General features: G+C 34.5%; 42 protein-coding genes and 1 tRNA gene (1 of these 43 only partly in view). 24 read left to right on the forward strand and 19 right to left on the reverse strand.

Annotated elements, in window-relative coordinates:
- From J2W48_RS17125 to J2W48_RS17135, 3 genes are all read left to right on the forward strand, one after another.
- A protein-coding gene (locus J2W48_RS17125) for a DUF294 nucleotidyltransferase-like domain-containing protein (RefSeq protein WP_310282902.1) crosses the window boundary here: on the forward strand, positions 1-1,171 show its 3' portion. The gene continues 746 nt to the left of window position 1, outside the view; the window shows 1,171 of its 1,917 coding nt (coding positions 747-1,917); its start codon lies beyond the left edge, outside the window; its stop codon occupies positions 1,169-1,171.
- Positions 1,172-1,173: 2 nt separating this feature from the next.
- Positions 1,174-1,770 carry a 3'-5' exonuclease gene (locus J2W48_RS17130; protein ID WP_310282903.1) on the forward strand — a complete coding sequence of 199 codons (597 nt, stop codon included), beginning with the start codon at positions 1,174-1,176 and terminating at the stop codon, positions 1,768-1,770.
- A 173-nt stretch (positions 1,771-1,943) separates the two neighbouring features.
- Positions 1,944-2,017, forward strand: a tRNA-Arg gene (locus J2W48_RS17135).
- 401 nt (positions 2,018-2,418) lie between these two features.
- Here the strand turns inward: J2W48_RS17135 and J2W48_RS17140 are convergent.
- Entirely contained in the window at positions 2,419-5,694 is a 3,276-nt protein-coding gene (locus J2W48_RS17140) for an ABC transporter permease/M1 family aminopeptidase (protein ID WP_310282905.1), read from the reverse strand.
- Positions 5,695-5,704: 10 nt separating this feature from the next.
- Positions 5,705-6,577 carry an ABC transporter ATP-binding protein gene (locus tag J2W48_RS17145; protein WP_310282906.1) on the reverse strand — a complete coding sequence of 291 codons (873 nt, stop codon included), beginning with the start codon at positions 6,575-6,577 and terminating at the stop codon, positions 5,705-5,707.
- 200 nt (positions 6,578-6,777) lie between these two features.
- Between J2W48_RS17145 and J2W48_RS17150 the strand changes: the two genes are divergently transcribed.
- From J2W48_RS17150 to J2W48_RS17210, 13 genes are all read left to right on the forward strand, one after another.
- Entirely contained in the window at positions 6,778-7,572 is a 795-nt protein-coding gene (locus tag J2W48_RS17150) for a sensor histidine kinase (RefSeq protein WP_310282907.1), read from the forward strand.
- The gene (locus tag J2W48_RS17155) at positions 7,569-8,273 is read left to right on the forward strand and encodes a LytR/AlgR family response regulator transcription factor (protein WP_310282908.1); all 705 of its coding nucleotides are present in this window, start codon (positions 7,569-7,571) and stop codon (positions 8,271-8,273) included. Before J2W48_RS17150 ends, J2W48_RS17155 begins: the two co-directional genes overlap by 4 nt.
- 126 nt (positions 8,274-8,399) lie before the next feature.
- Positions 8,400-8,843, forward strand: a complete 444-nt coding sequence (locus tag J2W48_RS17160) for a GNAT family N-acetyltransferase (protein ID WP_310282909.1) — start codon at positions 8,400-8,402, stop codon at positions 8,841-8,843.
- A gap of 154 nt (positions 8,844-8,997) precedes the next feature.
- Positions 8,998-9,720 carry a helix-turn-helix transcriptional regulator gene (locus J2W48_RS17165; protein WP_310282910.1) on the forward strand — a complete coding sequence of 241 codons (723 nt, stop codon included), beginning with the start codon at positions 8,998-9,000 and terminating at the stop codon, positions 9,718-9,720.
- A 51-nt stretch (positions 9,721-9,771) separates the two neighbouring features.
- Positions 9,772-10,230 (forward strand): GyrI-like domain-containing protein, encoded by a 459-nt coding sequence (locus tag J2W48_RS17170; protein ID WP_310282911.1) that lies wholly within the window; start codon positions 9,772-9,774, stop codon positions 10,228-10,230.
- A gap of 5 nt (positions 10,231-10,235) precedes the next feature.
- Positions 10,236-10,607 carry a DUF1801 domain-containing protein gene (locus J2W48_RS17175; protein WP_310282912.1) on the forward strand — a complete coding sequence of 124 codons (372 nt, stop codon included), beginning with the start codon at positions 10,236-10,238 and terminating at the stop codon, positions 10,605-10,607.
- Between the two features lie 362 nt (positions 10,608-10,969).
- Positions 10,970-11,719 (forward strand): hypothetical protein, encoded by a 750-nt coding sequence (locus tag J2W48_RS17180; RefSeq protein ID WP_310282913.1) that lies wholly within the window; start codon positions 10,970-10,972, stop codon positions 11,717-11,719.
- Between the two features lie 441 nt (positions 11,720-12,160).
- On the forward strand, positions 12,161-13,702 hold the full coding sequence (locus J2W48_RS17185; RefSeq protein WP_310282914.1) for a hypothetical protein: 1,542 nt from the start codon (positions 12,161-12,163) through the stop codon (positions 13,700-13,702).
- Between the two features lie 402 nt (positions 13,703-14,104).
- Positions 14,105-14,701 carry a hypothetical protein gene (locus tag J2W48_RS17190; RefSeq protein ID WP_310282915.1) on the forward strand — a complete coding sequence of 199 codons (597 nt, stop codon included), beginning with the start codon at positions 14,105-14,107 and terminating at the stop codon, positions 14,699-14,701.
- Positions 14,702-15,453: 752 nt separating this feature from the next.
- On the forward strand, positions 15,454-17,838 hold the full coding sequence (locus J2W48_RS17195) for a TonB-dependent receptor (protein WP_310282916.1): 2,385 nt from the start codon (positions 15,454-15,456) through the stop codon (positions 17,836-17,838).
- A 51-nt stretch (positions 17,839-17,889) separates the two neighbouring features.
- Positions 17,890-18,516 (forward strand): type 1 periplasmic binding fold superfamily protein, encoded by a 627-nt coding sequence (locus J2W48_RS17200; protein ID WP_310282917.1) that lies wholly within the window; start codon positions 17,890-17,892, stop codon positions 18,514-18,516.
- Positions 18,517-18,900: 384 nt separating this feature from the next.
- On the forward strand, positions 18,901-19,281 hold the full coding sequence (locus J2W48_RS17205; RefSeq protein ID WP_310282918.1) for a SpoIIAA family protein: 381 nt from the start codon (positions 18,901-18,903) through the stop codon (positions 19,279-19,281).
- On the forward strand, positions 19,278-19,661 hold the full coding sequence (locus J2W48_RS17210) for a hypothetical protein (protein ID WP_310282919.1): 384 nt from the start codon (positions 19,278-19,280) through the stop codon (positions 19,659-19,661). Before J2W48_RS17205 ends, J2W48_RS17210 begins: the two co-directional genes overlap by 4 nt.
- Positions 19,662-19,796: 135 nt before the next feature.
- Here J2W48_RS17210 and J2W48_RS17215 read toward each other — a convergent pair whose 3' ends face one another.
- Complete coding sequence (locus J2W48_RS17215; RefSeq protein WP_310282920.1) at positions 19,797-20,252, reverse strand: response regulator; 456 nt, start codon at positions 20,250-20,252, stop codon at positions 19,797-19,799.
- A gap of 286 nt (positions 20,253-20,538) precedes the next feature.
- Here J2W48_RS17215 and J2W48_RS17220 point away from each other — a divergent pair, with 286 nt between their 5' ends.
- From J2W48_RS17220 to ligD, 3 genes are all read left to right on the forward strand, one after another.
- Positions 20,539-20,727 (forward strand): hypothetical protein, encoded by a 189-nt coding sequence (locus tag J2W48_RS17220; protein WP_310282921.1) that lies wholly within the window; start codon positions 20,539-20,541, stop codon positions 20,725-20,727.
- Between the two features lie 47 nt (positions 20,728-20,774).
- Complete coding sequence (locus tag J2W48_RS17225; RefSeq protein WP_310282922.1) at positions 20,775-21,062, forward strand: PrgI family protein; 288 nt, start codon at positions 20,775-20,777, stop codon at positions 21,060-21,062.
- Positions 21,063-21,187: 125 nt separating this feature from the next.
- Entirely contained in the window at positions 21,188-23,734 is a 2,547-nt protein-coding gene (gene ligD / locus J2W48_RS17230; RefSeq protein ID WP_310282923.1) for a DNA ligase D, read from the forward strand.
- A gap of 22 nt (positions 23,735-23,756) precedes the next feature.
- On the opposite strand, the gene ku is transcribed toward ligD, so the two are convergent.
- The 10 genes from ku to rhaT all read right to left on the reverse strand — a co-directional run bounded on the left by ku (position 23,757) and on the right by rhaT (position 35,372).
- A complete protein-coding gene (gene ku / locus J2W48_RS17235) occupies positions 23,757-24,530 on the reverse strand; it encodes a non-homologous end joining protein Ku (RefSeq protein WP_310282924.1) in 774 nt (257 codons plus the stop codon).
- A 69-nt stretch (positions 24,531-24,599) separates the two neighbouring features.
- On the reverse strand, positions 24,600-24,965 hold the full coding sequence (locus J2W48_RS17240; RefSeq protein WP_310282925.1) for a SpoIIAA family protein: 366 nt from the start codon (positions 24,963-24,965) through the stop codon (positions 24,600-24,602).
- Between the two features lie 157 nt (positions 24,966-25,122).
- Positions 25,123-25,941 (reverse strand): SDR family oxidoreductase, encoded by an 819-nt coding sequence (locus J2W48_RS17245; protein ID WP_310282926.1) that lies wholly within the window; start codon positions 25,939-25,941, stop codon positions 25,123-25,125.
- Positions 25,942-25,963: 22 nt separating this feature from the next.
- Positions 25,964-26,551 (reverse strand): LutC/YkgG family protein, encoded by a 588-nt coding sequence (locus tag J2W48_RS17250; RefSeq protein WP_310282927.1) that lies wholly within the window; start codon positions 26,549-26,551, stop codon positions 25,964-25,966.
- Positions 26,544-27,944 (reverse strand): lactate utilization protein B, encoded by a 1,401-nt coding sequence (locus J2W48_RS17255; RefSeq protein WP_310282928.1) that lies wholly within the window; start codon positions 27,942-27,944, stop codon positions 26,544-26,546. Before J2W48_RS17255 ends, J2W48_RS17250 begins: the two co-directional genes overlap by 8 nt.
- Positions 27,945-27,990: 46 nt before the next feature.
- Positions 27,991-28,722, reverse strand: a complete 732-nt coding sequence (locus tag J2W48_RS17260) for a (Fe-S)-binding protein (RefSeq protein WP_310282930.1) — start codon at positions 28,720-28,722, stop codon at positions 27,991-27,993.
- A 419-nt stretch (positions 28,723-29,141) separates the two neighbouring features.
- Positions 29,142-30,503: an FGGY-family carbohydrate kinase gene (locus J2W48_RS17265; protein ID WP_310282931.1), complete on the reverse strand. Its 1,362-nt coding sequence runs from the start codon at positions 30,501-30,503 to the stop codon at positions 29,142-29,144.
- 158 nt (positions 30,504-30,661) lie between these two features.
- On the reverse strand, positions 30,662-31,936 hold the full coding sequence (locus tag J2W48_RS17270; RefSeq protein WP_310282933.1) for a sugar isomerase: 1,275 nt from the start codon (positions 31,934-31,936) through the stop codon (positions 30,662-30,664).
- Between the two features lie 218 nt (positions 31,937-32,154).
- Positions 32,155-34,296 carry a bifunctional aldolase/short-chain dehydrogenase gene (locus tag J2W48_RS17275; RefSeq protein ID WP_310282935.1) on the reverse strand — a complete coding sequence of 714 codons (2,142 nt, stop codon included), beginning with the start codon at positions 34,294-34,296 and terminating at the stop codon, positions 32,155-32,157.
- Between the two features lie 26 nt (positions 34,297-34,322).
- Positions 34,323-35,372 (reverse strand): L-rhamnose/proton symporter RhaT, encoded by a 1,050-nt coding sequence (rhaT, locus tag J2W48_RS17280; RefSeq protein WP_310282937.1) that lies wholly within the window; start codon positions 35,370-35,372, stop codon positions 34,323-34,325.
- A 384-nt stretch (positions 35,373-35,756) separates the two neighbouring features.
- Between rhaT and J2W48_RS17285 the strand changes: the two genes are divergently transcribed.
- The gene (locus tag J2W48_RS17285; RefSeq protein ID WP_310282939.1) at positions 35,757-36,797 is read left to right on the forward strand and encodes a GntR family transcriptional regulator; all 1,041 of its coding nucleotides are present in this window, start codon (positions 35,757-35,759) and stop codon (positions 36,795-36,797) included.
- A 271-nt stretch (positions 36,798-37,068) separates the two neighbouring features.
- Here J2W48_RS17285 and J2W48_RS17290 read toward each other — a convergent pair whose 3' ends face one another.
- From J2W48_RS17290 to J2W48_RS17300, 3 genes are all read right to left on the reverse strand, one after another.
- Positions 37,069-38,919, reverse strand: a complete 1,851-nt coding sequence (locus J2W48_RS17290) for a rhamnogalacturonan lyase (protein ID WP_310282941.1) — start codon at positions 38,917-38,919, stop codon at positions 37,069-37,071.
- Between the two features lie 275 nt (positions 38,920-39,194).
- Positions 39,195-41,390, reverse strand: a complete 2,196-nt coding sequence (locus tag J2W48_RS17295; RefSeq protein WP_310282943.1) for a hypothetical protein — start codon at positions 41,388-41,390, stop codon at positions 39,195-39,197.
- 87 nt (positions 41,391-41,477) lie between these two features.
- Complete coding sequence (locus J2W48_RS17300) at positions 41,478-45,107, reverse strand: DUF4450 domain-containing protein (RefSeq protein ID WP_310282944.1); 3,630 nt, start codon at positions 45,105-45,107, stop codon at positions 41,478-41,480.
- A 222-nt stretch (positions 45,108-45,329) separates the two neighbouring features.
- Between J2W48_RS17300 and J2W48_RS17305 the strand changes: the two genes are divergently transcribed.
- The 4 genes from J2W48_RS17305 to J2W48_RS17320 all read left to right on the forward strand — a co-directional run bounded on the left by J2W48_RS17305 (position 45,330) and on the right by J2W48_RS17320 (position 52,688).
- Entirely contained in the window at positions 45,330-46,709 is a 1,380-nt protein-coding gene (locus J2W48_RS17305; RefSeq protein WP_310282945.1) for a rhamnogalacturonan acetylesterase, read from the forward strand.
- A 22-nt stretch (positions 46,710-46,731) separates the two neighbouring features.
- Positions 46,732-49,599 carry a glycoside hydrolase family 2 protein gene (locus tag J2W48_RS17310; protein ID WP_310282946.1) on the forward strand — a complete coding sequence of 956 codons (2,868 nt, stop codon included), beginning with the start codon at positions 46,732-46,734 and terminating at the stop codon, positions 49,597-49,599.
- A 9-nt stretch (positions 49,600-49,608) separates the two neighbouring features.
- Positions 49,609-51,114, forward strand: a complete 1,506-nt coding sequence (locus J2W48_RS17315) for a rhamnogalacturonan acetylesterase (RefSeq protein ID WP_310282947.1) — start codon at positions 49,609-49,611, stop codon at positions 51,112-51,114.
- 254 nt (positions 51,115-51,368) lie between these two features.
- Positions 51,369-52,688, forward strand: a complete 1,320-nt coding sequence (locus tag J2W48_RS17320) for a right-handed parallel beta-helix repeat-containing protein (protein ID WP_310282948.1) — start codon at positions 51,369-51,371, stop codon at positions 52,686-52,688.
- 103 nt (positions 52,689-52,791) lie between these two features.
- Here the strand turns inward: J2W48_RS17320 and J2W48_RS17325 are convergent, their stop codons facing one another.
- From J2W48_RS17325 to J2W48_RS17335, 3 genes are all read right to left on the reverse strand, one after another.
- Positions 52,792-52,968 carry a histone H1 gene (locus tag J2W48_RS17325; RefSeq protein WP_078228205.1) on the reverse strand — a complete coding sequence of 59 codons (177 nt, stop codon included), beginning with the start codon at positions 52,966-52,968 and terminating at the stop codon, positions 52,792-52,794.
- A 197-nt stretch (positions 52,969-53,165) separates the two neighbouring features.
- Complete coding sequence (locus J2W48_RS17330; protein WP_310282949.1) at positions 53,166-54,533, reverse strand: sulfatase-like hydrolase/transferase; 1,368 nt, start codon at positions 54,531-54,533, stop codon at positions 53,166-53,168.
- Positions 54,534-54,892: 359 nt separating this feature from the next.
- On the reverse strand, positions 54,893-57,334 hold the full coding sequence (locus J2W48_RS17335) for a glycosyl hydrolase 115 family protein (RefSeq protein ID WP_310282950.1): 2,442 nt from the start codon (positions 57,332-57,334) through the stop codon (positions 54,893-54,895).
- Between the last annotated feature and the right edge of the window lie 337 nt (positions 57,335-57,671).

Raw genomic sequence — 57,671 nt, forward strand, 5'->3', positions numbered from 1 at the left:
ATTGGCAGAAGCTCAACTTTTAATGCTTAAACATAATGTTTCCCATTTGTGTGTTACTAAAGACGGAACTAATAAATCTGGTGTGAAAGGAATTATTTCCGAACATGACTTAATTGTTGCCCAGGCTAGTAATCCAGGTGTTTTAATTAAAGAAATTAAGCGATCACAACTTCCAAAAGATTTAAAACATATACGTGAACGCCTTTCGGATTTAATTCAAAATTCCATCCAAAAAAGCATTCCTATTTCTCATATTAGTAATATCGCAAACGAAATAAATCTTGCTCTGATCAAGCGTTCTGTAGAACTTTCAATACTGGATTTAGGCTCCCCTCCTGCCAGATTTGCATGGTTAAGTATTGGAAGCCAAGGGAGAAAAGAACAACTTTTACTTACAGATCAGGACAGTATATTAATTTTTGAAGATGTATCTGCGGAAAATTACAGGGATGTAAAAGATTATTTTTTACGACTGGCCAAGAGAACAACATCTTTATTAGAAAAAATAGGATACGATTTTTGTCCAAACGGCCACATGGCCAGTAATATGTTATGGTGTAAGTCATTGACAGACTGGACAAAACAATACAATAGCTGGATGAATACTCCAGGTGAGAACAGCAATGATTTAAGTAGTATATTCTTTGATTATGAAATTGTTTTTGGAGAACCAAAAATTGAAGAAGCAATAGAAAATGTCATTTTTAAAAATGCCATCAATAATCCGTTATTTTTTGATTTTTTAGGAAATGATGCCTTAAAAAAGAATTCACCGCTTAGTTTTTTCAAAAAATTTAATGTTGAAGAAGAAGGACTTTATAAATCTAAATTTGATATTAAAACCAAAGCATTAATGCCTTTAATTGATGGTGCGAGATTACTGATATTGAGTTTAAATATAAAAGGAATACAAAATACGTATTTAAGATTTAAGCAATTAGCCATTTCCGACTCAAAAAATGCAGAAATATATTTAAGCTGTGCTGAAGCTTTTCTGACATTATCAAAGTACAGAACAATGGAAGGATTGAAAAATGATGATTCTGGACAATATATCAATTTAAAAGAATTATCTAAAAGCGATAAAGAGAAGTTAAAAAACGCATTAACACCAATGCGTGATCTTGAAGAATTGATAAAAAGTAAATTTCAACTTACACAATTTTCATAAATATGCTGGATTGGCTTAAAAATATTAACAAAGAATACCCTGATTTCTGGAAGAATTACTTAAATAAATTTGAAACAAAACCAAATAGATTTGTAGTCATTTCAACAGAAACATCGGGATTAAATCCTGACAAGGATGTTATTTTATCAATTGGATCCTTTGCAATACTTGATAATAGCATTATTATTCAGGATAGCTTTGAAGCTGTTTTATTGCAATATAAATATTTTCAGGAGAACGGTCTATCCAATGAATTCATCATTGAAAGTAAGATGGAAAAGCTTGAAGAAGCTGATGCATTTCAAGCATTGATAGATTATATAGGAAATGCGGTTCTGGTTGGTCATCATATCAATTTTGATATAGAAATGATAAATGCCGGTCTGGAAAGATTAGATTGTGGAAGACTAAAAAATGAGGCTTTGGATATTGATGTAATGTACCGAAAATTGCATGATATAAATGACAAACAATTTTCTTTGGATGATTTGTGTGAGATATACAAAATTTCAAAAAGTGACAGACATTCTTCTTCAGAAGATGCTTATAGAATTGGTTTGTTGTTTTTGAAATTAAAATCAAAATTGGGGATTAATTAAATTATGCCCCTACTCTGCATAATTTGGAAATTTTATTATAAATAAATGAAATTTTATTATTCCGAAAACCTTGACAATCATGTATATAATTTTTAATGCGTTTTTTATTTCATTTTTATAGTATTTTTATTTTGGAGATCTAACATTTATCCCTATATTTGCACCCGCATTAAGGCCTCGTGGCGCAACTGAATAGCGCACTTGATTACGGCTCAAGAGGTTACTGGTTTGAATCCAGTCGAGGTCACAAGTAAAAGCTCCAAATCATTGATTTGGAGCTTTTTTTATGCCTTTATTTCACTCTTTAACAGTATATAAAAGGATCAAAACGTAATCTGAGGAGTAGTAAAAATTGGATCAAAACGTAAATCTTTCCATTTTTGACATTATTAGTTTTGTACAACATCGTGGAACATGGTCTCTTTTAAAACTGGATAGCTAGTAAAAACAAAGTCGTTCTTAAGTTTACAAAGCTTAACATATTGTCCGTTGAGTTCACCAATTATATGTGGTGTCCATAGTTTTTCAAACAATGAAAATTTCTCCAAAATGTTGATGGACTTTATTTCTTTCGTATTCATTTAATTTTAAAATGGTTATGCTAAATATTTTTGGATGTCGCTTTACAATGACCAATAGCAACTTGCTTTACTTGATACTATTTACCTGTTCAAACAAATCTGTTATAACATGTTGTTTTGAATCCGGAGCTACTTCTCGAAAATACTTAATTAAGTCCACAGTAGTTGCATAGCGATTTGGTTTTTGGGAATTATTGAAAGAGTGCCAATCATTCAGAAAATGCTGTAATGCCGTGTTTACATTTTCTTCACCAATTTGTTTCTGCAATTCATACATAGAGAGTGCTCCTTTGTTGTAATAGATGTGTTCTTCATTTTCAACCAATGCTAGTGGCAGTTCCTTCTTGCTGGACTTTAAGTTAGCTTCTGTATATTCATCCAATTGGAACTTCAAAAATTGCTTAACTTTTTCATCCGGGTATTTTTCTTTAAGCACCATTATGGCAGAATACTGCGCCAGTGTTTCCAAAATCATATTTTGTCCCTGTACGTTTGCAGCTTCCAATTGCAATCCCCACCATTGGTGAGCTACTTCATGAGCTGTAATGTAAAATGCCATGTCTACATCTTTTTTATCATCAATGTCCATCACAAAACCTATGGCTTCTGAAAACGGAATAGTGCCTGGCAGCGATTGGGCAAATGTGCGATACCTTGGGAACTCGACAATACGGAGATGGTTGTATTGGTACGGACTGAAATGCTTGCTGTAATAATCCAACGACATTTTCATAGATTCCATCATACGTTTCAGGTTGTACTCATGTCCTTTGTGGTAATAAATTTCTAAATCAACAGGCTTTTTTGAAATATTGCCCAATGGAATACAGGTTTCTCTCATTACCTTATACCGGCCTGATACAATGGGATAAAAATGGATGATCCGTTGATGGGTTTTGTAATGAAAATAATTGCGCCCGCTTGTACTCCATCTCGCCACTAAATCGCCAGAGGTGAGTGCTGTTTGTGGCACTTCTGTACTGATTACTACATCTAAGTCGATGCCGTCCGAATCACTTCCGCTACGTGCATTCACCAATTCTCTTACATCATCCCGCCTGGCTTTTTGCAGTCTTGGAGCCAGCCCAAAATCTTTTCGATTGTCCTGATCCTGAAGTTCATATTTTTTCTGATAGCCAAAACCCGGTAACACCGTATTGTCAAAGAAAGTGCCGTTATACACTACATCTATCTCAGAATTGTCTGTTACAAAACCTTTTTGATGTAAAGTTTGTTTAAAATTCATTTTCAGTGTATCACCGGAAGCTAACGGTTGGCTCAATTGGTAAATGGTATAATGATATTTCTTATACCTTTTATTTATTCTTGAGTCACGATCAAAGGTTACATCCGTTAATTCTACGTTTGATTCTAGTAGTTTTTGTACATGAATTTCCTGCATGGGTTCTTGCGATGTATTGACAACAACATAATAACCTTTTATTTCATAGGCTCTTTTTGATGGGAACAGATCAATTTTTAGCTTGATAGCTGTAATTTTCGGCTGTGGAATATATTCAAACTGCTTGAGCGCTTTTTCGTAACCAGCTCTAAAATCAGCTTGCCGACCCTTAGTCCAAAATTCATTCAGCACATTGTTATTGTAAAAAATATAACTTCCAATACTGATGAAGAGCGTCAGGCAAACTAAACTGAAAATCCGCAACGATTTTCCTGTTTGTTTTAGTCCGCCCGTCCATCGTTTTCTCAACCCTGTTTCGGTTCCCTTTACCATCAAAATACTTGCGAAGATCAAGAGCAGCAAACCAAACAATACCCAATAGATTTTTACCCAGAGATAAGCGCCCAGAAAGTGCCCATAACCATTCATATCTGAGTATGAGGCCAGTGCCTGTCCACCAAAGTTAAGTAAGGCATGTTCTAAACCAAATACGCCAATGGCTACATTGATGACAGCAAATGCGATGGTGGCGAGCATCCCTATAAACTTGTTTCCCGTAAGTGCCTGAAAGAACATGGACGCAAATGTGTATAAGGTCAGAAATGGAAATAGCTCTAAAAAAAAACCGAAGAAATAGACACCCAACTCGTAGCGATAGTAGCCGTTTAATGTTTGAAACAGCACTCCGGCAGCAATGAGTGAGAGCATGACAATGGCATAGATAAACAGCAATCCAAGAAACCTGCTGCCCACATTAATAAAACTACTAAAGGGTGAGGCATCATGAATGAGGTCAAGCTTTACATCCCTTTCCTTCCACATAATCTCACCGGAATAAAAGACTAAAATGATCATGAAGAAGTAAATGGACATCTCCCGCAATTCTTCGATAATGAAATAGGTGGTTGGATAGCTATCTACGCCATAGGAAGTGCCTAAGCTCACCGAATTGACCAAAATAACAATGAAGCAGCACAGAATAATAGCCCAAAAGGAAATGAGCCTGAGAATGGACACGCTATGAAACCATGCATTGAGCAACAACTGAACGACCTGCGCCTTCATATGATAGACAGGTGTAACCAATGGCAGGCTCTTACTAAAAGTAACTGGTAATGTTTTAATCTTTTGCTGCTGTTTTTTATTGAAAGTCTTTTCATTGATGACCATCAATTTAAACTTGATATAGCCAATCGTCAGCACCAAAATGCCCAAGCCTATCCAGAAGAGTTTGTTAAGCAGCATAATACCTGACACTGGAATAAGAAAAGAGTTTCTATCCATTACCGTCCAGCCTTTGGTCGCTTTAGTTAAAGTAGTGAGCGAAAAGGGATCCAATAACGCCTGAAAGGTTTCATTGGTAATGCCTTTGGTAATCATGAACAACACAAAAATGACCACGCCCTGAGTGTACACAACCATCAAATTTTTGCTGAGTGCACCCGTCGCAAAAAAAACAGAAGCACCAAAAAACAGGGTGGGTAAAACCACCCAAAGAAAGGGCTGTAGGTAATTAATAGAGTGAAAGGGCAAAAATTCGTTTGGATCATTCCATGGCAGAAATTCTCCCGCCATCATTCCCCAGAGCAGAGCACTAAAAATAAACAGTAACACAACAAAGGATCCTAAAAAACGGCCCAACAGATAATCTTTTTTGGAGATAGGGTTAACATAAATCAATGAAGTAACGTCGTACTGAAAATCACGCAGTACAGAAACACCCATAACCATTGATGCAATAATCATCGACAATCCCGTGATTGCCCCCATGGATTTAGCAATTACAAGTGGAGAATTCTTTTTCACTAATCCTAAATCTATTCCCTGAAATACAAACTCGACGCCTACTGCTGAGAAGAAAAATAGAAGTAAAAAGAAGAAATACGTTTCAGGTCGTTTCAATCGGTATTTAATTTCAAATATGAAAAATTCGTATAACATCTGTTAAAAATTAAGAGTTAAGGATTTGAGACATATAAACATCTTCCAGGTTGGCATCAATAAGTTTGAACGTTGAACCCGGATGGGTATCACTGATGACATGAACAATTTGGTTTCCTAAATACAGGCGGTCACTGATGACCTGATATTCGTCTTTGTATTGTTCCAATTCGTTTTTGTGTATGATTTTTTCATATAACCGCCCCTGCAGGTTTTCCATAATTCGTACTGGATTTCCCTGAATAAGCACTTTGCCTTTGTTGATGAGGGCCATCCTGGGGCATAACTCTTTTACATCTTCTACGATATGCGTTGAGAGAATTACGATGGTACGCTCGCCAACTTCACTTAGTAAATTATAAAAGCGGTTGCGTTCCACAGGATCTAATCCTGCTGTGGGCTCATCTACAATCAGCAGCTTAGGATTGTTCAGCAATGCCTGTGCAATGCCAAAGCGTTGCTTCATTCCTCCGGAAAACTCACCCAGTTTTTGCTTTCGCACTTCATACAGATTTACCTTATGAAGAAGCGCATCTACAATTTCTTTACGCTCTTTTCTATTCATAATTCCTTTCAACACTGCCAGATGGCTCAATAGCATCTCTGCGGATAATGCCGGATATACCCCAAATTGCTGTGGCAGATAGCCCAATACTTTTTTTAATTCATTCTTGTTTTCTAAAATATTGAGACTTCCCAATTTAATACTTCCACTATCAGCCTCCTGTAAGGTCGCTATTGTACGCATGAGTGTTGATTTACCTGCGCCATTTGGACCCAGCAGGCCAAACATCCCCACGGGTATTTGTAATGATACGTTTTGAAGTGCGTTAACACCGTTGCTGTATGTTTTAGAAAGTTCAGATATGATCAGATTGTCCATGATTAATTTAATTTTGACCCAATATTATGGTGAATTGAATGGATAAAAAAAGAACAGGGACAGATATATGAAGGACAGGTTTGAATGACTGGTATCAAGTGACAAAAGCACTTGCCACTATAAACAGTACGTTCATCACATCGACAGGTACATTTGTAACAACTCATCGATCAGCTTGAATTTTTGTGTAATTTTGCAGGATGACTTTCCTTCAAAAACCTTTTAATAAGCAGCGGCTTCAAAAGCTGGTACCCTACTTTTTCATCGTGACCACCATGCTAATTGTGGTTTTTAATGATTTTTTTGGAAAAGAAGAAGATTATCATATTTTCATTCTACTGTTTTTCATTTCAATGATAGTCTGGATGATACGCTGGTTAATTATTCAGATTAAAATCATACTCCGACTAAAAAAAGACAAAACACACGCTGAATTAATGCACTTAAAAAGTCAGGTTAATCCACACTTTTTTTTCAACACCTTGAATAATCTGTATGGATTGGTAGAAAAAGACACCGCTAAAGCACAGCAGTTAATTCTTAAACTCTCTGACATGATGCGGTACAGTATTTATGAAGGTCAAAATGACTGGGTTTCCTTAGCGGATGAAATTACCTACCTTGAAAACTACATGGATTTGCATAAAATGCGATACCATAAGGAGATTACCATTCGCTTTGATATAGATGCAGAAGATCGTAGCATTAAGATTATGCCATTGTTATTTATTATTATGGTTGAAAATGCTTTTAAGCATGGAGTAGAAAAATTGAGAAAAGATGCATTTGTTTACATTCGCTTAAAGGCTACATTGCAATATGTTGATTTTGAAATTGAAAATAATTTTGATACCGAGGAGCAAGGCGGGACTGAAGGTATTGGACTGAATAACCTAAAAAAAAGACTAGAATTGGTTTATTTGAACAAACATAAACTAGAAATAGACACTAACCGTCGTGATATTTATAAAATCCGATTAAGACTTACTTTATGAGTACTAAATACATTATAGTGGATGACGAATCGGTGGCACATGACATCATCAAAAAATATTGCTCTCTGTTACCCAATATGCAATTGATGCAAGACTGCTATGATGCCATTGAAGCCATTGAATACCTCAATAATCATACAGTAGATTTAATTTTTCTTGACCTGAATATGCCTAAACTACAAGGGTTTGAATTTTTAAAAACACTGTCTCATTCACCAAAGGTAATTGTTACCACTGCCTACAAAGAGTATGCCTTAGAAGGTTATGAGTTAAACATTGCCGATTACCTACTGAAACCCTTTTCATTCGAACGTTTTTTGAAAGCGGTCAATAAGGCACGTACAGATACTCCGAAAATACAATCTAATATGCACAACGCTGTTAGCGATACAAATCAGGAAAGGCTTTTTCTACGCTCAGACAACAAATACATACAAATTGTGCTAGATGATGTTTTGTTTGTAGAGTCTTCGGGCAACTATATTAAAATTGTGCTAAAAGAAGAAATCATCACCATGCGTGGAGCATTATCTTCGCTATCGGAGCATATTCCAACGCAAGGGTTTGTTCAGATACATCGATCGTTTATGGTAGCACAGAAACACATCAAACGAATAGAGGGAAACAAGATATTTATTGATGATTACACTGTGCCTATTGGGAAATTATTTAAGGCACAATTAGACCGGCTCCTCAAATAGAAGCATCAAGATTCCGATTATCCATTTAGAATGGTTCCGCTATCAAAAACAGTATTTGAGGTAAAACTAAATTTCCTCAGCACTTTATTTCGTAAAAGTTGTATGTTAACAGTAATTAAAAATAACATGAAATACAAAATAGACAATATTAAAAAAAACGAGTATAATGAAGTTGTCAATATTTGGGAGGCCTCTGTTCGAGCAACGCATCACTTTTTAAAAGAAGAAGATATTCAATATTTTAAACCACTTATCTTCAATACCTATTTAGATGCTGTTGAATTGAAGTGTGTAAGAAATGAGGAAGGTGAAATAACTGGTTTTCTTGGAGCAGCAGATCAAAATCTGGAAATGTTATTCATTCATCCGGACTATAGAGGCAAACAGATTGGAAAAGCATTATTGAATTTTTCAATTGAAAAAATGAATGTGAGAAAAGTTGATGTAAATGAACAAAACGACCAGGCAGTAGGTTTTTACAGAAAATGTGGATTTGAAACAACAAGTCGTTCGGAATTGGATTCCTTTGGAAAACCATATCCAACTTTACATATGGAATTAAGAAATTAACTACTGCTAAAACCGTTTTGCGAGATCGCATTTATGTGGTAGATTCACGTTTGCCTTTCGCAAGAAATTTAGTAACAGAAAGTACTCGATTAAAAAGCTCGCAGCCTCACAAAGGGGCGGAACGGAGTACTATAAAAATTTTTTATGCTTACCAATGAACGATAACGATACAAAGCGACTTTCCAGATTAACTGCAATTTTGACCCAATTACAGACGAAGCGACTATTGACTGCTAACGAACTAGCTGAAAAATTCTCAATTAGCAAACGAACAATCTATAGGGACATTAAAGCACTGGAACAAGCGGGCGTTCCAATACTGACAGAAGATGGTAAAGGTTATACCTTAATGGAAGGTTACCGAATTCCACCCGTCATGTTTACGGAAAGCGAAGCCAATGCGTTAATAACCGCAGAAAAGCTTATACTTAAAAACAAAGATGCTTCACTTGTAAAAGAATATTCGGGAGCCATCAATAAGATAAAATCTGTTTTACGTAACAACACCAAGGACAAAGTAAATTTGCTTTCTGACCGGATTGTATTCAGACAAAATGCTGACAACGACCGAACAAGCAATTATCTGTCAACGTTGCAATTGGCCTTGACAAACTTTTACCTTATCAGGCTAAAATACCATTCGCCTGATAGTGACCAGATAACTGAACGAACGATCGAACCTTTTGCTGTTTACAGCACACAGGAAAATTGGTTACTCATTGCTTTTTGCCTGCTAAGACAGGATTTCAGAGCCTTTCGACTGGATAGAATTCAGAACCTGACAACACTCAATGAACAGTTCGAACCTCATAAAATGACCTTACAGGAATACTTTGAAATCTGCAGGAAAAAATATTCTTCCCAACCCCTGACATAGGGTTGTCGCAACCCCATTTTATTTTTGTGGCTGAACTAAAATATTTTAAGAATGAAAAAAGTAACTATTGAGCCTTTTAAAGTAATCGGAATTTCTGTAAGAACCACAAACGAAAGCAATCAGGCTGGAAAAGATATTGCAGATTTGTGGAACAGATTTATGAATGATAAAATTTTGGAAGCAATTCCAAACAAAATTGACAACACCGTATATTCTATATATACGGACTATGAAAACGACCATACGAAGCCTTACACGACAATATTGGGCTGCAAAGTAGCAACTTTAAATACCATACCTGATGGAATGGTTGGCAAATCGTTTGACGGTGGGAACTATGTAAAACTATCAGCCAAAGGAGATTTGGCCAAAGATTTGATTATAAACAAATGGTTGGAAATTTGGCAAATGGATTTAGAAAGAGTGTTTTCCGCAGACTTTGAGGTTTTTGGCGAAAAAGCACAAAATCCGACAGACGCAGAAATAGATTTTTTAATTGCTGTAAAATAGAAAAAATGGTTGAGCAGCTTCATAACTACTATCTGGATAAAGAAGAGCCCAACAAGAGCTGCCTGCTTGCATTACGGGACATTATTCTTAATCAGGATACCAACATTACTGAAACCCGGAAGTGGGGAATGCCCTGCTTCTGCTATAAGAAAAAAATGTTTTGCTATTTGTGGACAGATAAAAAGACATACGAACCTTATATTCTTATGGTAGAAGGAAAATACCTTGACCATCCGGAACTGGAAGCAGGCGATCGTTCCCGAATGAAAATTTTCAGAGTTAATCCCAATAAAGATTTACCAATAAGGGCAATTGAGAGTATTTTACAAAAAGCCTTGGACTTATATACAACAGGCATAATTAAATTAAAAGATTGACCGGCATCCTAATCCTTTGTATTGTCCAGTCGAGGTCACAAACTTAAAACCCTATTTCTCATGAAATAGGGTTTTTTATGCTTTTTTTGCAAAAGGAATATTGAAAAATAATCATAATAGTCACAGTAAAAAAAATTATCCTCATTGATCGTTGTTGTGTTTTTTATTTTCAATTGTAAACAATCATAAAAATGTTAAAAAGCACTAAATCTACTATACAAATCGTACCGTTTCCTGTGCTTTGTCTTTTTCTAAATTCCCTAACAAAATTTAAAATACCTATATTTACCCCCTGATGAAATTACGTTGTTAGAATTAGTCAATTCAAACCTCGTTAAGCCAAATAATTTTAAGAAGTCAAGATGGAAAAATATACTATATCAGAAACAACAACAGTACGATCAGTACCACTGATTGATAATCCAGTACCGAATATTAAAATAAAAAAAGCTGATTTATTACCCGATCCAAAATCCCGGTTAGACTCTATGGAAATGAAGGAAAAACCTATATCGGATTCCAGTATTCCGTTTAGAGATCTGACTGACGTTACCAGTAAAAAAGAAAGCATTGCCCGAATCATTGATAAACTGGATGTTGCTAACAATATCAGGTATCAAAAAACAATAGAAGACACGTATTGCAATGTCTACTCCTACGATTATTGTTATTTCTGTAAAGTATATCTTCCAACGGTTTGGTGGACGGATGAAGCATTGCAAAAAATATTGCAGGGAGAAGAAGTTGAAGCTATTTTTGAAAAAACTGTTGATCGTATTTTTTCTAGTGCCATACATGATTGGTTTTTGCAATGGGGAGCGAGTTTTGGATGGCAAAGAATGTTTACGGCTGACGAAATTCAAAATAAGGTGAATGCCAATGGCGGAATTGGAATAATTTGCGCCAAAAGAAAAATAAAAGGATTATCTGGTCATATTGTTCCTGTTGTTCCTGAAACGGATTTAAATAAAGCATATCGGGAAAATGGTGTAGTAGTGTATCCGCAGCAATCACAAGCTGGAAAGCTGAATTATAATTACTTTTCAGAAGTTAGAAAAGATTGGTGGAATGATGAATTATATTCCTCTTATGTGTTTTATTATCATGATTAAATACAACAAATAACCCAATTATTGAAACATCAAAAATATTTATTGATTATCAGCGTGTTAACCACTTGTAAATAACATAATAAAGAACTACTTTTGCAACTTAGAAAAAACAGGAATAGCAAAAAGTTGTATTTAGGCTATTCATCTGATTAAATTATTGATATAAAAGTGATTACTGACATAGTAATTTTATAACCCCATTATAAAATTTTTACTTTTTTTCCATATTTCAATTGATACAAGTGCAAAATTTCTGAGACTAAAATAGAATTTCATACAATTTTAAAAATAAAATAAAAAGTTTTTTAATGGATATAAGAATGATGCTTATCCGTTAAAAGTTTTTCTGTCTCTTATTTTTAACAGATTAAACTCGTGTTCCGAATAAAAACAATGACTTTACAAAGTTTACCTAACCATAAAAAAAGAAAAGAAGTATAAATGAAAGACAATCAGACAAAAAAATATTATTGGGGAATTGGATTAGAAAACGAAACCTATATGCAATTTGAAGAATCCCTAATAGTTACTGGTGAATTTATACAAGAAAAAATTGGTTTTGAAAAATACAGTATTGACTACAGAAACTGCTACAAACCAGAAAGCTTAGCTCCTATGCTGAAAAAAGCTTTTAATTTGAATCAAAACTATAAAGTAAGCCGAATGATGAACAGTCATTCGCTGGAAAAACTGGATGTCAACTATCAGCACAAAACATTATCGCCTGTAAAGCCATTGGTCGATACAGAAAATGGTGAGGTGATCGCACAACCAACCGAAAATCCTGAATATCTTGGAAAATCGATCATGGAACTTTTCCTTGAAGATCAGCCGTACAACATTCAAAGTATGATTACCCAAAGAAATAAAACGATGGGTTCTGTACATTTTGATGGTGATTCTATAGAATTTGTAACCAAATATTTTGAAAACAGAACCATAGCAGAGTCTTGCAAAGAACTAAAAGCAACCAAAAAGTTATTCCTTGACAAAATCAATGAATCTTCTGTGCTAAATGGCAAATTAAATTTTCCGGATTACAATAACGGACTCAATATGTTCATGACCAATCAGGAAAACCTGGTTTTATTTAATAACGGAACGTACCATTTTCATATTACCTTACCCTCATTAACGGAAGACAGCCGAATTGTAGACTATAATGAATTTGAAAAAACACATGCCAATGCCATTTATTTATTGCAGTGGTTTGAACCTTTTTTCATAGCAACTCTTGGAAGCCCTGATATTATGGGTGTGATAAGTGATAAGTACAGTTTAGATAAAAACTTTACATTGGGTTCGATGAGAAATGCCATGTCTCGTTACATAGGCGTGGGAACTTACAACAAGGCGATGCCAAAAGGTAAAATTCTAACCTATAATGTTGATGATTTTAGAAAATTACTGAAATTTGAAAAAGAGGAAAACATTTGGTGGCGTGATCAGATTGAAGCTGACATGGAATATGAAATGCTTTCAGAAGTAGGTCTTGATTTTAATCAGGAAAAAATGTACCAAAGCGGTTTTGAATTCAGAAGTTTTGATGAATTTCCGGCAGAATACTTAAATGATGTTCTTTTCTCTATTATTCTGATTTGTGAGCATTCTCTAAATCTGCCTGATGTGCAATGGGCACATGATAGTGCAGCCTGGAATAATTTGGTTTTTAAAACTTTAAAAATGGGTTATTTGGCAGAAATCAATGAAGAGGAAAAAAAAGAAGTTCTGGATTTGCTACAATTATTGACTCCTTCAGATTTTAATTATAATATACTGAAATCCGAATTTGAAGCTATTGTAATGCTGGATGAATTTTTCTTTAAAATTTTGGACGTTTTACATAATAAGTATAAAGACAACAATGTTTGTCTGGATGCTATGTATGGGCAAAAAACAAGTTTTCCTCCAAAATGGGATAACTTTAATAAATATCAAACAGAAAGGCATTTGCAACAAATAGGATCTTTCTGCGATAATTAAATATACCTCTTCAGGGTTTGGTTTATTATTCTATGTTTGAATAATAAACTTAAAAGTTTTTTCAGCCAAAATGAATTTGAAAATTAGTAAGCAATCATTCAGATTAATTAGTGCTAATTCGTATAATTTTGGCTAATATTTTTTTGAGGTTAAAGCAAAATCTACTAAAAATCCATAGTATTAAACTATATCTGAGGCCAATAAAAAAAGATAATGTATCTGCCAATTATAAGGAGAAAAACGATGTGAACGAAAATAGAGAATAATTGAATAAGGCATACCTAAAGTGAATGCCTTTTTTTTAGAATAAAATATATCAATTATTTCAACGCAATAAACAGCTATAATTAAATGTTATATACAGATATATTATGTGTTTAATGAATTTATTATTTAATAATTATGAAAAGTATTTTGTTTTTAATATTGATGATTGGTGTTTCTATACAAAGCTATGCGCAGAAAGAATTAAATAAAGAATATAGATCAATTCCAACTAAAGATCAGAAAATTAATGAAGTAAATACTCCAATTGAAAGTAATCCTAAAACATCTCCCCCACCTATTATTGAAAATCCAGATTCTCTGGTGATAAATCCGGAGGAACTTTTTATGGATACTAATCTGTACAAAAGAGAGTCTAATACTGAGGGTGTTTTTTATAGAAGAAATCAATATTTAGGAGGTTTCAGAACGAAAACTTTTGTTTCTACAATTCGTTATCGTGATGCAGCTACTGTAGATGGGGATAAGATAAAAGTATATTTAAATGATAAGGTAATTAAACCGGAAGTTACTTTAGATGGAGAATTTCAAGGATTCAAAATAAATTTAATAAAAGGTATAAATAAAATTGATTTTGAAGCTTTAAATGAGGGGTTTGCATCACCCAATACAGCCGAATTTCAGGTTTATGACGATAATGGAACTGTTATAGAAGCAAGCCAGTGGAATGTCGGAACTGGTTATAAAGCTACAATCATATTATATAAGGAATAAATTAGAATTATATGGATCTTAACTCTCCGGAAAGCACTGAGTTATTGGACCATCTTTTCACATCCTGTAACCAGCTTGATGAAAAAATTACTGAGGCGGTTAAAATAAGTGCTTCTTATCCTCTGCCGGATGTTAAAATATAAAATTAATTTACTTAATAATATATCCCTTATAACAGCTTTCATTTTTTCTGAAATAATGTTGCAACATCATTGCATTTAAAAATAAGATCTTTATATTTGCAACAATCTGATGTAAAAAGGTCAAAGAAAAGAACAAAATGTTCAGGTTTATAAATTCTTTTCCTAAATAAAATTGAAGATTGCTTTGGTTTAAAGAATGAAAAAGAAATTCAACATCTATAATTTCCTTATGTCACTAATAGTATTGTTCGCAATACTGTTTCCGACTATACATTCTTATGAACATTTTCCTGAACAAAATTCGGGTAAACAAAAAACAGAAATACATAGTTTAAATAAAAATGAATTTAAGCTAAGCAATCATTCGACAGAAAAATGTTCGATATGTGATTTTAAATTCAGCACTTTTACCTCTACTCTATTTTCTGCTTTTCAATTCTATAAAAGCACTGCAGTAATTTATTATAGCTTCTTTTATTTCAAAACACCTTCAACTTTTTTTAAAGGGTCCCTTTTTGCTCTTCGGGCACCTCCTCTTAATTTAAAATAATAATCAAAAGATCTTTCTGTCTGGAAATGATCTGTATTTATCTATTTTAAATTCAAATAATGCCGAAAAAAATATTGTTTTTTTTTACATTAATCCTGTTTTGCAATAGCCTTTTATCGCAGAATACAGTTAGTGGAAAAATTGTCAGCCAGCAACTGGAATCACTTTCAGGTGCCCATATCCATATGGGCCGAAATACTATTTCAAGTGATTATAATGGAAATTACAGTATATCTTATTTACCGTCAGGACCAATAAAAGTGAATATTTCTTTTGTTGGATACAAGTCTATTGATACCATCATAAACCTGCAAAATGACTTAAAACTCGATTTTAAATTAGTTCTTCATACCGCAAATCTTCAGGAAATAGTAATCCAGCAAAAAACAAATAGTTTAAATAAATCAGTAGCAGAACAGCGTATCAAAACAGAAACTATTGAAAAATACAGTAATAAAACCTTAGGCGATGTATTAAAAGAAGTAACTGGTGTATCAAGTCTTAAATCTGGAAATGCAGTAGTAAAACCAATCATAAATGGATTGTACGGAAGCCGTGTTCCTGTCATCAACAATAATGTACGACTGGAAGACCAACAATGGGGAACAGAACATGCTCCAAATTTAGATATCAATTCTGCCGGTAAAATAACAGTAATAAAAGGCGCTTCAGGTTTACAATATAGCGGCGATGCAGTGGGTGGCTTAGTAATAATTGAACCGGTAAGTGTAAAAAAAGATACATTATTCGGTAAAACTATCTTAAATTATGATACCAATGGAAAAGGCGGATCAATAAGTTCTTCCCTTCATAAAGGAAATAATTTAGGTTTCAGCTGGAATGCTTTGGGTACTTTTAAATATCTCGGCGATAAAAATGCCCCTGATTATGTATTATCCAATACAGGAAACAGAGAAGCTAATTTTTCAGGTGACCTTAAATATTCTCGTGAAAAATATGATTTCACGGCTTTCTACAGTTATTACAATGCCATAATCGGAATTCTTAGTGCATCGCATACAGGCAATGTAAATGATTTATACAATTCCATTACCAACAAAACCCCGGCAGTTATAAAGGATTTTACTTATTCAATCAATAACCCCAAACAAGAAGTCCAGCATCATATTGCAAAACTAAATTATAACTATTATTTCAATGAAACTGAAATAATATCGTTTCAATATGCCTTTCAATATAACAAAAGACTGGAATATGATGTTCGAAGAGGTAATTATAAGAACACCGCAGCCCTGGATTTGGAATTAAAAACGCATTCTTTTAATGTAGATTATAAAAAAAACCTGCATGATTGGAATTTAAAATCTGGTTTAAGTACCGGTTTTCAAAATAACTTTGCAAATCCCAAAACGGGAATTCGGCCGTTAATTCCTAATTATGATAAAATCGATTTTGGATTTTATAGCGTTTTGAACCAAGACTTTACGGATACTTTTTCTGTAGACGGGGGTATTAGATACGATTTTTCTAAAACAGATGCAACCAAATATTACCAGAAATCAAGATGGGAGGAGCGCGGCTATAACGAAGAATTTGAACATTTTATAGTTGCTGATTCTACTACACAATGGCTGACAAAGCCAAGTTTTACTTTTCATAATATCTCGGCAAGTTTAGGCTTTCATAAAGTTTTTGAAAACAATTTGGATTGGCTTACCAACGTAAGTTTTGCTTCCCGAAACCCAAATCCTTCTGAATTTTTTAGTGATGGACTGCATCATTCAACAGGAGTTATAGAATTAGGGGATTTAAATCTGGACAAGGAGCAAGCAACAAAATTATCTATAACCCTACAAAAAAAGTACACTAATTTTTCTCTTGATATAAATCCGTATATCAATAAGATCAAAAACTATATGTTCCTGAGACCTGTAGGTTTTGAAACCACAATTCGGGGTGCCTTCCCCATCTGGGAATACCAGCAAACTAATGCACGTTTAACTGGAGTTGATTTACAGACCAACTGGGTTATTACAAATCATTGGACGCATTTATTTTCATTAGCCTATGTAAACGGAAGAGACATTTCGAACAAACAATCTTTAATAGATATACCTCCTTTAAATGTAAATAATAAAATAAGCTTTTCTACAAAAGAATGGTATCACTTGTTACTGGAATTAAAAAGCGAAATTGTTTTTAAACAAAACAAATACCCTGATAATAATTTTTACACCAATATCATCAAAAACGATGCACTTGAATCGGTGTTAGTTGATATCAGTACACCTCCTCCAGCCTATCATCTTTTGCATTTTTATTCAGAAATGAAGCTTCCGTTTTTTTATAATATACAGACAACGTTGGGCTTTTCAGTCCAAAATATATTGGATACAAAATACCGCGACTATTTAAATCGTCAGCGCTTTTTTGCAGATGAAATAGGCAGGAGCTTTCAGATTCAATTAAAATTCAATTATTAATTCAAACAGGAAATTTTTTAACACTAATATTTTAATTTAAACACAAACAAAATGAAATCAACAACTCAAAAATCCCAAAAAAGAAGCTTTTCAACCGGAAACAAATTTGTTAAACTGTACGGTATTGCGCTTGTAGCCCTATTGACTTTTTCTTCCTGCAGCAATGATGATAATGATGCTCCTCCGGTAAATGAGGAAGAATTAATCACAACTGTAACTGCAATCTATACTCCACAAGGCGGAGGAACCGCAATTACTTTACAGTATAAAGATTTAGACGGCGAAGGTGCAAATGCCCCTGTTATCACTGTATCAGGACCTTTTGCAAAAAACACAACTTATGATGGTGTAGTCACTTTTAAAAACGAACTCGCTGATCCTGCAGAAGACATCACACCTGAAATTGTTGCTGAAGGAACTGATCACCAGATTTTTTATCAAAAAACAGGAACCCTAAATTCATTTACTTACGGGACTGCCGCTAGTAATTTTGATTCAAATGGAAAAGTAATTGGATTACAATCTGTTTTTGTAACTACCGGAGAAGCCTCGGGAAATTTAATGATTACCCTAAGACATGAACCGAACAAAAATGCAGCCAATGTAGCAACAGGAGATATTACAAACGCCGGCGGATCAACTGATGCCGAAGTTACTTTTACCATATCTGTTTTATAATCCGAGATCTCTGTTTAAAAAATAATTACCGCTTACCATTATTGGTTTTGAAAACAGTGCTGGTCATTAATCACCAAATTATAAATTATTTGCAAAGGCGTATCTCAGGATATGCCTTTTTTAATTAATCTAATCTCAGATTTCCCTGAAATAAATGAATTATACCATTAGGTTTATGTAAAAGAACAAATAGTCCATTGTATATGTCTAATTGGTATTATATAAAATGTTGAATTAATTATATAACAATGATAATAAGTGTAGTATTAATTTTAAACTCCCTTTTTTTATAATCAGTAATTATCCTAATAAAATATTTTAATCCAACTTTAGTTGCTAAATTTTATCATTCTAAAAATAAATTAATTTAACAGTAGATAAATTATGATACAGACTATAAGAGAATCAGATACCATGGTTGCTTTTCGAGCACTGGAAGAAGTAAATACAGATGACTATAAAACAATAGTTGTACCGGCTGTTAAAAAGCTGGTAAAACAAAACAATGAAATTAATTTTTTATTGGTATTGGACACTCAAATTGAAAATTTTACAGCTGCAGCCTGGATGGAAGATGCTATAATGGGGCTTAAAAATCTTGGGAAATGGAACAGGGTTGCAATAGTTACTGATTCTGAAAGAGTTATTTCTTTAACGAATGGTTTTAACTATATAATCCCTGGTGAATTTAGAGGATATAAAAAGGAATCATTTAATCAGGCCTATAATTGGGTAGATGGTATTAATACTAAATCTGACTTATGAGCATTTCAATCCAAATTATCTGGCTATTTGTTTTAGCAATTCCAATTGCTTGTATTAGTTGGTCTGTCACCCATGAAGAAGTATTTCGCGAACCCAGGGAATGGTGTATAAAATACGCTACAAATGCCCGCACTTTAATCATAAGAAAAGTTTTTTATCTGTTCACTTGTGAATATTGCTTTAGTCATTACGTTACTCTTTTTTTTATTATCCTTTGTGATTATAAGCTTTTACTTGATGATTGGCGTGGATTTTTGATATCTGGATTCTCTTTGGTTTTTATCGCCAATGTTTATATGAGTTTATTTGCTTTATTAAGGCAGGCGATCAAAAAAGAAAAGGTTGTAATTGAAAAAATAGCAAAAGATACAACTGATTAAAGTATGGTTTTTTACTTTAATACTTTGGTTTTAAACTACATATAATCAAAATAGTAATGAGATTTGATAAAAAAACTTCGTAAAGTATCTTTTTACGAAGTTTTTTTTACGATTTAAGTATACTCTATTAATGAATTATTTTTCAAGTTCCTTTTTGTTTTCATTCTTTTTATTATAATTATTTATTGATTTTGTTTGTTGCCAATATTCTATAATAGTATTTATAACATTTTTAAATTTGTTATAACTGTAAGGTTTTACAAAATAACTTTGTATAGGTTCAGAATATGCATCAATAACAAAACACTGCTCAAAAAAAGTGGTAAAGAATAAACAAGGGCAATTCAGGATTTTATCCAGGTTTTTGTATGTAACCTTGCTTAATTTATCGGCATTCATATGTAACAATGCTATATCCAGAAAAATTAAAAACGGTTTGATATTTTTAGTCATTACATAGTCATAAACATCATTGCCGGAATTAAAATAAAGTACCTTATTAGAAAAGCCCAATTCTGAAAAAATTTCTAAAAATATTTTGTGATCTCCCTGATTATTTTCTATTACGATAATTGGTCCTTTCTTATCCATAATTAACATTTTTTCATTAAAATTATATTACTATTTCTTAAAATAATAAGAATTATAATAGTTTATATTCCAAATGTCTGATTTTTTTAATGATGTTTTTTTACAAAATCGATAGAAAGATTTATATAATTTGCACTGAAGTTGTTTTACAGCATTATATTCAGTTAAATCCTAAAAATATTGATACACTGAAAATTATATAATTACAAATTTTAATTCTATAAAGGAAAACATCTTTATCCGCTTACTTTTGACCATACAGAGAAATCAATAAATTTTATAGGTCATGGTCGAAAAAAATTATGATCCGGATAACGAAAATTGTCCGGAAAAAGAAACGGTAGAAAATCTTTATAAATCAAAATTGAATTCTGAGAACACTCAAACTGTTGAAGAGTTTATAGACGATAATCCAAATCGTATTCCAAAAGACAAAACAAAAGACAAAACAAAAGATTTAGAAGATAAAAAATAAGCTGATGTACAATCAGGTAATATAAATATTCAATTAAAATTAAGAACATGGAAAATTTAAATTTCATTAACCCGTTACTTCACGGAATTATTCCGGAAGAACTAGAACAAAAAGCATCAAATATTTCAACTAAACAACTAGTTTGTGCCGGGGTTGGTACATTAATAGCTGGTATTGTTTTAAAGAAAGCGGGACACAATAAAGCTGGCGCGCTTATTGGCGGACTTGCATTACCAATATTGGCATCTGCATTATATAAAAAATTTGGTTCATCTACTGAATCTGATATAGAGGATTTTAATTCTCAAATAGAATCTCAGGCTGAACATGCCTAAATAAATTTTGTGCTTCCGGGTTTAAATTAGTTTTACAACAATCGCTGATAAAACAATTAAGAACCTGGAAGTACATCATTTTTTAAATTCTAATTTTTGATTATGAACCAATTGACACTTCGTTTATGTCACTTTCAAAATACAATCAGAAACGTAATTTTAAGCAAACCGAAGAACCAAAAGGTAAAATTGGTAACTCAGAAAAGGAACTTGTATTTGTAGTTCAAAAACATGCTGCCTCACATTTACATTATGATTTCAGACTGGAACTTGATGGCGTTCTTAAAAGCTGGGCAGTTCCCAAAGGTCCGTCCATGGATCCAAAAGTAAAACGTCTTGCTATGATGGTTGAAGATCATCCCTATGGTTATAAAGATTTTGAAGGTTCTATTCCTGAAGGAAATTATGGTGCAGGAAACGTTATTATTTGGGATAACGGAACCTATTCTTCTGCAGATGACAATTCAGCCACTTCTAAAAATACGTTAAAATCAGATTTGAATAAAGGTCGTTTGAGTTTTATCTTAAAAGGAAAAAAATTGAAAGGCGGGTTTTCACTGGTCAAATTAAAAGGGAAACAGGAAAATGCCTGGCTATTGATTAAAAAGCCGGACAAATTTGCTACAGATAAAGATATTTTGAAAAAAGATAACTCGGTTGTTTCCAATAAAACTTTAGAATATTTTGAAAAAAAGGCTGAAAATGACCCGGAAAATATTCCAAAGAAAGCAAAATCCACTTCTGCTAAAACCAAAAATAAAGAAGACATTTCATTTCTCAAACCAATGTTGGCTACACTCACGGAAGAACCGTTTGATAATCCTGACTGGATTTTCGAAAATAAATATGATGGCTACAGAACTATTAGTGTTATAAATCCCAATGAAGTTCATTTATTTAGCCGGAATCAGCTTTCATTTGATAAAAATTTCGAAACGATTCAAAAGGAATTAAAGAAGATAAATCATCAGGCGATATTAGATGGTGAAATTGTAGTAGAAAATAGTTTAGGGGATGCCAATTTTCAACTTCTTCAAAATTATATCAAAACCGGAAAAGGGATTTTAAAATATTATGTTTTTGATATTTTAAACTTAGACGGTTTTTCGACTATTAATTTACCTTTACTGGAAAGAAAAGAACTACTGAAAATTTTATTGGAAAAGTACTCTTTCTCAAATATCTTGTATTCAGAACATACTGTCAGGGATGGATTGAAACAATATAAGCTGGCCAATAAAAATAATAACGAGGGAATTATCGCAAAAAAGGCTGATAGCACTTATACTATTGGAAAAAGAAGCGATGAATGGCTTAAAATAAAAATAGCACAACAGGAAGAAGCGGTTATCATTGGTATTACAACACCCAAAAACTCACGCCAGTATTTTGGGGCATTATTGCTGGGACAATATTACGGCAAAAGGCTGCAATACATTGGTAAATGCGGTACCGGGTTTAGTAAGGAAACATTAAAAGAATTATACACTAAATTTAAGCCTCATTTTATAAATGATTCTCCGATTAATGCAAAAATAGCAATTAGAGATACCATACAATGGCTTAAGCCGAAATTTGTATGTCAGGTGAAATTTACCGAATGGACCGAAGATTCAAGACTTAGACACCCTGTTTTTTTAGGTTTACGTATAGATAAAAAAGCAACTGAGGTTTTTCTTCCTCTGAAAACTAAAAATAAATCAAATAAAGAAATTATGAATATAGCTGAGGAAACCAAATTGAATAAAACTGAAGAAAATTTTGATTTGAAGGTGAGTGGAAAAACACTGCACCTTACCAATCAAAACAAAATTTACTTTCCTGAAAGTGGTATAACAAAAGGGAATATTGTACAATATTATAATGAAGTTGCTGATTTAATTCTGCCATATCTTAAAGATCGTCCGCAATCAATGAACCGGTTTCCTAACGGAATAGAGGCGCCTCATTTTTATCAAAAGGATGTAGATGTTGATAAAGTTCCATCGTGGTTAAAAACAAAAAAAGTATATTCTGAATCCACTGATGAATATCTGGATTATTTAATTTGTAATAATAAGCCAACCCTGCTTTATATGGCAAATTTAGGGTGCATCGATATTAATCCCTGGAATTCAACTATTCAGCACATTGAAAACCCGGATTGGCTTGTTATTGATATCGATCCTTCAAAAGATAAATTTGAAGAAGTGGTTCAAACTGCCCTGGCGGTAAAAGAAGTAATGGATGAACTGGAAACAGAGTGTTATTGTAAAACATCCGGTGCTTCAGGATTGCATGTATATATTCCGCTTGGCGCGAAATATGATTATGATTCGATGAAAATTTTAGCCGAATTAATTGCGAGGGAAATTCAGGAACGCCTGCCAAAAATAACTTCCCTGGAAAGAAGCATCAAAAAAAGAAATAATAAAATATATATTGATTATTTACAAAACAGACGTGGACAAACACTTGCCGCCCCTTATTCGATAAGACCTGTTCCCGGAGCACAAGTTTCGACACCATTAGAATGGGGCGAAGTCAATGCCAAACTAAGTCCGTCACAGTTTAACATCAAAAATGCACTAAAGCGATTTGAGAAAAAAGGTGATTTGTGGGCACCTGTTTTAGGAAAAGGAGCTAATATTAAAGAGATTATGCACAAGTTTGAAGAAATGGGTAAAATATAAACAGAATTAAAAAACTTAAATATTATGATGATTTTTTCTTTTCTAAACTTGCTTTAAGCATATTTAATAAATCGGCACTTTGTTTATGTACCACTTCCATTTTAGGGGCTTTAGGCTGTTTTTTACCTTTACCTTTATTCTTAATTATTTTTAAAAGCTTATCTGTGTACTCATCTTTGTAACTGCTGATGTCAAATTTTTCAGTAAGCTGTTCAATCAATTTATTGGCCATATCCATTTCTTTGGTTTTCTTTTTAGAAATAGCAGGAAGTTTCAGTTCAGCCGCATCCCTGATTTCTTGTTCAAAACGGATTCTGTTTAAAAGAATCAGATTTTTATACGGTTTTAAAATAGCAAGACTCTCTTTATTTCTTAAAACAAAACTGGTCACTCCTACTTTACCGGAAGATTGCAATGCATCCCGAAGCAAACCATAAGCGTTCATAGCACCTTTGTCAGGCTCAAGATAGTAGGGCTGCTCATAATAAATGCTTTCAATTTCTTTTTCGTAAGCAAAACTCTGAATATCTATTGTTTTGGTTTTAATAGCATCTGCAGCTTCAAAATCTTTATCTTCAACAATGACATATTTATCCTCAACCTTGTATCCTTTTACTATGTTCGAAAATGCAACTTCTTTGCCTGTTTTTTCGTTTACACGTTTGAATTTAATGTGGGCATGATCTTTTTTATCAAGCATATCCATATCAAGGCTACTGTCCTGAACAGCAGAAAACATTTTTATAGGAATATTGATTAACCCAAAACTTATTGAACCTGTCCAAATTGATCTCATAATTTCAAATTTGAATTAAAAATTTTAATCCTGGCTAAAAAAGATATTAATTGTTTCTTGTTGAATTAATTAAATATTGCCTTCAACCCAATTCAAAGCTTTATTAAAATCTATTTTTTTAAAACCCTTGAATTCACCCGGAACAACATAACTGAAACCATTCGTGAAAGTGATTATTTCTTCGGAATCTGTAACAATGGCAGCCCTGTTCCATTTTCCTAAATGTTTAAGTCCCAACATAGCATCCTGAAGCCAGGCGCCAGCAGTAAAATTTCCAATATCTGTATCTAAAACCAATAAAAAATTGATTTCATTATTTTGGGCAACTAATTTTTCAATAGCGGGAACTACCACACTTTGAAAATCTTCTTTAGTTACTTCTGCCAATGCTCTAAAGGCAGCAACATTATCTGTTGTATCGATTTGATGTATCATGATGTTGTATTTTATATTATTTTCAATTTACACTCAAAAATAAATCACTAGTGAGAAATTTCCGTTATATCATGATACGTCAATGTTATAGAATAACTATATCAAAAAAAAAACGATCCTAAGACCGTTTTTTACTTTATATGAAAAAGTATCATTACTATACACCACTAAAAATAGTAAAGCCGCCATCTAATGTCACTTTTGAACCTGTAGCAAATTTTGAGGCATCGCTCAATAACCAAACTAATGCGCCAATTAATTCTTCAGGATTTCCAAAACGTTTATAAGGTGTATTTTGAATGATTAGATTCCCTCTTTCTGTCAAACTTCCATCGGGATTAGTCAATAAAGTTCGGTTTTGTTCCGTTAAGAAAAATCCGGGAACGATAGAATTCATTCTGATTTTATCTCCATATCGTTTTGCAAGTTCTACTGAAAACCATTTTGTATAAGAATCAATTGCTGATTTTGCAAGGCTGTATCCTAAAACCTTGGTCAAAGCCTGTTCTGTAGCTACTGATGAAACATTTACAATACTTCCTATGCTGTTGTTATTTTTGATTGCTTCGCCAAAAACCTGAGTTGGTAAAAGTGTTCCGAATAAGTTTAAATTCATCACTTTTTGCAAAGCATCCATGTTGAGCTTAAAAATATCCTGATCCGGTTGAATTACGGCTTCCGGCATATTCCCGCCAGCAGCATTTACCAATCCATCAATTTTTCCGTATTTTGAAAGAACAAGATCTCTGGCTTTTATCAAATCACTTTCTATCGTTACATCAGCTATTAAAGCTACTGCTTCTCCTCCATTTTTGATAATGGATTCAGCTCTTTCATTAGCTACTTTTTCATTTCGGCCTAAAACGCCAACTATTCCTCCGGCTGCTGCAATACCATTAATAAAAGCTTTACCCAAAATACCTGTTGCACCAGTTACAACGATTACTTTTCTTTTTAATGTAAAATCAGTTTCCAATTTTTTATATTTTATAATTAAATTATTCCAGTAAAAATACAATTAATCCTCTTGCACCATGTGCTCCTAAAACCAAAGATTGTTCAATATCTGCTGTTTTTGAGGGGCCGGCTATAAAAGTACCGAAGCCATATTCCTGATTTCCAATCCTTTTGTAAGCCTGATGCATCGTTGCTAATAAATCCTTTTTATGGGCAATAATAGCCAGATATTGGGCAATAAAAGGCGTAACACGCTGACCTAATATATCATCCGTGACCCAGAGAGCCGAATTTTCGGCAACACCAAAATGTGCTTTTACAATAGCTAATTCAACATTTTGAAGTGTGTGCGGATCATCATTTTTCCAATCTAAAACCGCCACTTCAGAAAGCTCCGGAATAGTTGTAATTATTCTTTTGTCAAGAGCGTAATTATTTTTTAAATAATCTGTAATTTCATTGTAATCAGCGACTTCAACGCTATCTCCTCCAATGCTTTTCAAAACCGTTTTATAAGTTTCCAAAACATTCAAATTCTCCGATATTAAAACATCTAAATCTGGCAGGTCTGTAATTACACCTGGTTGATTTTGTTTTATCCTCTTTAATATTTCGGCTTTACTACTCATTATCCTTAGCTTTAGATTCTCGTGAATTTTTCTTGTACCATTCTCTAAAAGATTCTTCGGGAACGGCTGGCATTTCTCTCTGATCGTACCATTTATTCATCTTATTATTCACCATTGAAGGTATGTTTTTCATTACAAACCTTCCTGATTTTCCTGCTAAATTGAATACGGCAGGATTTGCCAAAACAACTGCCATGGTTTTCATAGCTATCGTTTTGGATGTTGGCGTATGGCCTTCTTTGACCAATACCTGACGCCACTTGTATAATTGGTCGTGAATATCAATTTTCACAGGGCAAACGTTGGTGCAGGAACCACAAAGTGTACTGGCAAAAGGCAAATCGGCATTTTTGCTCATGTCTAAATTAGGAGCCAAAATAGAACCAATTGGTCCTGCCACCGCATTGTGATAACTGTGTCCCCCGCTTCGTCTGTAAACAGGACAGGTATTCATACAGGCACCACAGCGAATACATTTTAGGGAATTTCTGAAATCTTCTCTTCCTAGTTGTTTGCTTCTTCCATTATCAACAATCACAATATGCATTTCTTTCCCGTCTCTTGGTTTTTTAAAATGACTTGAAAAAGTAGTAATGGGCTGACCCGTAGCACTTCTTGCCAATAACCTAAGAAAAACACCTAAATGTTTACGTTGTGGAATCAGTTTTTCGAAACCCATACAGGCAATATGAACATCTGCCAGATGCGCTCCCATATCAGCATTACCTTCGTTGGTACAAACCACAATTTCACCGGTTTCGGCGATGGCAAAATTAACTCCTGTTAAAGCTACTTTTCTGGTTAAGAAAGTATTTCTTAAAGTCAAGCGTGCTGATTCGGTTAAATATTGAGGATCAATATTTCCTTTTTCAGTGCCTAAATGTTCATGAAAAGTTTCACTTACATCTTCTTTTTTAAGGTGAATAGCAGGTAAAACAATATGACTTGGCGGTTCTTTACGAAGCTGAACAATGAATTCTCCTAAATCAGAATCGATCACTTCAATGCCTTTCTCGGCTAAATAATCATTGAGATGGCATTCTTCGGTAAGCATTGATTTGGATTTCACCATCTGCTTAACGTCATGTTTTGCCATAATCGAATGCACTATTTCATTATGTTCTTTTGCATCCGCAGCCCAATGCACAATTATTCCGTTTTTTTGAGCGTTTGCCTCAAATTCAACTAAATAATCATGAATATTCGAGAGTACATTATTTTTAATTTGTGAAGCTGTTTCCCTGAGCAATTCCCAATCCGGAATTTGATGTGCAGACTTATCGCGTTTTTCACGAACAAACCAAAGTGTTTCATCATGCCAGTTTACCCGTTCTACATCTTTGTTAAAACGTGTCGAGGCTTCGCTATGTGGTATTGTTTTTTTTGAAGACATTTTTTTGTTTTTTTGAAATGATTAAAAATTTACATTTTTAATTCTTCTATGAATTCAATATTTCGGCGATGTGAATAGTTTTTATATTACTTTTTTGTCTTTTCAGAATTCCTTCCAAATGCATTAGGCAAGACATGTCACCACCCGTTATATAATCAACATCGTGTTTTTCATGATCTCTGATTCGGTCTTGTCCCATTTTTACAGAAACAGCTTCTTCCGTTACACAGAAAGTACCTCCAAAACCACAACATTCGTCTTTTCTGGTTAAGGCAACCAAATCCAAACCTTTTATATTGCTTAAAAGTTGTTCCGGTTTTGAAAAGAAAGGCGCATTTAATTCGGTCATCTGCGAAAGTTTAAGTCCGCGTTGCCCGTGGCAGCTTACGTGCATTCCGACTTTGTGTGGAAAATTTCCTTCTATGTGATCAACTTTTAGAACATCGGTAATAAATTCTGTCAGTTCAAAAACTTTTTTGCGCATTGTTGCAGCCAAATCTTCCTGTTTATCATCATGTAAATGGTCTTTTACATGCAAAACACAACTTCCTGACGGACAAACGATATAATCAAATTCTGAAAAATTGGCAATAAAGTTTGCATCACAGCCTTTCGTTAAATGTTCATAACCGCTATTGGCCATAGGCTGCCCGCAACAAGTCTGCTTCATAGGAAAACGAACATCGCACCCAAGTTTCATTAATAACTCATAGGTTGCAATTCCTACTTTTGGATAAAATTGGTCAACATAGCAGGGTATAAAAAGTCCAACTTTCATATTAAGGATAATTATTTATTTTTAGAAACATAAAGCCTGTCATATTTTTTTACGCAGATTTTAAAAAGATTTAAGCAGATTTTATTTTTTTAATCTGTAACTTAAAACCTTGTGCTTTTACGAGGCTAAATTAATTTTATTCTTCTATTCAATCTTTTTTTTATGAAGATTTTATTCTTATTATATTATTCTGACGAAGGAAAGATTGCAAGCAACTCGACAGAGAAAATCGCAAATCTTTGTAAAGTTACTTGCGAAGATTGCTTCTCCAGTTTGCTATAGCTCTTATTCTAGTTCCTCGGAATGGAAAATACTCAAAAATGAAAACAAAAATCATATAAATCTTTTAATCTGTGTCCATCTATTTTTACCCAGATGTAACAGGTTTTTAATTTTTAATTCTCAATTTTTAATCCAAATCAGTGCTTGTAAAATTTCAAATCAATTAAATCATTCTGTATCGGTTTAGGATTCCAGTTTTGATGAATCGCCAATGCTGCGCCCAAAGCACTAGCCTGTGCCATTGAAGCGGCATACACTTCTACATGCGGAAAAGCTTCGGCAAGTAAATTCATAAAAATGGAGTTTTTACTAAAACCTCCATCCACAAAAATTTTCTTTACGGGGCTGTTATGAATCACTAAATTAGTCGAAAAAACCTGTTGCTCAACGAGATCCAGCATTAACTGATGATATCCAATTTCGTAAGTTTTAAAAGCATTCAGCTCCCTCTTTTGAAACGGACACTCCTTAAGAATATCAAAATCGTATTTCTTTGGATAAACTATAGAAAAATTTATAGCTCTCAAAGTGGATACTATTTTTTTATCAAAATAAACATCCTTGAAAGTATCAAACGGTACATTAAAATGTTCTGCCAGTCTTTTGGCTTGTATTTCATGTTCGTTTCCTGAAAACAAACGAGCTGCCTTTACAGGTTTTTCGGTGTATTGCATGTAACACAAACAATCGTTTTGAAGTTCTTTAAACGTTAAAGGCTTATTGTTAAAAGGATTCAGGGAAATACTCCAGGTTCCTGTTGATAGTAAAACAAAAGGTTCCGTAAAATTTATTGTGTAGGGAATAATTGCTGATGAACTATCATGCAACCCAATCCCTATAGCTAAATCATTTTCTTTTTTAATGACATCTCTTCCCGGATGAATTGGTGGAAGTTTATCTTTTATACCTTCATTTTTCAGCCATTTATGATACTTCATCTTTTTAAAATTCCAAAGATTCGTGTGGCATCCAATACTTGTAATGTCGGTATAGGCTTCACCGGTTAAAAGAAAACTTAAGTATTGCGGCAAATGCAGGCAATATTTGACTTTCTCAAATAATTCCGGTTTCTCTTCTTTTAGCCTGTAAATCTGCATTCCGGAATTTAGGTTTCCTAAAACAGGAGAAGCTGTTTTTACTGCAAAAACTTCTTCTCCTTTATATTTTTTATAAAAATTATTTTTTAGTGCTTCCGGATACTCTTTCAAATAATTGTATAAAGGCGTCAGAGCATTGCCTTTATCATCAATATAAACAAAACTAGCTCCGTAAGTACTAAAATTAATAGCTTTCAGAACATAGTTGTTCAGGTCTTTTATTTCTGACAATCGATCTAGGATCCAGTTTTTAAGTACTTCAATATTTTCACATGGAAAACCGTCTTCATCAACTGTTTCGTCAAGATTTACCGATTTTTCCCAAACAATTTTATAATTTTCATCAAATAAAAATACCTTCTTGTTTGTTTTGCCAATATCAAAAATTGCAACTACATTCATTTTAGTTAATTATAAATTATGAATTAAAAATTAAAAATTATGATTTTCCTCCGAAGAGTTCCATGTTATAAGCTAAGTATTTTTTGTTTTTATATCAAACAATCAATGTAAGCAACAATAGTTTACTAACTTATAACTTATAACTTCATAACTCATAACTATAATCCCGTTGCTATGGTTTTTAATCCTCTTTCTGAAATCAAATTATTTCTTACAGCAAGACTACGATATAGTTCCACCGGATTTAATGCTGCTCCTGAACGCAAACGGGCTTCAGCAACCAATGCGCGAACATCTGTACGGAAAGCATTTTGCAAAATCTCCTGAGCCTTAACAACATCATTTTCCTGCTGAGCAATTTCTAATGCTTTTCTATCTACTGAAAGTGCCTGAGCATAAGCAATCATAATCGCTTCAACAGATTGCAATAAATCTTCTAAAGGATCTTTAATATTATGAGAAGCGTCAATCATCCAGCCAAGATCTTTGGCATGATTCATTCCGCGGGCGTCCATTCCTTCAACCAATTCATTGAAAATCAAGAATAACTGGTAAGGTTTTAAAGCTCCGGCAGTTAAATCGTCATCTCCGTATTTTGAATCATTAAAATGGAAACCTCCTAATTTATTATCCATCAGCAAAATCGAAACAATTTGTTCAATATTTGCGTTTGGCAAGTGGTGCCCTAAATCAACTAGGGTTTTAGCTTTATCACCTAATTTCTGTACATAAGAATAGGATTGTCCCCAATCTGCTACAGTTGTTGAATAGAAGTTTGGCTCTGCACATTTATATTCTAAAAATAATTTCCAGTTAGAAGGCAGTGCATCATAGATTTCCTCTAAACTTTCTAATGTATTTTGGTATGCTTTACGGAAGTTTAATTGTCCCGGAAAGTTAGAACCATCAGCTAACCAAACAGTAAGAGATTCCGATCCTAATTCAATTCCGTGTTTGATAACTTCGATATTGTGGGCAATCGCCTGTTTACGAACTGCCTTGTTTACATTTTGTAATGAACCAAATTTATAAGTTTGTTCTGCATTTGCCTGATCCTGAAAAGTATTGGAGTTCATGGCATCAAACTTTAATCCGTGCTGTCCGGCAAGCGTTTTAATCGCATTATAATCCGTTGGAATATCCCATGGAATATGCAGAGAAATAGCTCCGGAAGCATTATTTAAAGCATGAAGCAAACCTACATCTTCAATTTTTTCTTCGATTGAGCGAGGTTCTCCTCCACCCGGAAAACGCCCAAATCTTGTTCCTCCTGTTCCTAATGCCCATGATGGAATTGCGATTTGAAAGTCAATTAATTTTTGAATAATGGATTCGGTTTCGCCAATTTCCGATGCTGTAAAAACTAATTTATTCTGATGTTTTTTTAATAAACCATCATTATGAGATGCTATAGTGTTTGATTGAATTAACATACTTATTTCTTTTTAATAGGGTCTACAATATAGGACTATTTCTATAAACTGAACCCTTGTTTTACGTTACTTTTTTATACTTTTTTGTTTATTTTTTATGTGTTTAGGAAATTTATTTATAAAATAGAATTGTCATAAAAAATCTAACGTCCGACAGAATCGAACGTTAGAAAACAAAAACCACTTTGTTAAATAAACTTAAAAAAAACTAAACAAACTTATCGGTAAAAGCCCATTGTTACTCCACCGTCTACATTCAGGGCATTTCCTGTCGATTTATTCAACAGGCCTCCTACAAATGCAAAACAGGCGTTTGCAATATCATCAGGCAATATAATTTCATTCAATAATGTGCGTTTGGCATAATAAGCCGGTAATTCTTCTACCGTAATGCCATATGCTTTTGCACGGCCTTCTGCCCATCCGCCAGACCAGATATTAGAATCTGAGATAACAGCATCAGGGTTAACTGTATTTACCCGAATTTTATCAGCACCCAGTTCAGCAGCCATCAAGCGTGTTAAATGCGCCTGTGCTGCTTTTGCAGAACCGTATCCGGGATTATTTGGACCTGCTACAACAGCATTTTTAGAAACGATGTTTACAATATCTCCGCCAAATCCTTGTTTGCGCATTACTTCTATTCCGGCCTTTGAAACAATAAACTGTCCTTTAACCAAAATATCATATAATCTGTCCCACTCTTCAAGAGTATGTTCAGCAATTGATTTTGAAATACTGATACCTGCATTGTTTACAATAATATCAGCACCACCAAATGCTAAACAGGCAGCATCTAATGCTTTTTCAGTACTTTTTTCATTAGTAACATTTAATAAGGTACTTGAAACAGCATCTTTTCCAAATGATTTGATAAATTCTTCTTTAGCACCTTCTAAACGCTCTTCATTAATATCATTGATCACTACACAGGCTCCTTCTTCGGCAAATCTTTTAGCAATAGCTTTACCAATTCCACCGGCTGAACCGGTAATTACGGCTACTCTTCCTGAAAGTGCTTTAGGTTTTGGCATACGCTGTAATTTTGCCTCTTCCAATAGCCAGTATTCAATATCAAAAGCTTCCTGATGTGGCAATGAAGTATATTCAGAAACTGCTTCTGCCCCTTTCATTACATTTACTGCATTCACATAATATTCTGATGCCAGACGGGCCATCGTTTTATCTTTGGCAAACGTAAACATACCAACTCCGGGATATAAAATCACTACTGGATTTGGATCACGCATCGCTGGTGAATTAGACTTTTTACATGCATTGTAATAGTCTTTATACATCGTTCTGTACCCTTCAAAAGCCGGAGTCAATTTTGCTTTTATAGCAGCTACATCTGATAAATCTTCGTTTGGATCTAATTCTAAAACCAATGGACTGATCTTAGTACGTAAAAAGTGATCCGGGCAAGATGTTCCTAACGGAGCTAATTTTGACAAGTCATTTGAATTAATGAATTCCAAAACTCTTGCATCATCCGTATAATGACCAATCATTTGGCGTTCTGAGGAACAAAAACCTCTTAAAATCGGAGCTACTTTTGCTGCTTTCAATTTACGGTCGGCTTCCGGAAGGCTTTCTATTTTTTTACCTCCAAAAACAGGGCGTTTTTTTCCGTAATTACTTTCTAAATATTCAGCACACTTTTCAATCACCTCAAGAGTATTGAGATAACTTTCATAAGCAGTATCCCCCCACGTAAATAAACCATGTGATCCTAACATGATTCCGCGTAATTTTTTACCTTTTTTGGCAGCTTCTTCCAGACAGCTTCTTAATTGAAGCCCTAAGTCAAAACCCGGACGCTGCCATCCTACCCAACCGATTTCTCCGTTGAATAATTCTTCTGTAATTTTTGCCCCGTCTTTTGCTGCAGCAATAGCAATAGCAGCATCCGGGTGCAGGTGGTCAATATGTTTAAACGGTAAAAAACCGTGTAATGGTGTATCAATCGAAGGGGCTTTAGAAGCCAGATCAAAAATACAGTGATTGAACAATTCTACCATTTCATCTTCAAACTCAATACCTTTGTAAACATTTTCAAGATTACGTAATCTGTCTAAATAAAGGGCTGCACAACCAGATTTTGTCAATGTTCCGATATCTCCACCAGAACCTTTTATCCACATTACTTCTGAGCTTGCACCTGTCAATGGGTCTTTGTCTGTTATTTTTACAGAAGTATTTCCTCCTCCATAATTTGTCAGTCTTAAATCGGCTCCCAATAAATTAGAGCGATAGATAAAAAGAGCCACTTCATCTCCTGCCAGTGCTGCAGCTTTAGCATCATCCCAAAGATAGCTTACATGCTGAAAAGTCATATTGTTTGTATTTATATTTGACATTTATATTAAATTAATTTGATTAGTAGTTATAATGAATTTCCAATTCCGACCAAAACAATCGAAAGCATTATTAATCCAATTCCCAAAAGAAAAGTATTGAAGGTTTTTTTTGATACACCTGTCCATTCTTTCAGGTAAAAACCCCAGAAATTTGCGGTAAGGATAATGGTTGACATGTGTAAGATCCAGGAACTGGCCCCATTTCCTAATTTACTTTCACCCATTCCGTAAAAGAAAAACTGTAAAAACCACATTGTACCTGCAATAGCTGAAAAAAGTATATTTTTTGAAATTGGCGTTTTGGTATCAGTATAATTTCCAAAAGTTTTATTTTTGAAATTAAGATACATACACCATATAAAATTGGTTGTTAATCCACCCCAAAGCAATACTATATAGGTAACATTATTTTGAAACAAAGGGTTACAGCCTGAAACAACAGCGGCTTCTGCCATAGGTTTTCCGGCTTCTATTCCGTAATTAAAGAAAGCACTCAATATTCCTGAAACAATTGCAATTATAAGTCCTTTTGTAATATTAAAATCCCTGTCTTTATTTTCATGTCCTACTGCAAAATCTTTTTCTTTAAGCATTCCTGCTTTTCCTGAAATTGCAATTCCGATAAGGCAAACCAGAACACCTAGCAGAACCAGACGCCCACCTGTACTTGCAAGCATATCTGTGAAGGAAATTTTTCCGTCTGTTGGATAAAAATTATAATAAATTGATGGAACCAAAGCTCCAAAGGCAGAACAGAATCCTAATACAATTGAATTACCCAATGACATTCCTAAATAGCGAACACCTAAACCATACGTCAAACCACCAATTCCCCAAATTAATCCCATCGAATAGGTAAATGTTTTGATGGCAGGAGATGTGGCAGCAATGATTTCAACAAAATTTGGAATCGTTAAATAAGCAGCTATAGGCGGTACAATCAACCAGGAGAAAAAACCTCCTATAATCCAATAACTTTCCCAGGCCCAATCTTTAACTTTTTTGAAAGGCATATAAAAACTACCTGAAGAAAAGCCTCCTATGGAGTGAAAAATAATTCCGAGTAATGATTCCATTTAATAATTTTGATTTGGTTAATTGGTTTGTTAAACTGCTTTGTAAAATAAGAGAATGTAAAAAACAAAACTATCCTGTACTATCCTTGTATAATTTTTACAAATATGTTAAAACCGAAGATTAATATAAAGAAGAATGTGTATGTTGCTAAAATATAAATTTAAAATTTCTATTTTAGCAATCGATTTCGCAATTATTACATCTTTATTTAATCTGAAATCAGCAAATCAGCAAAAATATAAAACAAGCCTTATTTAATTTAGATATTTTGTGAGAAAATTATCAAAGAGCCTGTTTAACAGGTTTTTCATAAGTCTTTTTTAAAATTATAAATTCAAAATTATTTTCCGAAAAGCTTCGGTATAATTACAAGCTAAACAAAAATGATTAAACTTATTAAAATAGATGAAGATTCAAGGATTCCAAAATACAAGCAGATTGTAGATTCAATTTTGCAAAATATTGCCAACGGTAACTTGAAAATCAATCAAAAAATTCCATCAATAAATAGCTTTAGTGAGGAATTTTATATGTCCAGGGATACGGTTGAGAAAGCTTATAATATACTAAAGGAGCGCAAAATCATTTCTTCCATTAGAGGAAAAGGCTACTATATTACCAGAACAAAATTAGAATCAAAAGTCAATATTCTGTTTCTGTTTAATAAACTGAGCGCTTACAAAATGAAAACGTACAGCTCATTTATTAATACATTGGGAGCAAATGCCCATGTAGATTTACATATTTACCATTGCGATGAAACTTTATTTTTGAACCTGTTGGATAAATTTGAAGGGGCTTATGATTATTATGTCATTACTACCCATTTTAAAACAGACGAGTTAAAACATTTAAGTTTTACCGATGATGTTATTAAAGCCATACAGAAAATACCTCAGGAAAAGTTAGTTATCATGGATAATATAAAGATTGGTTTAGGAAATGAGGTTATCAAAATTTATCAGGATTTTGAAAATGACATTTACAATGCCCTGAAAGAAGGACTTTCTAAAATAGCCAAATACAAGAGGTTAATTTTAGTATACCCTGAAAAAGCCGTATATCCTTATCCTAGAAGAATTTTACATGGTTTTAGAAAATTTTGTGTAGAACATGAGATTAATTTTGAAATTCTGAATGAAGTTTATGACGACATGATTCTTAAAAAAGGAGATTTATTTATTACTATCGAAGAATCTGACCTGGTTGATTTAGTAAAACAAATCAGGGATGAAGAATATGTTTTAGGCCGGGATATTGGAGTAATCTCTTATAACGATACTCCTTTAAAAGAACTGCTTGGAATAACCGTTATGTCTACTGATTTTAATGTAATGGGGGAAACTGCTGCCCAAATGATCTTAAACAAGGAAAAAGGAGAAGTAAAAGTGCCTTTTAATTTTATTGACAGGAATTCGATTTAAAGAAGGTACAGAGATTCAGGGCATAATGGTTCAAAGTTTTTTTTAGAAAATATTTTTTTTTAAATCTGTGGGAAACCTTTAAATCTAATGACCTGAGTTCAATTCTGTTTTTTGAATTACCTCCTGCTTCTGCTGGAGATAAACGAAGGATAAATAATTGGCTTTAGCCGAAAAAACTCAACTGTCTTTATTTGGCTAAGGCCCTTTTTGTTGTATTAAATTATACCTCTAAAGCAGGAGGCTATTCAAAACTTACTTTTTAATGCTTTTTTTACTTCTTCAAAGGAACCAAAACAATATCAGGCTTTGGTGCAGGCTCCATTCCTGTTCCCATATAAAAACCGGTGTGTGGAGGCTGATTATAACCTACATTTTGCCAGGCAATACTTAGCCTGTATTGCGGATCATGCATTAAGGTATATTGTTTAACATCAGTTGGAATCGTGGTCGAGTAAATTCTTAATTCCTTATTATCCTCAGATCTTAAAATCAACTCTTCTCTCCAATCCCCTAAAATATCTGCAGAAAGTGCCGGAGTCGATTTGGTACCATTATTCGAAACAGCTCCAGTTGCCGTAAATAATCTCCCCTTGCCATATTTATCAATATAATTTGAATTCAGAATTTCTCTCGAAGTATCACCATCCCAATAAATTAAAAAGTTGATTGATTTTGGCGCATCCCCTATTTTATTTCCTTTCATATCATATAAGAATGGTGAGCCTGACCACCAGCATTGTGCTCCTTTTCGGGTTGGGTCAATATTATCTGCCACGCCGCGACCCACATCTTCATTTGGTGAAGCAGTAAACAAAACTTTTCCGTCTGCAGCTGAAAACAAAGTTACGCCGGGACCTGTCGTTTTATTTTCAATTTCATGAATTCCAAACGCTTCTAAACCGGGAACATCCAAATCCAGATCAGAAACGTGCAAAGCATCACCATGTCTGAAACCTGTGGTGTATAATCCTTTTCCGTTATCATCAACACACATCGATCCGTAAATGATTTCATCTTTTCCGTCATTATCCACGTCAGCAACTGTAAGTCCATGATTTCCCATTCCGGAATATGGATTTTCAGCATCTTTACTGTCAAAAACCCATCTTGAAGTCAGTTTATCATTTTTAAAATCCCAGGCAGCCAAAACGGTTCTACCATAATAGCCACGGCACATTACCACGCTGGGATGAATCCCGTCTAAGTAAGCAACACAAGCTGTAAATCGATCCACCCTGTTTCCTTTAGTATCATTACCCCCGCTCCCGCCATGTCCGCCCCATCCGGCAAGATCGCCTCTTTCTGCAATATAATCAACTGTTGCAACCAGCTTTCCGGTTTTTCCATTAAAAACCGAAAGATACTCAGGGCCTTTTAAAATTTTACCATAAACAGGCGATTTGGGATCTCTTTCGACCCAGTCTTTCGTGGCATCGCCCACTACATTTCCCTCACTGTCTGTTGTACCATCGGCAGTTTTACAAACCAATTCGGAAATCCCGTCACCATCCAGATCATACACCATAAACTGCGTATAATGAGCTCCTTCGCGAATATTCTTTCCTAAATTAATCTGCCATAAAAAATTTCCGTCTAAAGTATACGCCTGAAATATTGGTGGATCCGTGATTCCGATATGTGAATTGTCATGCCCTTTTCCGGTCATGTGCACAATCAAATCATACCTTCCATCACCATCCAAATCACCTGTCGAAAGATCATTCGGAATGTACCCTTCAACCGGTTTTATTAGAATTGATAAATAATCTTTATCAGGGCTTGAAGCCGGAATTGTAAAACTTCCTTTGGCATCCTTTTCTTTTCCCTTCAAAACTGTTTTCACAAACCAGGTATTTGCTTCCTGGGCATTTGCTTTTGTATCCTGAAAATTAGTCGCTCCGGTTATAGGTTTTTCATTTAGTTTGATTGCTTTTTTTGTACCACTTTTTCGATATAAATTAAAAGCCAAATCATCAGCATCAGTTCCTAAAACACGCCAGCTTATAAAAAACTGATCATTATTTTTTATGGCAATAACGCCACGGTCTAAGTTTTCCATTTGTCTTTGTGCAAATATTGAACAGGATAAAAACAATAAGGGGAGTAAAATTCTATGTTTCATAATTGTTTTTTTGAGGTTATAAAGTTTCACGCAGATTTAAAATAGATTTAGGCAGATTTAAAGAGATTATTCTTTTTTCTTTACTGCAAAGCTTTTAGATTTAAATCTATATGACATCTGCTTAAATCCCTTTAAATCTGCGTGAAATAATTAAAACTATGTAGTAAATATGGGCAATCTTGTCATTGCGAGGAACGAAGCAATCTCATGTGCTGAATCCACGCAGTTCGTCGCTCTCTGGATGAGATTGCTTCGTTCCTCGCAATGACAAAAAACTAAAACATCTTCTTAAACCCTTCACTCTTTACTTTCCATGTCCCGTCTTTAGGAAAACCAGGATGTTCTGTCGTATTTGCTTCCCACCCTGCACACATCATCGCAACAGCGGTTAGTAATCCTCCGTTCCCGGGAAGATAAAGCGTCAGTCTTTGCGATTGGTAATTGTGTCCGTTTTTCAAATACGTATTGGTTACCACATTCATAAAAAGGGCGTCAATGGCTTTTTCAGGCATTTGCAAACGGGCGGCAGACATTGCTGTCATTGGAAAATCCCAACCCCATGTTTTATCCCATGACCATGTATCCCAAACCAGATCAAAGGTATTTTTCATTATTTTTTTATCCAAAAGCGACGTTTCAGGAAGCATTCCGAAGGTTCCTAATACTGAAGGATGATCGGTTTTAAATTCCGGATTGGTATACGAATCAGTTGCACTTTCTGTAGCCAGATAAACATCTTTCGCAATTGGTAATGGCGATAATTTTTTCAAAACATCTTCCCATTTTTCAGGCACTTTTTGATTTAATTTTTTCTTCCAGGCAATGGCGGTTTTCAAAGCCCAGTTCCAATACGCTAATTCATACGTTGGATTAAAAGTTTCAATTGCTTTAAAACGTTCCTGTGCCGGAATCACGCCAGGCCCTAATACATAACGATCAGTTTTAGGGTCATAATTTGCAAAAGAAGCCATGAAATCAGCGGTTGCAAAAACACGCTCGCTGTATAAATTTAAAGTTGCTGTTGTTGGTTTTGCCTGATAAATCAAATCAGCGTAGGTAATAAAATGCGGCTGCTGCCAAATCAGGAATGCCCCGACAGAAGATGGACTTTCATTACCATCATAATCAGTCATTTTTTGCCATCTTGCACCTTCAAAACCTTGTCTTTTCGCAATATACTTAGCCTTTGTAAAAACTTTTTGATACCACGGAAGGCTGTTTTCAAGTAATTCAGGCCTGTTCCAAAGCGCAAAATGTACACCGTGCCACCAATGCATTTCTAAGTGTGGCTTTCCATACCAGCTGTTGTATGTCAATCCTGTTTCCTGTGGCGGAACTTTTCCACTACATTGTAATTTAGTCAGATATTGCGAAAGAATTACTCTTCTTTCTAATTCATTGGCACGTTTATCTGTACTTCCTGAAAAATCAACGGCTGCACCGCTTTCCCAAAAGGATGCCCAACCAGCGATACTGCTTTTTTCAATCGCTTCAAAAGAAGGAATTACAGATTTGTTTTTATCCGTTTGAACGAACGAACAACTCAATTCGATTGTATTGCTTTTTGAAGGCTCTACAACAAAATAATGTTTTGCTTTTTCTTTAATCGATGCAGTGCCTTTCCATTTCAAATTAATATCATACGAAATACTGTCCATTACATGTGTAATTGTAGCTTCTGATTTATTTTTGATTTTCAGATTGCTTTTATAATCTTGTTTTCCTCCCCATTTTTTCCCCATATCAGTCCCCGCAATAGCAACCGCAGAAATAGTTACATCCTGTTTTTCTTCCCATTTCGTCCCCATATCACCCCATAGTCCTGTTGGAAAAGGGATTCGAACACGAATTTTCAAACGGCCTTGCTGAATTAAATCCGATTCTACTTTAAAGCCTAAAGCATCTTTTGTCTGATCGCAAGCCGTTATCACTTTCACAGGAGTGCCTTCCACCTCAAAATAGCTCTCAATTTTTCCTGTCCATAAATTCAGCTTTTGATTAATAGCTTTAATATCTTCCGGTTTTACCAAACTGCCATCTTTTTTGGTGATTTCAAAACCTATATTTCCCAATTGCAATAAATGCGGGTTCTGACGAAACCATTCTACTGCTTCTTTTTTTCGTGCAGGTTCTTTAATTTGTGTTGAATACGAAATCTTACGACCATACTGATCTACCTCTCTCAAAGTTTCAGAGAATTTATAATTTTCGGTATTTTTATAGCTGTCCCAACCCCATTCCGATTGTGTCCCAAGCGGAATTCCGTTTTGGTATTTTTCCGGAAAACTTTGTAAACCGGTCGCATCAACCGTAAAAGCAAAAGCACCATTACCAACCGTTAAGGAAGCTAAAGTATCTATTGCAGTAATTTGGACATTATGTCTTGTTACCAATGCTTTTCTGTCTATTTTTTGTTGGGAAAAAACAGAAAAAGATAATACCAAGAAGGATACAGATAGTAATTTTTTCATATAGCAATTAACATTATTTTGAAGTTGAATTGACATTAATTTTTTAACATTGAAATTGATTTTTGATATTGCCATTGATATTGATTGTTATCTAATTAAAGTAGCGCTCATCAAACCAATCACTACATCGTTTGCAATAGTTTTCAAAGTAAGACTTTTTAATGTTTTATTTCTGTTTAAAGGCAAATCCAAAATCGTTGCAGCTCCGCCATCAACTCCATAATTTGAAAAACCTTTTATAGACTTAAAATCTTTAAAAGTTCTCGAAATTTCTCCCGATTTCAAATATACTCTTGGCGGTTTTGGAGCATCAGTGGTAAACGCCAGTCCATCAACAAAATAATCCTGCTCGATTGGCCACCAGTTTTCCGGATTTTTCAATTGCAAAATTTCCGATGTTCCGTCTGTATAATTAACCTTGATTTCACCATTTACAATACGGCTTTGCATTGGATTTGTAGTTCCCGCAACCATAAAATAAATATGCGAAGCTTTTCCGTTTAATGGAATACTAACACTTTCGGGGAAATTATCCCACATCGATGTAAAGATTATATTTTTCTGATTTTCATCAGAAGGTGTTTTAAAAGAGAAGCCATATGGAGTTGAAATTTCTCCGGTTGATTTAGCTTTTTCGCGCAATCCTGAATCATCAATATTTACCGACACATTTGGGTAACACCAATTTCCAATTCCGTTTGTTGGAAGCTGTAAAGTTACTGTTTGCGGTCTTGGAGATAAATATTTTTGATTGAAAACATCAGTCACTTTCGAATTAAAAAAAGAAGAAAAGGAAACCGTTTCAGTTTTATTTGAAGCATTAAATGGAATATCCCAGTTCGTAAAAGTGATTTCTTTTTTGGAACTTGAATCCGTCTGAATAGAAAAATTATTAGTCCCCGGAACTAATTTCTGAAAAGGAATGCTAAGAGTTTCTTTTTGATTTGCGTGTAAAGCAATCTTTTGCTGATTTTCTTTTGCGGAAGTATCAAAAACTACATTTCCTTCAATCTTGGTTTCCGAATTATTCTTCAGGGAAATTTCTACATTATTATTTTTTGACTGAATGATTTGGGATTCTATTTTAGGTTTCAAATCCAATTCGACAGGTTTCCACCATAATAAATTACCTTGTTTCAACTGAACAAAAAAGGTTTTAGACTTACTGCCATAAACAATTGCCTGATAGGATTTATTGTTTTTTGAAATTTCACCCAGAATAGATTGCGGATCATAAACCGAAACTATTTCTGCCTTAGATGTTGTGATCGCAAGAGATTCTCCGGCTGTTGAAGGTATAATTGACTGTACTTCCTCTAAAACATCTCCCTGCCAGTTAATTTTGACATCAAAAACAGCCGCATAAGGAACTTCAATTGCAATTTTCGGAGTTCCGATACTCTCCGAAATTGCTTTCCAGGTAACAGTTTTCCCATTAACTGTAATAGTTTCTATGTCATCATATGGGGCGTTCACAACCAATTTCAGGTTCATTTTCGGTGCAAATCGATTTTCAACATAATAGGAATCAGTTTTGTTTTCTCTTTTAAAATCAATGGCAACATCCGGAATATCCAATGCTGCATGATTCCATTTTGACGGAAAACCGGGCTGAATCGTTAAAGCTTCTGCCAAAGCATCAGGATGAATTCCGAATAATCCTTCTACCAAGGTTCTTGAAGCCATTCCGATTGGATCTGCAAAGTCACGATACAACTCACCTCTCATAGCATCCTGATACATTAGCTGTTCAAATCCTCCGGGCGACGCACCTAAATACATACTTTCGATTAAGGCACTTTCCCACATGGTGTAGGCCTTTTCTGTTTGCCCGCCTTGCCAAAAAGCCAGTGATGTATGCAATTGTTCTGCCAAAGCTACATTATTGACTGACCACGTATAAGGCTGCCAATTGGTTGTGCTTATCATGTAAAGGTTCTTTTTATCCAATCCTTCTGCCGAAATCGGGATATGTGGAATCTGATTATCTATATAAGAAAGCATCTGATAACTCTCAAACGGATTAGACAGCTCTGAATCGATTGTATGATAGATACTCCAGATCCCGGGAACATCATGCAATAATCGGTTTCCAAGAGCATCTTTATATTCGGCAAAAATCCCTTTTTTCGGAATCCACAGCTGATCTTTTGACGCCTTTAGAATTTTATCTGCTTCTTTAGCAAACGGAAGTTCGTCTTTATTGATTTTTTTTGCCGTTTCAGCTACAATTTTATTCGCATAATAATTATAAGCCGAAGAATGAATCACACCGCCTCCACTATACTGCAAAGCATCACTTGCCCAAATTGAGGCATAGGCATCATAAAGACCATCATTGTCCGGGTCAAAATTTCGTTTTTCCCAGTTCAGATGCCTTTGAATCGTTGGCCACATTTCATTCATAAACGAAGTGTCGCCAGTCCATTTAAAATGTCGGAGCATCTGATCTAAAAAAACCAGATTCATATCGTAATGATGCGCAATTGTATTATTGTCTGGCTTACGGCTAATGTAACCGCTACTGAACATAGAGGTTCCCAAAACTTCTTTCTGACGGGCAAAATTTCGAACGGTATCAAAAACAACAGGCCCGCTTTTGGGAGTCGTAACCTGCGAATTACTGTAACTCGTAAAATGTGTTTTCGCACGATCATGCCATCCTAAAGGATCTGCAGTATAAGCACCACGCCAGGCATTCAGATGCATTCTCCACGCGATGGCACCGTGAAGATATGCAGGACTTTCCCAAATTCCGTCTGCTGCAATCGAAAGCGCTGACCCTAAAGTATTGATGTAAGGATCAGGAGTTTTTACCTTAATTCTATTGGCTAAAACATGAGTTTCCTGAACTGATTTTTCATATAATTTCGCTATCTCTTTTTGCGAAACAGTTGATTTTAAATCTTCGGTTGCAAACAGCCAGTACATTTCTTTTTTTGAAACAGTATTTTTTCCTGTAATGAGTGTCAAATTTTCCGGATTAGAACTGTAGTACAATTCTAATGGTGTTTTTTGGTGTCTGGCATTTGCTAATTTCGTTTGTGATTCCGGATAATACCCAAAAAGACTCTTATTGTTTCCTGTTTTCTGTTTGTTAGTTTCAGAACCATATTCTAATAAAAAAGACTGCTTTTTTAAAGTGTATTTATTATTTAAACAATATTCAGGCTGTAGATAAAATACCGATTCGGGGTCTGCGCCAATATCACCGTCACGACTGAACTTTTTGCCTGTTGCACCGCCAAACGCCCAAATTATACTAACATTTTTTGACACATTCTGACCATATACTTTTACAATAAAACCTTCTTTTTCTTTTAACGCAACGACATCAATAATTAACTTTCCGTTTCCTAAAATAGCATCTTCGATTTCATAATGCATGGTGCCCAACACGTATTTTGTATCAATTTTTGAAGCTTCTGTAATCCATTTGCTGTCTTTGCCATTTACCACACCTAATTTAAAATTCCCACCCATTCCAGGCATATACATCGCAAATTCAGGCAAATCTCCGGTTTCTACCCTAAAACCTGTATTAGAGCCATAAAGCGCCCTGTTGAATTTTCGGTTACCATTTTTTAAAACAAAACTATTGCCCTCAGGAGCATAATGTATTTTACGGTTCGCTTCTTTTTCCTGTCCAAAAATAAGAGCAGGACATAACAGTAATAAGCCAATCAGTGTTTGAATAATGGAGTTTTTGGTTTTCATAAATTTAGATAATCAGAAAGCAAGTATAATTAGCCAGTACTTGTTTATTTTGATAATTTAAACGCAATTTCATTGTTTTTTTGTGGTATAGCATCCTGTACCTACCTGATTTTTTATGATATCATAATTTATATTCTTTCATTTTTTTAACATCATAGTACAGGATAGTATATAAAAACAGAACCGTTAGTTTTGATTCTGTATAATTTAAAATAAAAAAACTTGATAAAAATTAAAATTTCTCTTTGTATTATTTTTTGTTGTGTGATGCAGGTGAATTTATTTGCTTTAAATTTTAATACTTATATAAGTAATCCGAATAATTCTTTCATTAAAGTTAATGATAAGGATGCAGCAACAAGCCATACTGAAACTCAACTATTTTATTTTGGAAATACTTCAAAAAACAAAAAAGGGATACTGATAAACAATGCTTTGAATTATGATGCTGCTACTGGCTATGGTTTTGATTTTAATTCGGCTTCCAATGTAAAAATGAATTCGAATACCTTTTCTACAGCGAAACCAACTTACTTCTCGGTGAAACTTCCAGAAGGAAATTACCAGATTGAAGTGGGCATGGGAAGCACCGAAAAACAATCAAATATTACGATAAAAGCAGAATCACGAAGATTAATGCTGAATCAGCTTTCTATCAAAAAAGGGAAAACTGCTACGAAAATTTTTAACGTTAATGTCAGGACTCCAAGAATTAATGACAGTCTGAATGTTTCCCTTAAAGATCGTGAAAAAGATATTTTGAATTGGGATGACAAACTTACATTGGAATTTTTAGGTGATGTCAATATTCAAAGCATTAAAATCACTCCGAAAGATAATCTAACAGTCGTTTATTTAGCCGGGGATTCTACTGTTACCGATCAGGATGTTGAGCCTTGGGCTTCGTGGGGACAGTTTATTACAAATTACTTTGATGAAAATGTTGTAGTAGCCAATTATGCAGTTTCCGGTTCTGCACTGAGTTCTTTTAAAGGTGGAAATCGTTTAAAAAAGATACTTTCTCTAATTAAAAAAGGAGATTATCTTTTTGTGGAATTTGGCCATAATGACGAAAAAATAAAAGGTGAAGGAAACGGGGCGTGGGGTTCCTACTCTACTCTGTTGGCTGAATTTGTTCAATCTGCCAAAGATAAAGGAGCAATTCCGGTTTTGGTAACACCTACACAACGCCGTTCTTTTAATGAAAATGGTACTTTAAATGAAACACATGGCGAATTTCCTGCTGCAATGCGTGCTGTGGCACAAAAAAATAATGTAGCGCTTATTGATATCACAAAAATGACAACCGAATTATACGAGGCCTGGGGCGATGAACCTTCCAGAAAAGCTTTTGTGCAATATCCTGCCAATACTTTTCCCGGACAGGAAAAAGCTTTGGAAGATAATACGCATTTTAATAGTTTTGGAGCCAACGAAATTGCGCTTTGTGTTGTTAAAGGAATCCGGGAACTTGACATTCCGTTAAAAAGACAAATTCAAAAAGAAGTTCCAAATTATAATCCAAAGAAACCAAATTACTTTTCAGACTGGACACTTCCTATGAGTGATCGTTACGAAATTACTAAACCAGATGGTAACTAACCATTATAGAAATAATCTTTTTATGCTACTAAAAAACACAATCCAAAACTTTGCTATAGCTGCCTTTGCATTATTTTCTTATCAAAATAGCCAGGCTCAGCAAACTGATAAAGTATATCTTTCAGGAAAAGATTTTGAACATCCCGTACAATGGGATTTTTACTGTACCGGAGGAAACAACAGCAAAACCTGGTCAAAAATAAACGTTCCTTCGCAATGGGAACTGGAAGGTTTTGGCGAATATACGTATGGAAGATGGTACAAAGAACTGAACCAAAAAGAACCGAGCAAAGAAGAAGGTTTGTACAAATATGAATTTGATGTTCCCGCCAATTATAAAGATAAAGACATTCTAATTGCTTTTGGAGGAGCAATGACCGATACTGAGGTAAAAATCAACGGAAAACTGGCGGGACCAATTCATCAGGGAGGTTTTTATGAATTCAAATATGATATTTCTTCGCTGTTGAAATTTGGTTCTAAAAATACTTTAGAAGTGCATGTCTGGAAGCATTCTGCCAACAACTCCGTTAATGCAGCCGAAAGAAAAGCGGATTGGTGGCTGTTTGGCGGAATTTATCGTCCGGTCTGGCTGGAAGTTTCTCCTAAAACGAATATTCAGCATATTGCCGTAAATCCAAAAATGGACGGTTCGATTACAATTGACCTGGATCTTAAAAATATTTCGAAAACTACAACTTTAGAAGCTACACTTAAAACTTTAAGCGGTGAAAATCTTCAAACTTTTTCTTTCCCTATTAAAGCAAAAAGCACAAAGGAATCAATTGCAGCTCAATGGAAAAACATCAAACCATGGAATCCGGAAACCCCAAATTTATATGACCTTGAACTGGTTTTAAAGCAAAATGGAAACATCATTCACAAATATGATAAACGAATTGGTTTCAGGACTTTAGAGTTTAAAAAACAAGACGGAATTTATGTAAATGGTACCAAAATTATCATGAAAGGAATCAACCGTCATTCCTTCTGGCCGGAAGGCGGACGAAGTACCAGCAAACGTATCAGTGAATTAGACGTAAAATTATTGAAAGACATGAATATGAATGCTGTTCGCGGACATTATCCGCCAGATCAGCACTTTCTGGAGGTTTGTGACTCTTTGGGTCTTTTTGTTTTGAATGAATTAGCGGGCTGGCAAAACGCTTACGATACTGAAACCGGAACCAAATTAGTAACTGAAATGGTGGTTCGGGATGTGAATCATCCTTCGGTAATTATCTGGGATAATGGTAACGAAGGCGGATGGAATTACAACGTTGATAAAGTCTTTGAAGATAATGATCCTCAAAAAAGAATCGTGATTCATCCTTGGGCCGATTTTAATGGCTGGGATACGCATCATTATCCAACGTATTTAACCGGAATGCATCGTTTCAACAATGGAGAAAACGTATTTTTCCCAACCGAATTTATGCACGGAACCTACGACAACGGACACGGGGCAGCTCTGGAAGATTTCTGGACACGTTATAAACAAAGTCCGCTTTTTGCAGGAGGGTTCATGTGGGCGATGGTAGACGAAGCCGTACTTCGTTCTGATTGGACGGGTGATGCAAAATTTGACTCAAAAGGTTCTTTGGCTGCCGATGGAATTTTAGGCCCTCATCGTGAAAAAGAAGGTAGTTATTATACCGTAAAAGAAGTCTGGGCACCCATTCAGTTTCAGCCGAAACAGGTAAATCCAAATTTTGACGGATCCTTTTTAATTACCAATGATTATCTTTTCAGTAATCTGAATTCCTGCAAAATGGAATTTAAGGTTTTACAATCTGATAAAAATGTGCTTTACTCTAACGGAACCTCAAAAGAAATTAGTTCAGGTAAAATTGAAATTCCGAGTATTGATCCGGGAGAAACACGCAAAATTCAATTTGCTGTTCCTAATAATTTTGCTGAAGGTGATATTTTATCGATTTCAGCTTACGATCAGTTCAATAAAGAAATTTATACCTGGACATGGCCTATTCATAAAGCAAAATATTATGCTGAAAAATTCTTAGCTATTCAAAATACAAAAACAAAAGCTTCAGGAATAAAATCAGGCAATGAAATCACTTTAAAAGGAAGCGACGTAACGGTAGCCTTTGATGCTTCAACGGGAGAAATTACTTCTGTTAAAAATGGTATATCAACTATTCCGTTAACAAAGGGTCCTCGCCCAATTGGAATGAAAGCTAAATTGAAGGACATTCAGGTTTCACAGGAAGGTGACAAGGCAGTTTGTAAAGTATCTTATTCCGGAGGATTATCCTCAATAAAATGGACAATGGAACCGGATGGAAGATTTAAAATGGAATTGATAGCCCTTAAAAATGCATCAGGCGGAGATGGTTTTGACGGTGCTTTTTTTGAAGATAAAATAAATTCGTGGGGAATTACTTTTAGTTTTCCTGAAAAAGGAGTAACTGGGATTAAATGGTTTGGAAAAGGTCCTTACCATGTCTGGAAAAACAGATTAAAAGGAACTACATACGGTTTCTGGGAGAAGGACTACAACACCACCATAACAGGTGAAAGTTTTGAAAACCTGATTTATCCGGAGTTTAAAGGTTATCATGCCAACTTATTAGGAGCCAACTTAAAAGCGGGCGCATCATCGTTTAAAGTTTTCAGTGAATCTGATAATTTATTTTTGAGATTGTTTACACCTGATTTGCCTAAAAATGGTTTCCCGGGCAGTTATCCACAGCCTGCATTTCCGGAAGGAGATATCTCTTTTATGTATGAAATTCCGGCGATGAGAGACTTCAAACCTTTGGAACATCAGGGGCCTGAAAGTCAGCCAACCAATATTCGTATCAAAAGTGGAGATGAGGGAATAAAAATGAATTTATGGTTTGATTTTAGAACTTCATCTGAAAAATAAATTTAGATTATGAAATCGATTAAAATAATTACAATACTATTTTTAGGTTTGTTATTTTTCAATTTTACTACAAAACAAAAAGACAAGCCAACTGTTTACACTGTCGGTGATTCAACCGTAAAAAATGGCAGAGGTGACGGAACTGGTGGACTCTGGGGCTGGGGAGATTATATTGGTCAGTTTTTGGATACGACGAAAGTCAATATCGAAAATCACGCTTTGGGCGGAACCAGCAGCAGAACTTTTCAGGATAAAGGTTTATGGACTGCGGTTTTGAATAAACTCAAAAAAGGCGATTATGTACTAATTCAGTTTGGACATAATGATAACGGAGCATTAAATGACAGCCTTCGTGCGAGAGGAACTATCAAAGGAATCGGAAATGAAACAGAGGAAATTGATAATATCCTGACGAAAAAACACGAAACGGTACATACTTATGGATGGTACATTCAGAAAGTGGTTCGCGAAGCCAAATCAAAAGGCGCTATTCCGATCATTTGTTCCCCTATTCCAAGAAATGACTGGAAGGAAGGGAAAGTACCGCGCAATGATACCTCTTATGGATTATGGGCTAAGCAAATTGCAGAAAAAGAAAAAGTAACTTTTATCAATTTGAATGATAAAATGGCTGTTGAAATGGAAAAATTGGGTGAACAAAAAGTAACCGGAACATATTTCTATAAAAAAGACCATACACATCCCTCTGCAAAAGGTGCTGTGCTGGCGGCCTCGTTAATTATCAATGAATTGAAGTCCAGTAAAAACTCTTTAAAAAAATATATTTTAAAAGATCCTAAAATTGTACTTCCAGCCAAAAAAAGAGTGTTTTTAATTGGAGATTCTACAATGGCAAACAACGGCAATAATCCTAATGCTGTGGGCTGGGGAGTTGCATTTCCTCAATATTGCGATACCACCAGAATTGAAGTTCTCAATAAAGCACGAGGTGGAAGAAGTACCCGAACTTTTACCAAAGAAGGATTATGGGATGAGGTGAAAAATGAATTAAAACCAGGCGATTTTGTTATGATTCAGTTTGGTCACAATGATGCCGGAGCAGTTGATAAGGAAAAATTCAGAGGTTCATTAAAGGGAAATGGTGATGAAACACAACAGGTAGTTCGGGACAGCTTAACTGAAACCGTCCACACTTTTGGCTGGTACATGGAAGAATTCATTAAAGAATCCAAAGAAAAAGGTACCATTCCGATTGTTTTAAGCCAGACACCAAGAAACGAATGGCCAAATGGTAAGGTAGAACGCAGAAATGATTCTTATGGAAAATGGTCTAAAACAGCCGCTGAAAACCAAGGTGCTTTTTATATCGATCTAAATGAAATTGTTGCCCTGAAATATGAAGCTTTGGGTAAAGAAAAAGTAAAACTATTTTTTCCAAAAGATCACACACACACAGGAGCTGAAGGAGCTGCTTTTAATGCGCTTGCTGTAGCCGAGAGTCTCAAAAAAATAAAAGATTGCGGACTTAAAGACTATATTGAGATTCCCAAATAGAGAAACTTTTGTTGGTCTCAGGTATGGTTTACAACTATGTACTTTAGTATATTTTGCTATAGTTTTTAAAAAATATCAGCCACAAATTACACAAATTTTCACAAATTAATTAGTGCTAATTAAATGTCATGTGTAATTTGTGGCTGATAAAATAGTGTGACAACCTTGCAGGCTTTCAGTCAGCCAGCCAAATCTATAGACTTTCAGTCCATAAATGTTTTTGAAATTATCATTAATCAAAAAACTGAATGAGCATGAAACACAAACTTTTACTTTCAGCCTTTTTACTAAGTCATTTTCTGGCTTATTCTGCAGTATACTATGTTGCTCAAAATGGTAAGGATATCAATGCAGGTACCATAAAGAGTCCGGTTGAAACGATAAAAAAAGCCCAGGCTTTAGCGAAATCCGGAGATACTGTTTATATAAGAGGTGGTGTCTATAAAATGAGAGAAGAACAGATAGCACAATATTATAAAATTTGGGTTTTTGTAACCAAACTTGACAAAGACGGCATTAGCTATTTGGCTTTTCCTAATGAAACACCTATTTTCAATTATGCCAATATTAAGCCTGAAAACCGCCGTGTAACAGCATTTTTTATCAATGGAAGTAATGTTATAATTAAAGGTATTGAAGTGACTGAAATTCAGGTAACCATAAAAAAACATACTCAATCCGAATGTTTTGAAATTCAGGGAAGCAACAATACACTGGAACAAATAAAGATGTATGATAATATGGCAATTGGTGTTTACATTTCAAAAGGTTCTAATAACTTAATTTTAAATTGTGATGCTTACCGAAATTGGGATTCTGTTTCTGAAAACGGAAAGGGAGGAAATACGGATGGCTTTGGCTGCCATGCCCCTGCAGGTAATAAGAACAATATCTTTAGAGGATGCCGGGCCTGGTTTAACAGCGATGATGGCTTTGATTTAATTAATTCTGCCGAGCCTGTTTTGATTGATAATTGTTGGGCTTTTTACAACGGATACTCTACAGGCTTTAAAAGCCGTGCTGACGGAAATGGATTTAAAACAGGTGGCTACAGCGATACCCCCCTAAACAAATTACCAAATCCGATACCACGAAATACCGTTCAGTTTTGTCTCGCTGTGGGCAATAAACAAAGTGGTTTTTATTCTAACCATCATTTAAACGGAAGCAATTGGTTCAACAACACTGCATATCGAAATAAGAGAAACTATAATCTGTTAAATAGAAAAACTGCTACCGAAGCGGATTATCTTAAAGATGTCCCGGGTTGGGGGCATGTAATGAGCAATAATCTGGGCTATGCTGCTACAGATACAGAAATAACCAATATTGACAAATCTGCCTGTACTTTAAAAAATAATTATTTTGACCTCAATCTTACGATTACAAATGCCGATTTTTTAAGTTTGGATGAGTCATCTTTAACCGCTCCCCGAAAAGCAGACGGAAGCCTTCCTGAGACACCCTTTCTAAGGCTCAATACTTCAAGTAATTTGATTGATGCAGGAATAGATACCGGGTTTTCTTTTAAAGGAAAAAGCCCAGATTTAGGCTGTTTTGAGTCAAGACAATAGCTTATCTAAACTTGGTTACGAAAGCTTATTTAATCCTCAAGACAATCCATAAAAAAACCTCGTTTAAGTAATTTAAACGAGGCTTTATTTTTGAATGCAAATATTATTTTTTTGATTCTTCGATAGAAACTTTTCTGAATTCTTTTAAAAGTTTTTCAATTTCTAAAGATGATTTACGGGCTCTTGCTCCTGCTGCTTTAACACCTTTTTCAGATAATGATTCAGATTCAGTTTTGAATGTTTCAAGTTCGGCGTTGATTTTTACTAATAGATCTTTCATGCTTATATATGTTAAATTAAGTAGCAAAAATAAAAGTTTGCTTTATAGTTAACGTAAGTTTTATGTTAAAATTATCACAGTTTTTATGCATTGGGTTACTATTATTTTTTTTATACGTTTTATATCTAATAACCAGTTAATTACAAAAAACGCAACCTGCATATTTTTCACTAAAAATACAGTTAGAACTATAAAATCTATTTAATTTTCTCATAATTTACTTTTTTAGCGTCCATTTTAAATTGAATTTCGAGGGCAATTTTCATTTTTTCAGCTATCTCTTTATTTTGCAATACAACATTACTCTTTTCCTGAGGATCTTTTTCTATATCATAAAGTTCATAATCTGCCGGAATATTAGCATGTCGGGTTCTTATTATTTTCCATGGCTTTTGAATTAATGATTCCTGCAAATGGCCTCTTACATAAATTTCCTGATTTACAATTTCTTTATTTTCTGAAATTGCGAACCAGACATTTTTTCCCTCGATAGTTTTCGGAAGATTTTTATCACCTGACAAAAACAAAATACTTGGCAATAAATCTATTATTGAAATATAGCTTCCATTTTTGTATTTTTTTAAATGGTCTTTCCAATAAAAGATACAGGGAACCCTGATAGCTCCTTCATAATTGGATGTTTTCCAATCCCTGAGCGGTGTATTATCTCCAAGAACAGGATTTGATGGATGAATACCATTGTACTCATTTTTGGAATCCCAGTTTTCCATTGCACCATTATCGCTCATAAAAATAATTAAGGTGTTTTTATCCAGGTTTTGCTCTTTTAATTTCTCCAATAGTATTCCAATACTGTAATCTAAATGACTCATGGCAGCTGCATAATCCCTGCGGGAACTGTCTTTTATGGAATTCATATAAGGATCTTTCCATTTTTGTTCTTCCTGCAAAGGAAAATGCGGTGCACTGTAAGCCACTTCCAAAAAGAAATTTTTCTTCAAATCCCTTTTTTCTGAAAGCCATTGAATCGCTTCATTTGTAATTAAATCCGTAGCATGACCTTCTTCTTCAATAAATTCTCCATTTCGGTACCAGCTTTTATCCCCATTTTTATAAAGATGGGTGTATTGATCTATTTGTCCATGCAAAAAACCGTATGAATAATCAAACCCATACGCTTTTGGTCCACTGCTTTGCTGCAATCCAAGGTGCCATTTGCCAATAAGTGCCGTTTGGTAATTGTTTTGATGCAATAATTTAGGTAAAGTCGGAATTGAGTCAGGAAGCTTAAACTGACTTTTATCACTTATCGGAGCCACAATTCCCATACGGCTTGCAGGTCTTCCTGTAAACAAACTTGCCCGTGAAGGCGAACAGGTTGGATTGGCATAAAACCGATTCAGCTCTACTCCATTTTTGGCTAGAAAATCAATATTTGGCGTTTTTATTATGGAACCGTGATATCCAACATCATTCCATCCGGCATCATCAGCAATAATCAAAATAATATTAGGTTTTTCTCCTACTGTGTTTTGATTTTCCTGACTATAAGAAACTGAAAAACAAAATGATATTATGATAAGGAACTGCATTTTTTTATTCATACTTTACTCTTTTAAAATTAATTAAGATTAGACTTCAACCTATTGTCTCTAATCATTTAACACATAGAAACATAGTTTCGGATAATAAAAAAAGCGTTTCACTTATTAAAAACACAAAAGCTATGTGAAAGAAATGTGTTTATTTTCTAAAAATATTTTAACCACAAATTAGCGCTAATTAATTTGTGAAAATTTGTGAAATTTGTGGTTAATAAATACTGCAAACTTCGCAGATTTTCAGTCTGTTAAAAACTAAATTATGGATTGCACGTCTATAGTGATTTATTTTTGTTTCCTTTTTTACAAATAAAACTTTGTAATCTATATGTTAAATATTTTTACGAATTACAGCCAATAAATTAGATTTTTGAATTTACAGTTATATAATCAAGTACAATTCCGGTTTGATTTACCTCAATGTTGATGGTATGTTTTCCTTTATTTGTAATAGAAACGGGAAGTTTTACAACAGCACTGTTTCTTAAAACATTTTCTTTCCATGTTTTATCCCTGTCTTTTGTATTAATCGAAAAAGACTGCCTTTTATCTCCGTCTATTTTTATACCTATTTCATGATCAAAGTTATTGGCATGGGTTGGAATTAAATGCACTTCTATTTCGTAATCGCCAGCCTTGTCTATTTCAAATTCATAGGAAACCGAGGGCTTCTCCTCATTAAAATAAGAATGCTTAAACGGAAACAATGTAACCGAATTGTTGCTGTATCCAAAGCCGTTTATGCTTCTCCATTTGTAGTTTTTGGAGTCTTTATTAGCAACAAAATCATTTGCTTTGATTGTGATAATTGATTTGGAAACCGGTTTTTCGGAAGCTTCTTGTGAAACCACAGGTCTTTTTATAGAATCAAAAACAGGCAAATTTCTTGGTTTCATAGACATCATATGATTCCATTTTCCATTGCTCATTTTTGTGTTATAAAAATCGGTCAGCTCTTTTATTCTCTCATAAGCTTTCGCCGATAAATTCAAATAATTTTCCTTTTGTTTCAAATCGGTTGTCATAGCAGCCAGGTTCCAATATAAAAACTTATGGTTCATATTGGCCGCCGCTTCAATTGGATAAGTTACCAATTGGAAATAAGCATCTTCTCTTCCATCAGGAACAGCAGGTCCGACATCTACAGCAACAGCAGAACTCCACATATCTACCTGGTCAATCAAATCATCGTAGGCTTTGATTCTTTCCAGACATTCTTCTTCCGTAAAATCGGAAAGCTTTATTGGTGTAGTTGGTTCTGTCTGACTCCATCCCATGTATTCCGGCTTTCTCAAAAATGCCAATCGGTAATATTCTTCAAATACAGGACCCAAGTAGTCTGAGAGTAGAGGAGAAAACTCTCTGGTAATCCAATTTTTCAAGTGCTGACTGATTCCATCCGATTTGATGCTGTTGATATCCCAAGCCAAATCCAGAAAAAACTCCATATCGTATTCCGAAGGCTTTATATCTCCAACGTTTACAATCCACATTTTTTTAGCACCGTTTTCATACGCTTTGGTCATTTCGTACCAAATCAATCCTGGTTGTGTCGTACTCAGCCAAAGATAATCATGCGGTCTTCCCCAATAACTGATGTGGTAATAAACACCGCTTCCTCCTGTTCTTTTTTGTTCTTCCTCATTACTTAAACGACGGATATATCCGTAATTATCATCGGGCCAGACAAGGGTTACATCATCCGGAACTTTAAGTCCGTTGTCATACAATTCCAATACTTCTTTGTACGGAACAAAAGCCTGAGGAATGTCTTTTAGCGGTTTTTTAAAGGTGTTCGAAAGCATCTCACGCTGGTTCACAATAATCTTTTCGACCATTTCAATTGATTCTTTCAGATCTTTGGCACCTTCCATTTTACTGTCATGAACACCTCGCATTCCCAACGTTATAATTGTTTGGTTATTTGCAGACTTTAATTCATCCAGACGGTCCTGCCAGTATTTATCGACCTGGGTTTTATTGGTAAAATAATTATACTCACCGTGAATTTTAGGTTTCCATTCATCAACATTGTTGCGAAGCATGGGTTCTGCATGAGAAGATCCGATAACGATATGGTATTTCTGTGCTATTTCCTTATTCCCCGAAAGGGTAAAAAAACCTTTTGTAGACGGATGCATCGCAGGCCAGATGGTGTTGGCTTTTAATCGCAGTAATAACTGGAATATTTTCTCGTAGGTTTTGGGGCCGATATTACCGACTTCCGGTTCGAATGTTTTTTCCGCCCAGGGTTCCAATCCCCAATCTTCATCGTTTAAAAAGATACCGCGATATTGTACTGATGGTAAGGAAACTATTCCGTTTTGAGGAATGTTCAGAACTAATTTTTCTTTTTTGATAGGATTCACATCTGCCCACCATTTCCATGGAGAAATTCCCAAACGTTCTGTAATTTCAAAAATGGCGTAAACCGTTCCCCTTACATCGCTCCCAACAACAAAAAGATTATCTTTTTCTTTTTTGATCGAAAATTTCTCCCATTGATTAGCTAGTTCTTTGAGCTGAGCTTTAGATTTAAAAAGTTTAGAAGAAACTTGTCCGATATAAATTCCTTTTTTTGATATTTTATCAGATTGGATTATTTCCGGTCGTTTTCCGGTTATTTCTTTTACATCATCAGCCAATTCATTAACAGCCCAAACAATTAGTGCATCTGAATTTTTGTCAATATAAATTGAAGTCAGTTGATTGGAATCGGCAATTGAAAAATCAACTGAATTTTTATTCTGACTGTATAATGACAAAGTTAAAATTGTAAAAATAAATGCAATGACTTTATTCATATTAAATGCTGTTTTTTGCATTGCAATTGAATGCAGATTTTATTTGTCGTTCCTACAGAACTTTTGTTTGTGTTTGTATTACGTTTTCAACGGATTAAAATCCGTTGCTACAATATGTTCCGAGCCGAAGGCTCTTTTGCGCTAAAGTTCCGTAAGAACGATTTATTGGTCTCAGAAGTAGTTTAAAACTATGCACTTTAGTGCATTTAGCTTTAGCTTCTAAAAATATTTTAACCACAAATTACACAAATTAGCGCTAATTAATTTGTGAAAATTTGTGTAATTTGTGGCTAATAAATAAGTACTGCAACCTTGCAGACTTTCAGTCTGCCAACCA

Source organism: Flavobacterium piscis, from assembly GCF_031457575.1.
GTDB classification, from domain to species: domain Bacteria; phylum Bacteroidota; class Bacteroidia; order Flavobacteriales; family Flavobacteriaceae; genus Flavobacterium; species Flavobacterium piscis_A.

Coding starts and splice junctions, on each gene's coding strand:
- J2W48_RS17130 (WP_310282903.1), top strand. CDS start 1,174: ATGCTGGATTGGCTTAAAAATATTAACAAAGAATACCCTGATTTCTGG.
- J2W48_RS17140 (WP_310282905.1), bottom strand. CDS start 5,694: ATGTTATACGAATTTTTCATATTTGAAATTAAATACCGATTGAAACGA.
- J2W48_RS17145 (WP_310282906.1), bottom strand. CDS start 6,577: ATGGACAATCTGATCATATCTGAACTTTCTAAAACATACAGCAACGGT.
- J2W48_RS17150 (WP_310282907.1), top strand. CDS start 6,778: ATGACTTTCCTTCAAAAACCTTTTAATAAGCAGCGGCTTCAAAAGCTG.
- J2W48_RS17155 (WP_310282908.1), top strand. CDS start 7,569: ATGAGTACTAAATACATTATAGTGGATGACGAATCGGTGGCACATGAC.
- J2W48_RS17160 (WP_310282909.1), top strand. CDS start 8,400: ATGAAATACAAAATAGACAATATTAAAAAAAACGAGTATAATGAAGTT.
- J2W48_RS17165 (WP_310282910.1), top strand. CDS start 8,998: ATGAACGATAACGATACAAAGCGACTTTCCAGATTAACTGCAATTTTG.
- J2W48_RS17170 (WP_310282911.1), top strand. CDS start 9,772: ATGAAAAAAGTAACTATTGAGCCTTTTAAAGTAATCGGAATTTCTGTA.
- J2W48_RS17175 (WP_310282912.1), top strand. CDS start 10,236: ATGGTTGAGCAGCTTCATAACTACTATCTGGATAAAGAAGAGCCCAAC.
- J2W48_RS17180 (WP_310282913.1), top strand. CDS start 10,970: ATGGAAAAATATACTATATCAGAAACAACAACAGTACGATCAGTACCA.
- J2W48_RS17185 (WP_310282914.1), top strand. CDS start 12,161: ATGAAAGACAATCAGACAAAAAAATATTATTGGGGAATTGGATTAGAA.
- J2W48_RS17190 (WP_310282915.1), top strand. CDS start 14,105: ATGAAAAGTATTTTGTTTTTAATATTGATGATTGGTGTTTCTATACAA.
- J2W48_RS17195 (WP_310282916.1), top strand. CDS start 15,454: ATGCCGAAAAAAATATTGTTTTTTTTTACATTAATCCTGTTTTGCAAT.
- J2W48_RS17200 (WP_310282917.1), top strand. CDS start 17,890: ATGAAATCAACAACTCAAAAATCCCAAAAAAGAAGCTTTTCAACCGGA.
- J2W48_RS17205 (WP_310282918.1), top strand. CDS start 18,901: ATGATACAGACTATAAGAGAATCAGATACCATGGTTGCTTTTCGAGCA.
- J2W48_RS17210 (WP_310282919.1), top strand. CDS start 19,278: ATGAGCATTTCAATCCAAATTATCTGGCTATTTGTTTTAGCAATTCCA.
- J2W48_RS17215 (WP_310282920.1), bottom strand. CDS start 20,252: ATGGATAAGAAAGGACCAATTATCGTAATAGAAAATAATCAGGGAGAT.
- J2W48_RS17220 (WP_310282921.1), top strand. CDS start 20,539: ATGGTCGAAAAAAATTATGATCCGGATAACGAAAATTGTCCGGAAAAA.
- J2W48_RS17225 (WP_310282922.1), top strand. CDS start 20,775: ATGGAAAATTTAAATTTCATTAACCCGTTACTTCACGGAATTATTCCG.
- ligD (WP_310282923.1), top strand. CDS start 21,188: ATGTCACTTTCAAAATACAATCAGAAACGTAATTTTAAGCAAACCGAA.
- ku (WP_310282924.1), bottom strand. CDS start 24,530: ATGAGATCAATTTGGACAGGTTCAATAAGTTTTGGGTTAATCAATATT.
- J2W48_RS17240 (WP_310282925.1), bottom strand. CDS start 24,965: ATGATACATCAAATCGATACAACAGATAATGTTGCTGCCTTTAGAGCA.
- J2W48_RS17250 (WP_310282927.1), bottom strand. CDS start 26,551: ATGAGTAGTAAAGCCGAAATATTAAAGAGGATAAAACAAAATCAACCA.
- J2W48_RS17255 (WP_310282928.1), bottom strand. CDS start 27,944: ATGTCTTCAAAAAAAACAATACCACATAGCGAAGCCTCGACACGTTTT.
- J2W48_RS17260 (WP_310282930.1), bottom strand. CDS start 28,722: ATGAAAGTTGGACTTTTTATACCCTGCTATGTTGACCAATTTTATCCA.
- J2W48_RS17265 (WP_310282931.1), bottom strand. CDS start 30,503: ATGAATGTAGTTGCAATTTTTGATATTGGCAAAACAAACAAGAAGGTA.
- J2W48_RS17270 (WP_310282933.1), bottom strand. CDS start 31,936: ATGTTAATTCAATCAAACACTATAGCATCTCATAATGATGGTTTATTA.
- J2W48_RS17275 (WP_310282935.1), bottom strand. CDS start 34,296: ATGTCAAATATAAATACAAACAATATGACTTTTCAGCATGTAAGCTAT.
- rhaT (WP_310282937.1), bottom strand. CDS start 35,372: ATGGAATCATTACTCGGAATTATTTTTCACTCCATAGGAGGCTTTTCT.
- J2W48_RS17285 (WP_310282939.1), top strand. CDS start 35,757: ATGATTAAACTTATTAAAATAGATGAAGATTCAAGGATTCCAAAATAC.
- J2W48_RS17290 (WP_310282941.1), bottom strand. CDS start 38,919: ATGAAACATAGAATTTTACTCCCCTTATTGTTTTTATCCTGTTCAATA.
- J2W48_RS17295 (WP_310282943.1), bottom strand. CDS start 41,390: ATGAAAAAATTACTATCTGTATCCTTCTTGGTATTATCTTTTTCTGTT.
- J2W48_RS17300 (WP_310282944.1), bottom strand. CDS start 45,107: ATGAAAACCAAAAACTCCATTATTCAAACACTGATTGGCTTATTACTG.
- J2W48_RS17310 (WP_310282946.1), top strand. CDS start 46,732: ATGCTACTAAAAAACACAATCCAAAACTTTGCTATAGCTGCCTTTGCA.
- J2W48_RS17315 (WP_310282947.1), top strand. CDS start 49,609: ATGAAATCGATTAAAATAATTACAATACTATTTTTAGGTTTGTTATTT.
- J2W48_RS17320 (WP_310282948.1), top strand. CDS start 51,369: ATGAAACACAAACTTTTACTTTCAGCCTTTTTACTAAGTCATTTTCTG.
- J2W48_RS17325 (WP_078228205.1), bottom strand. CDS start 52,968: ATGAAAGATCTATTAGTAAAAATCAACGCCGAACTTGAAACATTCAAA.
- J2W48_RS17330 (WP_310282949.1), bottom strand. CDS start 54,533: ATGAATAAAAAAATGCAGTTCCTTATCATAATATCATTTTGTTTTTCA.
- J2W48_RS17335 (WP_310282950.1), bottom strand. CDS start 57,334: ATGAATAAAGTCATTGCATTTATTTTTACAATTTTAACTTTGTCATTA.